The organism is Pseudomonas sp. GM41(2012) (assembly GCF_000282315.2).
Lineage (GTDB): Bacteria > Pseudomonadota > Gammaproteobacteria > Pseudomonadales > Pseudomonadaceae > Aquipseudomonas.
The window spans coordinates 1-56358 of the sequence record NZ_AKJN02000003.1 but is presented as its reverse complement, the minus strand read 5'-3'; the positions used below and the strand labels follow the sequence as shown (position 1 = coordinate 56358).

Below are 56358 nucleotides of genomic sequence, written 5' to 3'. Positions count from 1 at the left end.
GGACCTGCCACCGGACCAGTTGACCCAACAACTGATCGCGCTGCTGGACGTCAACGTGAAAGTGTCCAAGCCAATGCTCGTTGACCTGCTGAGCGTGCAGTCGCAAATCGAAGGTCAGACCGACGCCAAGCTCATCGCCGATCAGGCCACCGCCACCGCCGACATGTTTGGCAGCATGGCCGTCGGCACGCAGTTGGCAAAACTGGACGACAACAACATCGTCACCAAACTGCACTACGCCAATAATAAGGTGGAATTCAACGGCCAGAAGATGACCGTCGAAGAGTTTGTCGGGTTTGTCATGAGCAAACTCGGCGGGAATGTCGCCGTCGAGTAAAACCAGGGCTTACACACCGACGCCCGGCCTCTGCGTAACGCAGACGCCGGGCGTTTTGCTGTCTGGCGTTTGAAGCGGGAGAACAGCCGTCAATTCAAGTCCCGAATCAGCAGCCACGCCTCATCCACCGACAACGGCTGTTTCATCCGTTCGGCGAGCAGCGCTATCGCACGTTCTTCATCGCATGCCACCGCGGCGACCACCAATCCCTGCTTGCCGAACAGGCCGATAAAGGGAGGGTGGTCAGGGTCGCCTTTGAACTCGACCTCATCCCAGGTCGCGGCGTGGCCAAGGTAGTCGTAGTTTTTACCGAAGTGCCAGGTCCAGAAATAGGGCACGTCGAGGTAATGCTCGTCGCCGCCGAGCATGTTCATCGCCGCGATCCGTGCCTGTTGCTGTGCCAGGCGCCAATGTTCGATTCGTTGGGGCTGGCCGTTGAGCGGGAAGGTCGCGATATCGCCAGCGGCCCAAAGCCCATCGGTCACGCGCATCCCGCCGTCGACCTTCAGCGACTGGTCTTTTTCCAGGGGAAGGCCGGTAAATGCGCCGGTTGCCGGGCTGACGCCAATGCCGACCAATACCAGATCCGCCGGTAAACGTTGACCGTTGTCCAGGCGCACCGCTTCGACGCTGGTGGTTCCTTCGATGTGCGTTGCGTTGCCATCCGTATGAAACACCACGCCATTGGCCTCGTGCAGGGCACGAATCGCCTTGCCGACGGCGTCGCCAAACTGTTTGGCGAAAGGCACGGCGTGGCGGGCCAGAACGGTGACGTCCAGGCCGTATTGACGCAGGGAGGACGCGGATTCCATGGCGATGAAACTGTCGCCAATGATCACCGCCCGTTGGCCTGGTTTTGCCGAGCCCAGAATCCGCTGCGCCTGATCTTTCGAACGCAGCACGAACACCTGCGGCAGGTCGGCGCCAGGCAGCGTAAGCGAATTGGGTGTGCCACCGGTGGCGAGCAGGGCAGCGTCGTAGCTCAGCGATTGACCATCAGCCAGGCGCAACGTCTTGTTCGCGGCGTCCAGGCTCGTCACTTCAGCGTTGATTCGCTCAATGCGTTGTTCGCGGTAAAAGTCTTCATCACGCAGCGGCGGGACTTCTTCCGGTGGCATCTCCCCGGCAATCACGAATTTGCTCAAGACTGTGCGGTCGTAACCGGCGCCGGTTTCACGGTCGATCAACAGCACCCGGCCACCGAAGCCCTTTTCGCGCAACGCTGCCGCGCACGCCGTGCCTGCGGCGCCGGCGCCGATGATCACAAACGTTCGCTCGTCGTCCGCCGGTGGGGTATGAGCGTCGGACATCGGTTGATCGTCGACCCAGACTTCGTCATCGCGCACTTCCAGCCGATAGCGCTTGAGACTGTCCAAGGCCGGCGGTTCGCACAGCGCACCGTCCTCGATCCGATACGCGGCCTTGTGCCAAGGGCAGATCAAACGTCCGTGGCACAGAGCGCCTTCGGCCAGCGGCGCCCCGGCATGGGGGCATTCGCCCTGAAAGGCACGAAGATGATCGCCCACCCGCAGCAGGACAATTTTCGTGTCCGCGACCTTGACTTCAAGGCCCCGGTTTTCGGGCACATCGGCGAAACGGGCGACGCGGTGCAGTGCCATGATCACTCTCCAGGCAAGCGTTTCACTTAAGAGTTTGGCGCTTATCTGGAGGTTCAGCCAATTCCCGCTGCCACCAAGTGAACGGTCCGGCTATAGTTTGCACGCCGACGACGGCCCCACCCGCACAAGGTGCTCCGGTATGACCCGATTGACCTCTCTGAACCCTTGGCTGGCGGCCGTTGCAGTCGCCCTTTGCGTGCAATTGCCGGCGCAGGCCCAGGAGCGTTTTACCCTGAACATCCCAGGTGTCACCGACGATCGACTGTTTACCTCGGCGGCTGCCAGCGATGCGCCCAATTGTGGTGGGCACAACCAGTCACCAGCCTTGAACTGGAACGCCGGCCCGGCGGGCACCCTCAGTTACGCCATCGTCATGCATGACCCCGATGGCGCGAAAGGCCAGGGTGTCGATCACTGGGTGCATTACGGCATCAAACCGACCACCCACCAGATCCCGGCCGGTGTCGGCGCCAAATCCGCCCTGGAAGGCGTCGGGGGCATGAACGTCAAAGGCACCACAGGTTATGTCGGACCTTGTCCGCCGATCGGCGATAGCGCGCACCACTACATCATCCAGATTTATGCCCTGGACCTGGCACCGGACGCCTTGCCTGCTGGCCTTACCCGCGCACAGCTACTGGAAAAGATCAAAGACCATGTGCTGAGAAACAGCAGCGTAGTGCGGCGTTATCACCGCTGAAGATTCTTTTCACTGCGGTTTAACCCGAACCTGAAGAGGGGCTCGTCTCAGAGGATGAATGGATCAATTTCCTCCTGAGGTCAGCCCCCATGTCCCTCCCTCTGCATTTCCTCCGCCCGGCCGCCCAGGGTTTCGCCGCCGGGTTGCTGCTGGCCATTGCCGGTTGCGGCGTTTCATCCAAGCCTGATTCCGCCTCGGCTGCGCCACCGGCTCAAGGTGCGCTGCCGGCTGAAGTACTGGTGCGCAGCGAGGCTGTCATGGCGGACACTTCGATGGCCAAGCGCAGTGTTCGCCCCGCACCGGCGACGAGCTATGCGCCGATGCCGGCGGGCGAGGCGTATCCGCAGGGCTATCAGGATGAGCAGCGGGAGCAGTATCAAGCGCTGGCGGATAACCCGATTCACAGCGTGGCCGAAGCACCCGTCTCGACCTTCAGCGCCGACGTCGACACCGGTGCTTACGCCAACGTCCGTCGCCTGCTCAATCAAGGGCGCCTGCCACCGGAAGGTGCGGTGCGACTGGAGGAGATGGTCAATTACTTCCCCTACGATTACGCATTGCCCACCGATGGCTCGCCCTTCGGCGTGACCACAGAGCTGGCTCCGTCGCCGTGGAACCCGCATACCCGATTGCTGCGCATCGGCATCAAGGCCTCGGACCGTGCGGTTGCGGAACTGGCCCCGGCGAACCTGGTGTTTCTGGTGGACGTGTCCGGTTCGATGGACAGACGCGAGGGTTTACCGCTGGTCAAAAGCACCCTGAAATTGCTGGTCGATCAAATGCGCGAGCAGGACCGGGTTTCATTGGTCGTCTATGCCGGTGATTCGCGTGTAGTGCTGGAGCCAACGTCCGGACGCGAAAAAGCGAAAATTCGTACAGCCATCGATCAATTAACCGCCGGCGGCTCCACCGCCGGGGCGTCAGGCATCGAACTGGCCTATCAAATGGCGCAGCAGGCGTTTATTCCCAAGGGCATCAACCGCATCCTGCTGGCCACTGACGGTGACTTCAACGTCGGTATCAGCGACTTCGACAGCCTTAAGCAAATGGCTGTGGATAAACGCAAGACCGGCGTTTCCCTGACCACATTGGGTTTTGGTGTGGATAACTACAATGAACACCTGATGGAACAGTTGGCCGATGCCGGCGACGGCAACTATGCCTACATCGACAACCTGCGCGAGGCGCGCAAGGTGCTGGTGGATCAACTCGGCTCGACCCTCGCGGTCGTGGCGAAAAACGTGAAGCTGCAAGTGGAGTTCAACCCGGCGCAGGTCAGCGAATATCGGCTGTTGGGGTATGAGAATCGTGCGTTGAAGCGTGAGGATTTCAGCAACGACAAGGTCGATGCCGGTGAAATCGGCGCAGGGCATACGGTGACGGCGTTGTATGAAATCGTGCCCAAGGGCGAGAAGGGTTGGCTGGAGCCGCTGCGGTATGGCAACTCCGGGGCAGTTGTTGCCGGGAAATCTGGGGAAATGGCCATACTGCGCGTGCGATATCAGTTGCCCGAAGGTGGGAACAGTCGCTTGATCGAGCGGCCGATCACTGACAGTGCTGCGCCAGCCAGTGAAGACCTGCGATTTGCGGCGGCCGTGGCAGCGTTTTCCCAGCAGCTCAAGGACGGGCGTTATACCGGTGATTTCAGCCTGAAGGACACCGAGGCTTTGGCGCGCGGTGCGCGGGGCGAAGATCGATTTGGTCTGCGGGCAGAGTTCGTGCAATTGGTGGAGTTGGCGCAAAGTCTGCGAACCACCACCGCATCGAACAGTGAGCCGCTTAAAGGAGGCTACAACTGAAATGTCAGCGCCTGAATCGAGCGATGAATCGCTGCTGGCCCGTTATCGCGCAGGCGACGGGCCGGCGTTCGAGATTCTGTACGCCCGTCACCGCCAAGGGCTCTACCGATTCCTGCTCGGCCTGAGCGGCAAGTCCGAGTTGGCCGAAGAGGTTTACCAGGACACCTGGCTGAGCCTGATCCGCAGCACCAGTCAGCCACAAGGCCGGGCGAACTTTCGCACCTGGCTCTATCAGATTGCCCGCAATCGACTGATCGATCACTGGCGCAAACACGGAATCCACAACCCCTTGCACGACAGCTATGACGAACAGATCCACGCCCTGAGCGATGACGCTGCCGATCCCGAACAACTGCTGAGCCTGAGCCGCGACAGCCAGCGCCTCGAAGCGGCCCTGCAAAACCTGCCCGCTGACCAGCGCGAAGTGTTCCTGCTGCGCGCCCACGGCGATCTCGACCTGTCGCAGATCGCCACCCTCACCGAAACACCGCTGGAAACCGTCAAAAGCCGCTTGCGCTACGCCCAGCAAAAACTGCGTCGGCTGCTGGCCGAGGAGGTACTGACATGACTGACGCCCGTCCTACGCCAGAAGACGAAGTGTTGAAGCACTATCGTGAACACGCGACCGGCGAACCACCGGCCCATCTCGACGCGTTCCTCCTGGCTACCGCACAGCGTGAAGTCCCTGCGCAGAAGCCAGGTCTGTGGAAACGCTGGGTCCAGGCCTGCCAGAAACCCCGTTGGCAAGTTGCATTTGCCAGCCTCGTCGGCGTGGCCCTGATGCTTGCACTGGTGCAACGCACGGAGGAGCAACTGCCGAGTTACGACTTCGCGCCTGCCCCTAAGGCATCTGCACCGGCCGCCAAAAAAGAAGCACCGTCATCGGTTGCGCGTTCTCTGGCTGCCCCGGCCAGCGCCATGTCCGCCCCCGCGCCTGCGGCTCCAATGGCCGATCTTGCTGCCCCAGCGCAGAGCGAATCGATCAGCGCTGAAATGGCTGACGAAGCGAAGGTCAGCAAACGCTCGGCGATAGCTCCGGCAAAGTCTATCGACGATCAATTAAGGGAAGTGATCCGCCTGCAAAAGGCTGGTCAGGCTCAAGCGGCTGCTGACCTGATGGCGACATTGCACAAACGCTTTCCCAAGGAAAATCTCACGGCCAGACTCAAGGATTTGCAGAAAAACTGAGAGGCAGAGCGGTCAGTCATTTGGCATCGACACCCGAAAGCGCGCACTATCGGCCTATAGCCGATGCGTTGGAGGAAGCCATGGCAAAAAAAATCGACCGCATCGCCCAAATGCTCAACTGCCCGGTGAAGGGTCAGGAATTACGGCGCGCGGTGACTGAGAGTCGTAAGGAGTTTCTGCTGGCGAAGCAGGAAGAGGAAGCGTTTGAGGAAAACGTTCTTGATGATGAAGTGGTCGAGGACGACGAGGATGATGAATACGACGAGTTTGATTGGACGACAGAATGAAAAAACCGCTTCGGCGGTTTTTTTGTGCATCGTCTATCAGCGACAGTAGTTCGGGATTACCGAACAACTGAAATTCTTACCAACATCGCCCGAGGGGCCGGGGAGATTGACCAAAAAAATGCCGACTACCCAAGAAACGCCCAAGAAATATAGGAACGCCAGCGGGCGCCTGAGTCTGACGCGTGCGCTCAATTCGAACAGTCAAGTTTTCCTTGACGGTTGCATCGGACCCACCAGCAGTTGCCGAGATGTCCTTACCCTTTATAATCGCCTTCAACACGGCCCCTGTCGGTTGATGCGCTCCGGCGCTGATACTGCTCAGGGGTTTTTTATTATCTGGATTTTTCTTTTTGCCATTTGAGGGTCCGCCAGCCCTGGTCATGGCAGTAATCCCGCCTACGACTGGAGCGCCCGCTCAACCCTAGGAGTAAGCCGCAAGGTATCCCTATCCGAAAGAGCCGGGACGAGGTGATCGACGGCTGTTCCATGGGCCAGATTTCAGCCCGGTCTCGGCCCCATTTGGTTAAGATGCTGCGTTTCGTCAACCCTTGGGCTGCCAAGTCGCCCGGTTGGCCAGCGTCTTCGATACGGAGTATCTGCAGTGAACCACGCGGTCCACAACAAACTGGTTTATTTCATCTGGTCCATTGCCGACGATTGCCTGCGCGATATGGGAGTGTCCAAGGAAGAGATCTCCAAGGACGACAACATCCGTGGCCGCGTGTTTGTTGAGTTGGAAACGCTGAAGCAGGATGCTGTCGTTGCCTTGTTTGAACAGCAAATCACCAAACTCAAGGAATACAAAACCACTCTCATCAACCGCGCAGTCACCGGCAACATTAAGGTGCCTGGCATCGTGGAGCCCGAACCGCAGGATATGGAGGTGGCCTAATGGATGCCCAGCAGCAACTGCAGCGCTTGCTGGCCGGCAGCGGCGAGAGCGAAGTAGTGGAGTTCAAGGAAGCCAAGAGCAACTACGATTTCGACAAGCTCGGCCGCTATTTCTCCGCGCTGAGCAACGAGGCTAACCTCAAGGGGCTGTCCGCAGCCTGGCTGGTCTTCGGCGTCAATGACCGTCAGCAAGTGGTGGGAACACGCTTTCGCGAGACGCCCAAGCAGTTGCAGTCTTTGAAGAAGGAAGTAGCTGACAAGATCAGTCAGCGCCTAACCTTTATCGAAATTCATACCGTTCAGCATCCTGCGGGCCGGGTGTTGCTGTTCGAAATTCCCGCTGCACCACAAGGTCTGCCGGTGGCCTGGGAAGGACATTTCTACGGCCGCGACGGTGAGTCCCTTGGGCCGCTGTCGCTCGAAGAGATTGAACGCATCCGCCGCCAGAACCGGCTTCAGGACTGGAGCGCGGGCCTCTGTCCCGGAGCCAGCCTGGCTGACTTGAGCGAAGAGGCAATTGCGCTGGCCCGGCGCGAATATTCCACTAAGCATCCTAGGTTGACCGACGAACTGGCGGACTGGTGCGATGAAACCTTTCTCAACAAGGCTAAGGTAACCATCCAGGGGCAGATCACCCGGACCGCCATCTTGTTGCTGGGCAAACCGGAGGCGGCACACTGGCTCAATCCTGCCTCGCCCACTCTCAGCTGGATTCTCAAGGACCGCGACGGTTTTGAGCGGGATTACCAGCACTTCTCATGCCCATTGCTGGTCAGTGCGGATGAGGTCTACCGTAAAATCCGAAACCTGAAATACCGCTATATGTCAGAGAGCTCGTTGTTCCCAGAGGAGGTCGACCAGTATGACCCCTTCATCATCCGCGAAGCACTCAACAATGCCATTGCCCACCAGGACTACGAGCTGGGTGGCAAGGTCTCGGTGGTTGAGTTCGAAGACGGGCGACTGTGCTTCAGCAACCCCGGCGACTTCATTCCCGGCTCAGTGGAACAAGTGATCCAGGCCGACGCACCGGAAACCCGCTACCGCAATCGCTTCCTCACCGATGCAATGGTCAACCTGAACATGATCGATACCATCGGCAGCGGCATCCGCAAGATGTTTCTGATCCAGAAGAACCGCTTCTTTCCACTGCCTGAGTATCAGCTTGAGCGGAATCGCGTGCAGGTCACTATCACCGGACGCGTGTTGGATATGAGCTATGCGCGCAAGTTGGCTGAGCTACCCAATTTGTCGCTGGAGGACATCCTGCTCTTGGATCGGGTGCAGAAGCGCAAACCGCTGACCGATGCGCAGTCTCTGCATCTCAAGGCGCAGGGGTTGATTGAAGGACGTAAGCCCAATTTTCATATTTCCGCCCAAGTGGCGCGGCACAGCGACGATCTGGCGCAGTACATCCTTAACCGGGGCATCGACGATACCCATTACAAGCGCCTTATTTGCGAGTTGATCCAAAAGTCTGGCTCAGCAAAACGGATCGACATCGATAAGCTACTGGTAGACAAACTACCTGAGGTTCTAGACCGTCAGCAGAAAGCCAACAAGATCAAAAATCTGCTGCAGGCTCTTAAGATTCAGGGCGTTATCGAGGTCAAGGGCAAGCTGTGGCAAATGTCTAAAGGCTGATTTCTAGACATTGTTAGACGTTTTTTAGACATTTATAGACATTCGCGCGTCGTGTTGGGTTTAGCCTGACTCCGACGAAACGCGAGGCACAAGGAAGCCAGCATGGTCCTGTTACGATCACATGCAGTGCAACACCCACAAAAAAGCCCCAGACCCTAAGATCTGAGGCTTTCTCGTTTCTACGTATGGTGCACCAGGCGGGATTCGAACCCACGACCACTGCCTTCGGAGTCCTAAAAGTCGACGTTTAGAATCAATACGTTAGCGTGAATTAGCCCGGGAATCAAAGGGTTGTGCTAGCTGGGGTTAGCAGTTTTTCGCCGCGGTTAGCGGGGTGAGTGTGGCAAATTTGTGGCATTCCGTTCAGTAGCTAAACCTCGCCACACACCTAATCGACTGGACTCACCCAGATTAGTCAGTAGTGTTGGGCGGTAGGCGGCCAATTGCCGCCGATGCCGACAGGCAGAAGTGGGCCAAAAGCAAACTAATCTGAGGCCGCATAAAACACCGGCTCGGGGCCGGTGTCAGCAGCTTTGCGATTGGCCAGGCGCGCGTCTTGGAGGTTTTCCAGGCGGATGGAGGGATCCAATTAGATCTCTCCCCCCACACCTTTAAATTTCTCAACAAAGGCAGCGATTTTCTGGAAGACAGTCTGCTTTTTGGTCAAGTACTGCGGATTCAGTGGGCTCATCTTAGGCAGAACAGCATTGAGCTCAGTGCCATTTTCACTGGCGAACTCCCGCTTGAGTGAGGTGGTGATGTAGCGTCGTGTTGCCTCGGCATTCAGGTTCTCATCGCTGATCAGCTCTTGCGCCTCACGCTGTTGCTCTACCTGGGCAAAGGTGAAGAAGGCTTCGATCACGCTGGCCTTTTCACCAATCTGGTCCAGATCGGTCTGATTGATGAAGTTCACTAGCAGGCTCTCTTTGGCGCGGTTGCCTAGGGTTGCCCGAATCACGCGCCGCACTTCATCCACCAGATCCGACTTTCTCCCGATCTTCTTGCTGTGCTCGAAGATCAGCTCCAGGATGTAGTCTAAATTGATTTCCTGCGACTTGAGCAGGTCAACCTCAAACACCACATCGTCCCAGTTGATGGTGGACTTTTCCTTTTCGCTCCCCGCTTTTTCACGGCGCAGCCAGTCGCGCACATCGTTGTAGGTCGATCGGTAATCCTGAACTTTCCGCTCAGCAGGGAGCGTGATGGCTTGCAGTGCAGTCAGATCGTCGTCATCCAGAAAGTGTTTGGCCTTGAACGCCTCCAGCGCCGCCGGGTCGGTCATATCGACGCTTTGCAAATCCTTCAGGCTGGCGAACTCGTCATAGTTCTGCAGCACGTTTTCCACGCGCAAATACTCGCCAAACAGCTTGGCGAAAGCCTTTTTGTCAGCTTCTTTTTCAATGGCTGCGGGATCGGGGAAGCGCGTTTCCAGTTCCTGTACCACCTCTACAAAGCCGCGCCTCTCCTCGCCGGTCGCCATGTCGGTGAAGCCTTCCATATATTCCCTGTAGCTCTTCTCCAGCACTACGTTCTTGGTGTTCTTGTCACCGAACAGGGTGATGGCATCAATCGTGGCCTGCTCCAGATCGCGGAAAGTGACGATATTGCCAAAGGTCTTGGTGGCATCAAAAATGCGGTTGGTGCGCGAGTAGGCCTGCATCAGCCCGTGGTAGCGCAGGTTCTTGTCGACAAACAACGTGTTTAGCGTGGGGGCATCAAAGCCGGTTAGGAACATACCCACCACGATCAACAGGTCGATTTCTTTGGCTTTGACCTGTTTGGCCAGGTCGCGGTAATAGTTCTGGAAACCATTGCTGTCCACGCTGAAGTTGGTCTTAAACAGCGCGTTGTAGTCCGCGATGGCTGCGCTCAAAAACTCCTTGGCGCTGCTGTTCATGGCAGATACATCAAAGTTTTCGTCCTGAATATCACCGATCGCATCCTGCTCTTCGTTAGCGACGAAGGAGAAGATTGTGGCTACCCGCAAAGGCTTATCGCTGGCTTTCTGTAGCTCCCTGAACGACTCGTAATACAGCTTGGCCGCGTCTACGCTGCTGACAGCGAACATGGCGTTGAAACCCTTATTGCCGGCTTGTAGGCGATGGGTCTTCTGCCGGTAGTTGTTCAAGATGTACTGGGTGATCTCACGGATACGGTCGGGGTGCAGTAAGGCCTGTTTGTTTTCTGCTGCGCTGAGCTTCTCCTCGTCCTGCTCGGTTTCGATGGCCTTGAACTGTGGGCGGACATCGTTGTAATCCACCTTGAACTTCAGCACCTTTTCATCGCGAATCGCATCGGTGATCACATACGAATGCAATTCACGGCCAAACACGCTGGCTGTGGTGTCAGCACCAAGTGCATTTCCTTTGCGGATTAATTTGCCATCAACAATGTCATCGCCAAAAATCGGCGTGCCGGTGAAGCCGAACTGATAGAGCCGCTTGAACTTCTTCTTCAAGTTCTTCTGTGCTTCACCAAACTGGCTGCGGTGGCATTCGTCAAAAATGAACACAACCTGTTTGCCGTATATGGCCAAGTCTCCTTCGCTCTTCATCAGGTTATTGAGCTTCTGGATGGTGGTGACGACAATCTTGTTATCGTCCTTGTCCAGGTTGCGCTTCAAGCCCGCCGTGCTGTCAGAGCCATTCACGCTGTCCGGTGAAAAGCGCTGATACTCCTTCATTGTCTGGTAGTCAAGATCCTTGCGGTCCACCACAAAGAAGACCTTGTCAATAAATTCCAGCTCAGTGGCCAGCAGCGCCGCCTTGAAACTGGTCAGCGTTTTGCCCGAGCCGGTGGTGTGCCAAACAAAGCCACCGCTTTCCGTGGTGCTCCAGTTTTTGGCCTGATACGCGCCGTTGATCTTCCACAAAATGCGCTCGGTGGCGGCAATCTGGTAGGGGCGCATCACCAGCAGCGTGTTGCTGATATCAAACACCGAATAATGCAGCAGCACATTGAGCAGGGTGTGTTTCTGGAAGAAGGTGGCGGTAAAGTCCTTCAGCTCTTTGATCAAACTGTTGTCCGACCTAGCCCAGTTCATGGTGAAGTCGAAGCTGTTCTTGTTGCGCTGGGTAGTGTTGGCGAAATAACGACTGTCGGTACCGTTCGAGATCACGAACAGCTGCAAATACTTGAACAGGGAATACTCGCTGTTGAAGCTTTCTTTGCTATAGCGGTGCACTTGATTGAAGGCCTCGCGGATCGCCACGCCGCGCTTCTTCAATTCCACCTGTACCAGCGGCAAGCCATTGACAAGAATTGTCACGTCATAGCGGTTGGCGTGCGTGCCGGTCTGCTCAAACTGTTTGATCACCTGCACCTTGTTGCGGGCGATTTTTTTCTTGTCCAGCAGGTAGATGTTCTGGATACGACCATCGTCAAAAACAAAGTCGTGAATGTAGTCATCGTGAACCTTGCGAGTTTTCTCGACGATGCCATCGCTGGGCTTGTCGAGCCAGGTTTCGACAAAGCGAAGCCATTCACCCTCCGCAAACTGTACGTTATTGAGCGTTTGCAACTGCACACGCACATTGGCTAACAAGGCTTCAGGCGTATTCAGTCTGGGCAGGTATTCGTAGCCCTGATTGACCAAATCCTGGATGAACTCGCGCTCCAGATCGCCTTCGCTTTGGTAGCTTTCTGCGACTTTCCATTCCTGGGTGTATTTATCCAGAACGATGAAATTTTTCGATTCGGCAATTGGGCTGTATTCGATCATTTGGTTTTTTCCTGCCAAAATCGATAGTGTTCGACAACGTGTTTAATCAGTTCTTCCAGAACCTTTTTCTCTTCTGGTTTCAATGGCGCCACTTCTTCCGCCGAGTGTTTTGAGTGGCTTGAGAAGTTCACAATTCGTTTTGCATACGGGTTGGGTAAGCCATCATCTGTTTTCGGCAAAAGATGCTCCCATCTTTTGTATCCGAGAAATGTTGCTGTTTTTTCTAGAATATTTCGAAGCAAGTTGAAGTGATATTTTTCGACTTGCCCACTGTTTATGGCCTCCTCAAGCTGCGATATCAGGTATAGATGGTATGCAAAAGGAGAGTCGTTTGGCTGCTCCGTAAGATGAAGACTGCCATCGTTATTTTTTTCCAAACGTGACTTACTAAACCATTTTGATTTCCAACTGTAGCGCTCGGTTTTTTCATCGCTGCCAAACTCATTGCACAGCACATTGAAGAATAGTGGGCTGTGCGTCGTAATGATGAAATTGACACTGGAATTATTTGATTTAACCAGTTGCGCTAAGTCTACCGCCAACTGGATCAGATGATTGTCATCCAGAGAGCTGACAGGATCGTCAATGAACACATACTCAAGGTTGTCAAATGGGGTTGGTTCAGGATAGTCAGGCTGGACATCGTTCAGTGTGAAAATCGTCTGCTCAAGCAGCGTATAGAAAATGCTCCAGATGAAGTTACTTTCTTCGCCCTTGGAGATTTTCAGATTTTCAGTGTACTCATCATTGCCGCCCTCCAACGAAAAAGTCACCTCTGAAAACGCTTTGATTGTGACCTCGTGATCGTCTTTGTCTTTGCGTTTGTATTCTTCATTGAATCGTGGCGTGAGCTTGTCGTTGGTGTAACGCTGAAAATTTGTAACAATGTTCCGGTCTTGACCTTGCTCTTCCAGTACCCATCGAGTGAATGAGTTGGGGTGGATTAACAATTTTGGTTCGGCATCAAATGCCAGATCATTGTCCCAATAGAACAAATCTTCCGTAAATGCACTGAAATAAAGAACTCTCTTACTTGCCAACTCAGAGTGCAGGGTATCTTCATCTCCAGTTGTGGGCGGGAGCAACTCTTTCAATTCCCGTGAGAGACGCGTCTTGCCCGTACCGTTGAATGCGTAAATCAGCTGCACCTTTGGAACGGGTTTGGTTTCTTCTATCACCTTTGTTCTTTCAGGAACAGTTTTCCGAAACGTTTTAGGCGTGCTCAGATGTTGGGCGATTTCCTTTAGCGTCTTACCCATGCTATGCCTCTACCTCTTCCGGCTTCGTGAAGCTCAACAGCAAGTTGCGGTAATACTCATATTGTTTCCGTCGCAGCTCGATTTCTCGCGGTAAGCCTTTGCTGATGGACTTGGTCACGGTATCGAGCTTGTCAAGGATAGCAACAATCCGGTTCTGTTCTTCGAGCGAAGGAATAGGTATTTCTAATTGAACAAGATCGGACTTGTTGACGGCAGGTACCCCGCCTTCTTTCTTCAAACCCAACAACAATTCACTTCTTGATTGAAGGAAATAGAAAAGGTATTTGTTGATCAGAACAGCCTTATTTGTTGATTGCAGCTTGTAGCACAAAGGCCCCAACCAGAAAGGCTCCCTTTGGTACCCTGTGTAGCCAATGCCACCCTGGCCTCGCGACGGGGTTGTGACGGTATCACCTACACAATTACTTGCCGCGCTGTATCCCGATCTGGATGTTCCCGCGTTGATGTAATCAAAGCTTGTCGCGCTTTCAAAAATTTCAGGTGGTTTTGAACCAGTGTTAACTTCAGCCACTTCCCCCAACTTCTTCCACACCACATCCCCATCTTCAAAATTCAACAACTGATCACGATAGTATTTGTATTGTTTTTTGTGGACTGTAAGTTCTGCTGTTAGTTCTGCTGTAAGTTCGGATGTAAGGTAGGTAAATGCGTCCAAAATTCGGACGATTTCGGTCTGGATTTCCAACGACTTTTTGGGACTTTCTGGGCAGGGAATAGGAAAGGGGAAACTTCTAAGTCCGTCCATGTCTACTGAAGCAAAGCTCGACATAGTCGTATTTTTTTTGCACCAGTCTGCGAGTAAAAAGCAGTAGTAAAAAATAAACTTAATATCGAAGTTTCCGATATATTCTGGTCTCAAAATCAAACAGGTAAATCTTTGGTTAGCCAAGTATGGGACGGTAATAAGAGCGTGTTCGCCAATCGTCGCAGATGTTGCAATTATGATTGAGTTAGCAGGAAATAATCTCCCGCCTTTCAATGCGTTAACTGAAACCTTTTGAAGCGAGTCGGCAAGTATTTGACCATTCTCCCTGATGTCCTCCATCCTGAACCAAGGAATGGTTCCGCCTTCCCAATACTCATGATTTGATTTTGATGGAGTGTAACCATTTTTCAGATGGAATATTTCTGAAACGGACTTCCACTCAACAGCCACCCCATTCAGCAGCTTTTTCATAAAGCTCACGCTGCTCATTCCTCCAACTCCTCGCCTTCAATTTCCACCACAATCGCATCAATATCTTTGCGCAACTGGTCGATCTTGGCGACTGTGGTTTTTAGCTCGGCATTGAGCTGGGTAATGTCCACGACTTCGCTGGTGTCCATCGGCTCGACGTAGCTGCTGACCGACAGATTGTAATTGTTGCCAGCAACCTGTTCGTAAGCTACTGACTGGGCAAAATGATCGACATTCGCCTTGCTATCGAACACCTGCATGATCTGCTCGATGTGCGTATCCAGCAGCACGTTGTTATTGGTTTCCTTTTTGGACAACCCGCTGGCGTCGATGAACTGGGTGGTGGTGTCGGTTTTGTGTTTGGACAGCACCAGAATGCTCACGGCGATGGTGGTGCCGAAGAAAAGATTGGGCGCGAGCGAAATCACGGTTTCGACGTAGTTGTTGTCTACCAGATACTGGCGGATTTTCTGCTCGGCCCCGCCCCGGTAGAAGATGCCGGGGAAGCAGACAATGGCGGCGCGACCTTTGCTGGAGAGGTAGCTCAGCGCATGCAGCACAAAGGCAAAGTCGGCTTTGGATTTGGGTGCGAGCACGCCAGCGGGGGCAAAGCGTTCGTCGTTGATCAGCGTGGGGTCGTCGCTGCCTATCCACTTCACTGAATACGGTGGGTTGGAGACTATGGCATCGAAGGGTTTGTCGTCGCCGAAGTGCGGGTCGATCAGAGTGTTGCCGAGCTGAACGTTGAACTTGTCGTAATTGATGTTGTGCAAGAACATGTTCATCCGCGCCAGGTTATACGTGGTGTGGTTGATTTCTTGCCCGAAAAAGCCGTCTTCTATGATGTGCGCATCAAAGTGCTTTTTGGCTTGCAGCAGTAGTGAGCCTGAGCCACAGGCTGGGTCATAAATCTTGTTGACGCTAGTCTGCTTGTGCATGGCGAGCTGGGCAATCAGCTTGGAAACATGCTGCGGGGTGAAGAACTCGCCGCCCGATTTGCCAGCGTTGGCCGCGTAGTTGGAGATGAGGAATTCGTAGGCATCGCCAAACAGGTCGATGCGGTTTTCCTTAAAATCACCGTCATGCGAATCACCAAAGTCCAATTCGGCAACGCCTTTGAGCACAGCGGCCAGGCGGGTGTTTTTGTCTTTGACGGTGTTGCCTAGGCGGTTGCTGGTGGTGTCGAAGTCGGCAAACAGGCCTTTGATGTCGAGCTCCGACGGGTAGCCGTTCGCGGAGCTTTCAACAGCCGCAAAGATGGTGGCCAGATCGGTATTCAGGCTCTCGTTGGTGTTGGCGGTGGCGGCGACCTTGGCAAACAGCTGGGTGGGGTAGATGAAGTAGCCCTTGGTCTTGATGGCGTCGTCTTTGATATCTGCGGTGATGACGCTGTCGGGCAGTTCGGCATAGTTAATGCTGTCGTCACCGCCTTCGATGTAGCTGGCAAAGTTTTCACTTATAAAGCGATAGAAAAGGGTGCCGAGCACGTATTGCTTGAAATCCCAGCCATCGACGGCGCCTCGGACATCGTTGGCGATCTGCCAGATCTGGCGTTGCAGGGCGGCGCGTTGTTGCGTGCTGGTCATATTGTTTTTCCTGTTTCAATTCGGTTTACTTGGCCACTCTATCGTGTGTAGAAGTGACTGGGTGGTGTTGGGGGGCTAGTTAGCTAGCGCAGCGGAGTATCGGCAGGTGTGCTGGGGTGTAGTCATCAGCGGGGCGCCTCAAACTCCTTCGTGCGCGATAACCGGCCACCAATTGCACTGGCAAAGCAATGCAATCTTTGGCGATTTCGTCCAAGCTCCGTGGTTTTGCTGGTTACTGGCCGTGAAAGTTTCCTGTCGAGGAGGGGCCTTCCCGGCTCACAATACTTCCTCACTGGATTCACTTTTGTACGTTCCCGTTCTCCGTATCGCCATCGGCACCGCCCGCGCGCACCGATTCATCAGTCTCGGAGAGCTGGAATTTCCACAGATCGCTCGATCTTGTGCGCGGGTAGATCCTAGTGCTTCCGCCAGCGGTAACCCGTGTTCTTCACTACGCCCAGATGCCGGGCTACTCGATTCCGGTAACCCAAGGTTTGGCATTCATGGTGTTAACGCTCAAAGATGTCTAAAAAAGCTTTAAATGGTTGTGAGTCTGCCAGATAGCCGCATCAGCAGCTATCTTGAAATGCTCATGATTAATTATTCGAACTTGATTGAAATGGCCTTCCCACAGCAGGAAGGATCAGCGCGAATTACACCTCTATCACTGTATTCTTGTGGGCTGTTACCCCCCAATAGCATGGCAATCGAGTGCAGATCATTGTATTGATTCAGCCTAGCCTCGTCTGCTCGCCATAACTGACCGTTTCTGCCAGCATGCCGGATGCAGTTGGGAATGGATGCGTACATTATCCCTTGGTAAGTGCTTGCTCATACGTTTTTGAAAAGCTTGAGAGATCAGTCTGAAGGACGAGACAAAGATCGCGAAGCTGAACAATATCGAGCCTTCTGACTCCTCGCTCCACATCACTCATAAATGACTGCGGTCTACCTAGGGCTGCGGAGCACTGTGCTTGAGTCATTCCGGACTCGACGCGCATGCATTTCAAAACTTGAAGAAAAATTTCGTGCTCACGTCGATAGATCGCTTTGGTCATGGCCGCGTATCTGGAGGGGCGGCTTGCCAAACTATATCTGCTTTTAAGATATCTGATTATCAGATATTTTATTGTTGAACGTTCGTATGAGGGTAAGTGATGAGGCAGATTTGGGAGCTATTCCGGATTCTATGGATTGTTGGAAGTCTGCCGGTTGGAGTGTTGCTGCTGATTGTGGTGGTTTTGTGCGGTTTCAACCTACCGTTCTTTTTGGGGTTTACTGGGGGTGCTGACCCGGCCGTTCGATGGTTGTTCTGGGCTCTGACTTTCTACTTCGTCGGAGGGGGCTGGTTGTTTTGGCGTGTCAACCAACTTTATGCAGAGAAGCTTAAGCAGCTGGTTGCAGGTTTCCAGAACGCAGGTTTTCAACCGCAGCTCGAAGTATTCGCAAAGATCAACGATGCCTACCTGGGTATCGATGGATCTGTATGTAGGCTGTTGGCCTACCCAGTCAAAGGCGCAGAGCATTTCTTCAGGTTCGATGAAATTAATGCTTGGCGGATCGTCCCGGTAGGAAAGCACAATCATAGGTTGGAGGTACTGACCAGCAATCTTGATGTTCCCGTGTTCAGCCTCGTTTTGAAGCCGACAGAGGTACTCAATACGGAGGCTCGACTTGATACGTTGCTTGGTACCTAGTGGCGCCTCTGGACCACCATTCTTGAGCGTCAGTTCATCATTCAGTAGGAGCAATCTATGAGCAATCCCGTCAGAAGCATTCTTGTGCCGACAGATATCACTCGACTGGAGCAGGCCAATGCGATGATGCGCTCGGCTAATCTGGCTCTTGCCCGCGATGATGTCGCCACCCTTTCTGCTCTCGGATTTTCCCATCAGCACATCGGAGAGCTGAAGCAAAAAGGCGGCTTCCGGTCTTCTTCGATCGCGCAAAACACAAGAATGATTACACGTCTTCGCAAGGTGGGAGACGCATATGCACAGTGACAGCACGCCGCTATCGATCGCGGCCAACGTGTTGGCGAGCACCACTATTGAATCCATCCGCCGCTCTCCGTCTTATCACGTCCGTGGCTGGCAAATACTTGATCGTTGGGCGTTTAGCTGTCCAGATCAGCTTCGTAGGCTGGAGGCGGACGGAGAGGTCATCTTGTTGGGAAGATTGTTGGAGCAACAGGAAATCGAGCATCAAGTGCTGAGCTCGACGGCAGGGTTGGAACAGTGCAGTCATGGTCTAGCAGAGTACGAAGTCCTGGCATTGCATGAGATAAGGACAGAACTGTGAGTCACCAAGACGCCAACGGGTTTACCTCAACACCCAATACGCTTAATGGCCTCAGTTATCTCAACCAAGACATTTGCGTACTCCTTGGAAAGCGCGCCGTTGCCCTCTGTGAAAAGATGCTTCTGAAGGCCTCCTAGGCGCCGCAGCTCATTGATTACGTGGGAGTCAATTTTGCTTCTGGTCTGTCGCTTCAATGCTGCGGCCAGTACGAACTGACCAACACTCATTCCGCTGTCGTGGGCTTTCTCGCGCACAGTGCTTCCTCTTCCTCGAAACAACGAATTGCCGGCAGCCATCCTGTGCGTCGGCGTTGTTCGCTAAGGCTCATAAGCTTTCCTTTTCCAGGTGTTGGGGGCTCGGGGCTTGCCCTGAGCAGGGAAGGTAGGCAAAGCAGAGGGAGTGGAACGACTGGTGCGCGCCGGTTGTGTGGCGCCAGGGACTGGCGGTATAGCAAACCCTACCTTGTCCTAGTCTTTCTTCTCAAAACTCAGATAATTTTTTCACTACCCGGTTAAAGCAGGGATGCAAGATGCGTTGGCATTTAGGGGACACTACAGGTACGAAAAAAAGACGAATTCAAAACGATTACATAGGCAAAGAATTCATCATCCATCAGTGGCTGAAGATACGACGATTGGATGGCGAGAAAGACGCTAGAGCGACAGCTAGGATTTACCGAATTGCCCCTGGCCTTGAGCGACTTCTGATACCGAGGGCGGGTACAAACAGCATGCGTGCACGCTTGACGTTGATAAGCGTGAGACGATTTTGGGACGGTTGTGGTGATGCGAAGGCACAAAGGCTAAAGTGACGAATCTGAGTGAGCTATTTGACAATGGCGTGTAGATCTCAGGTAGTTCTTTCAGGATACCTTGGAGATAGTTATGGAACAGTCCAGTGACTCCGAAAGTAGCTTCGCCGAGATTATGGATCTGAAGCGCTCCAATCGTGAGCGGTTGATTCGTGCTATCCAGAACGCCTCCTCCGAAGAGCTCGAGATGTCTGCTCAACGCATCAGGGAAGTTCTGCTTGACTCTGTCAATCCAAGTCAGCGCCGACAGCGCATTGCCCCGCCAGCGTTCGCTAAGAGCAAGTAGCTCCTCACATATCGAAAGATTTTTGCGAGAGTGGCGGCATGCGGGTCGTCGTTTTCATTGCGGAGTTCGCACGTTTCACAGAGAAGTGCGAGGTCATTATCAATTAGTGATCAGGCTGGCTGCTACTGCCAAGGCTCTGCATGGGCGGTCGTAGGCAGCAGCTGTCTTTTGGATTCACTCCATGATTATCAGGCACAGACCTAAAATATAATTTTCCAAACTCCGGATAACATGCGGCTTACTACATTTGCCCACGCTGGCAACCTTGCGAAGGGAATCCTGATGTCCGTTCCTACATACGACAAATTCATTGAGCCGATCTTGCGCTACCTGGCGGCGAATCCGGAAGGCGCGACAGCACGCGACGCGCATGAAGCTGCGGCCCAGGCTTTGAATTTATCTGAACCACAGCTTCAAGAGCTGATTGCGAGTGGGCAAGCGACCTATAAGAACCGCGCTGGATGGGCTCACGACCGTCTCAAGCGCGCAGGGTTATCCTCCAGCGCCAAACGAGGCTATTGGAGGCTCACCGAAGCTGGCACTTCTTATTCCACACAGCACCCGTCACCGCTCACGGCGGATCAGGTTGAACAACTCGCCATCGGCTTCATGGACGTGAAGCTTAGGAGCCCCACAGATGCCGTCCCGCTAGATGGGCTAGAGCAGGGTGCACATACACCGATATCCGCAACTGTGAGCCCAGACGATCGGTTGGAACAGGCTCTGCGTGAGCTACGTGATGCAACAGCAGCAAATCTCCTGGATAACCTGCTACAAGTCAGCCCCAACCGCTTCGAAGTTATAGTGCTCGACGTGTTGCATAGCCTTGGCTACGGGGCTAGCCGAAACGATTTGCAGCGTGTTGGTGGTAGCGGAGATGGCGGAATTGACGGCGTAATCTCGCTTGATAAGCTCGGGCTGGAAAAAGTGTATGTCCAAGCAAAACGCTGGCAAGGCACTGTAGGTCGTCCTGAGCTGCAAGCTTTCTATGGAGCACTTGCCGGGCAAAAGGCCAAGCGAGGGGTATTTATTACTACGTCAGGTTTCACTGCTCAAGGAATCGACTTTGCCCGTTCAGTGGAAGGCATGGTGCTGGTGGATGGCATCCGCCTGGTCAACCTGATGATGGACTACGAGGTTGGGGTAACGTCCCGGCTTCTCAAACTGCCGAAACTGGATAGCGATTACTTTGACGAGGAATGAGGATTTTGGACCTCGTCATACGTTTCTCGGTACCGGGGACAGGGCTAGTAAACGAGCACTGGAAACTAGCGCTCCGATGATCAAAAAACCATTACCAATCAGACTCCAGCTCGGTGCTTAGATGGATACCCATCACCTTTGCCTTGCGATATCTCAGCGGCTCCGCATTGATCTCCAGGGCAACAAGTCGACTTGCAGCGATGACTAAGCTGTTGAAGCGGTCATTGTGAACGGCGACATATACGATGAGTTTTTTGCCAGTCGCCTGCATGGAACCGATGCAGCGAGGAACCGACTTGTCGCTTAGGAGTAATGGGTCAACGTATAGGTAGCATTCTAGGGCAGGGTATTTGAATGCTTCAGGGTATCGGATGGAGCCGTAAAGCTTGATCGCAGTATGCTCTGAATAATGGTGACCGATTTGCCTGGTATCGGTCGGTGTGGCCATGCTGAACGACCAGGACATATCCCACCCCCATATCCGGGCTTGGAGAATTATTCGCTCAACGGTGGTACGACTCCGGTTAGCCATAGCATTCATCTTCCGCGTTTGAGCCGGCTGCGGACATTCCCTCGACTGCTCGTTAGGGGCTGAACTTCCGTCCGAGATCCGATTAGTACTGATTAGGTTCAGATTAGTTTTTAGAGGGGCACATGCTGCGGCCTTTGTGCAATCAGGCTGACAGGCACTATTGACTGTGGATAGCCTACCTTTTGGAACGGGCTACGCTACCCGCAGCAACGGCAAGCGTTACCTGCTAGAACGGTATTCTCTACCCGCTAGAACGGCACGCATCATTTTTGTTTTTTCCACCCTCAAGAGATGTCGGCACTGTGTCTGGCTTTCCTGTCTTTGGACGTGTACCAAATCGCCTCGAATGTCGTACTCGAATGATTTGCCGTGTTTATTGTAGGCAGCGCTCAAAGCGTCAAACGCGCGACATAACGTTTGGGTAAATTTCCAGATTTCGCGGGCTTCGCTTCCACAGAGCTGGTGCAGTGTGCTTACTTTGAGTCCGTAAGCTTTTGCATGGCTCGAATAAAATCCATGAAGCCATTGGGCAAGTGGCTGGCCATCCAATGCAGACCGAATACTCCAGTCGATGTAACTGAAGCCAGATTTGGAGAACAGTGCGTTTAGTCTGGCGTCAAGGATTACGACGTATTCCAAGCTATTCTCGTCCTTATAGAAGTCTTTGATCAGGCTACCGGTGTAGGAAGTATCACCCAGCACTACCTCAACGGTGCACGCTGCCAATCGCAGCAAGCGATCGTGCAGCAGCTTCCTATTCTTACCCGTGTCGGTCTTTTTCATGAGTTTAAGCACGCCGTAAGCCTTGTAGCGGAGCTCGTGGCCTAGCATTTGCCGTCGAGAGAGGTGCAACACGCTTAGCCATACGGAAAGGTCGATCTGGTCGAGACGCGTTCCTGTATAAAAAATTTGCACGCCCCCGATTGAGTTAATCGCCACCATTTTTTGATCAGTCCGACTGCCCTTCCTTACTGCTCCGAAAAGCGCCGACCGCAAGAACGCATTCGGTACGCCGCGAACCTCATCCGGCCATGTTTTCAGCGTTGGGGTTGTAATCGCAGGCTTTGGCTTGAGCTGCGCCTTGTTAGCCGCTCTTGCTCGAGCTTCAAGTTTGGCTAGCTGTGCAAGACGCCTGCCCCCTGAAGTCGTGATGTCATTCGTATGGAGCTCTGGCGGCATTAGCGGCTCGTTTATAAACGAAGTGACCACTGCTTAATTTTGAATGGAGGCAGGTGTGCGAGTGCTCATTTTCTAGCCTCTACTTGCTCTTTTTTTGTGGGGCGGCCAACTCGATTTTCTAGCGTGGTTTTTAACACTGGCTTGACTGGCGAAGCCGAAGTGCATTCGGGACCATGGCGCATCCACTGGCGAAGATCGCCGAGACGCCAGCGTAGCCGCGATAGTCCTGGAAGGGGATCAAGCCCCGGCAGTTTGCGCTGACGCACGGTTAACACGCTGAATCCTGTTAGCGCCGCGACCTCGGCTACGCCTATCAGCACGTCATCTGAAAGCTTCTGGATTTTTTGAATGGTTTCGTAATCGACGCTCATCGCTAATGTCGCTCGGTTGCTATGGAGTACGTGCAGCTTTCGCCAATCGAGGACCGATCAACTAGGACACCTTTTTGACAGATGCGGCTGTTAGCCAAAGAATGGGTACATGCAGCCATCATCCTTTGAATCCGATATCAATCCCGAAGAAGTCTTTCAGCTCGTTTTCCGTGAGATAGAAAATCACCAGGAAACCGGTCGGAAAAACTTTGTTGTCCGTGTTCCGGTGGATCTGGTGGAGTACCTGTTCTCCGGGATATTGCAGAAGTCTGGTATGTCGAAGGTCGCGCTTGAGCGATTGCTTACGGACCTCGGGGTTTACGGTTTCAAGGACGCAGATGGGCGGATTCTGCGGCGGTATCTGAGTGGCCAAACGCGCATGGCTTGGGATACCTACCAGCGGCTGTTGTTTTGGGCTTTATCGAAGGCGTGGGTCAGCGATTGGGTTTTTCGCGACTTGCTGTTGAGGACGTATCTGCGGGAGGCGGCTCAGCTCAGTGCGCGCAATATTCTGAACACCCTCAAGCGCCGGGTATCGATCTCGGACTTAACCCGTGAGCAGGTTATCGAGTGTTTCAACGAGGTTTATCTGCTCAAGCAGCGGGAACGCGAGGAGACGGCGCTAAACCGTGTGCGAACGGATTCAGAGACCAGAGAGCTGGCTCGCTCCCTGGGGCTTGAGATTATCGACTGACCATCAAGCTAGCTTCGCCGCGAGTTCTTCTGCGGTGATGTTGTAGTAACGCTTCAGCATGTTCACCTCGCGGTGTCCCGTAACGCTGGCCAGCTCAATCAGATTGGGAAGTTTGGTGGCCAGTCGGCAGGTGGCCTCATGGCGTAGGTCGTGGAAGCGCAGATCGAGCAGAAAGTCTTCCTGGGGCGTTACCAGAGCGCGTTCGCAATCTCCTAAGTATTTCGTCCTTGCTCGCTCCAAACCGCGTGTGAAGGCCTTCTTGAGAGCGTCTGCGGTGGTGGGGAAGACTCGGCCGCAAAGTGAGCGTGGCAAGTCCTTGAGCAGCTGAATAGCTCGCGGGGAGAGAGGGACGGTTCTTGGTAGCCCGTTCTTGGTCGCTGGAAGATGAGCGGTTTTGCGATCCAGATTCACATGCTTCCAGCGCAACTCGAATAGCTCGCCACGGCGCATGGCGGTTTCAATTGCCAGTTGCACAATGGACCGTATCCAAGGGTTGTGCGAGGCGTCCGCATAGGTTCCATCGGCACGGCGCTCCCGAAGCTCCAAGGCGTTAAGGATGTATTGTTCTTCAATTGGGTCCAGGCGTCGCGAGCGTTCGTCGTTATAGCTAGGGCGGCTGACCATCCGCACCGGATTCTCGGCAAGATGGATTCCCCATTCGCGGCGTGCGACCTCAATCACGCATTGAAACAATGCCAGCTCACGCTTGACCGTATTGCCCTTGCGGATCTTCAGGCGCTCGTCACGGTAGCGGGCAAAGTCGGAGGAGGTGAGGGTGGCAACGATGCGCGTAGCCAGCGGATGACGCTTGAGCGCTTCCAGACGTTTGATTTCCGAATACGCGCCTTTGTGCTTCGGAGCGATCTCTGAGATGTAGCGATCAATGAGTTGATGAAAGGCGGTGCGTTCAGCCTCGACGCGAGAGACAAAAATGCCCCGGTCGATTTCGCTTTCGATCATGCGTGCCCAGGCTTGGGCATCGGCTTTGGTTTCGAAGGTTTTGCGTTGGGCTGGATAGCCCTTGCGGCGGATTTGCGCTTCCCACTGATACTCGCCGCGATTCCTGATTGTTGCCATTTCGACCATTCCCGCCACGTTCAAGTGTGGCAAATTTGTGGCAAAAACGACTTTCAGGACTAGGACAGGTTTCTGTCAGGAGCGCTATCCCCTTGTAATACAAGGGAAGGAAGATGGTGCACCAGGCGGGATTCGAACCCACGACCACTGCCTTCGGAGGGCAGTACTCTATCCAGCTGAGCTACTGGTGCAATGCGGGCGCCATGATACTCATATGCACTGCGGGCGTCCATGCTGCTGAATCGCCTGCGTTTTTCCAAAGCGTAACCTGCGGTTGCTACGTTGATCAGAAAAATTAGGCAAATGCGGCGTTTTCGTTCTTTTTTTCGAACAGGCTATTGTCCTTTACCCCCTTTGATCCTAGGATTCGTTTGAGATTTCAAACGCTCTTGTCTGGGTGCTGAACCGCACGAGTTTCAATCAGTGCGCTATTTATGTGCTTCAGCCCGGTGAATGATTTCCCTGACGGCAGCCTATAAGGCGCCTTTCTACAATCATAATTCGCTCCGCGCTTGCCGCGGTGCTGTTAAGGAAAGCCGACATGCAGCTTAAAGACACCCAGTTGTTCCGCCAGCAAGCCTTCATCGATGGCGCTTGGGTTGATGCGGACAATGGTCAGACGATCAAGGTCAACAACCCGGCAACGGGCGAAATTCTGGGCACCGTGCCAAAAATGGGCGCTGCCGAAACCCGCCGTGCAATCGAAGCCGCTGACAAAGCGCTGCCGGCCTGGCGTGCACTGACCGCCAAGGACCGTGCGAACAAGCTGCGTCGCTGGTTCGAACTGATCATCGAGAACCAGGACGACCTGGCTCGCCTGATGACCCTCGAACAAGGCAAGCCATTGGCCGAAGCCAAGGGCGAGATCGTTTACGCCGCTTCCTTTATCGAGTGGTTCGCCGAAGAAGCCAAGCGCGTCTACGGTGACGTGATTCCGGGTCACCAGCCAGACAAGCGCCTGATCGTGATCAAGCAGCCAATCGGCGTGACCGCTGCAATCACCCCGTGGAACTTCCCGGCCGCGATGATCACCCGTAAGGCTGGCCCGGCCCTGGCCGCCGGTTGCACCATGGTGCTCAAGCCAGCTTCGCAAACTCCGTTTTCCGCATTCGCTCTGGCTGAACTGGCCCAGCGTGCCGGCATTCCTGCCGGTGTGTTCAGCGTTGTGTCCGGCAGTGCCGGCGACATCGGCAGCGAGCTGACCAGCAACCCGATCGTGCGCAAACTGTCCTTCACCGGCTCGACCGAAATCGGTCGTCAGCTGATGGCTGAATGCGCCAAGGACATCAAGAAAGTGTCCCTGGAATTGGGCGGCAACGCGCCGTTCATCGTGTTCGACGACGCGGACCTGGATAAGGCCGTCGAAGGCGCGATCATTTCCAAGTACCGCAACAACGGCCAGACCTGCGTCTGCGCCAACCGTCTGTACATTCAGGATTCGGTCTACGACGCGTTCGCCGAGAAGCTGAAAGTGGCCGTGGCCAAACTCAAGATCGGTAACGGTCTGGAAGAAGGCACCACCACTGGCCCGCTGATCGACGAAAAAGCTGTGGCCAAGGTTCAAGAGCACATTGCTGACGCGATCAGCAAAGGCGCAACCGTCCTGGCGGGCGGCAAGGTCATGGAAGGCAACTTCTTCGAGCCGACCATCCTGACCAACGTGCCGAAAAACGCTGCCGTGGCCAAGGAAGAAACCTTCGGTCCATTGGCTCCACTGTTCCGCTTCAAAGACGAAGCCGAAGTGATCGCGATGTCCAACGACACCGAGTTCGGTCTGGCTTCGTACTTCTATGCTCGCGACCTGGGTCGTGTGTTCCGTGTGGCTGAAGCCCTGGAATACGGCATGGTCGGCGTCAACACCGGGTTGATCTCCAACGAAGTCGCGCCGTTCGGCGGCATCAAGGCGTCGGGCCTGGGCCGTGAAGGCTCCAAATACGGCATCGAAGATTACCTGGAAATCAAATACCTCTGCCTGGGCATCTAAGCTCGAAGGGATAAACCCGGCAAGGCATTGCTTCAAACGCAAAGGGCACGAGAGCGCTGTCCCTTTGCGTGCTTCAAACGGAATTTTCTCTGTGGTCGGGAAAGCTGTGGCAGTCGATCATCGCATGCTGCCGTAGTTGCCTCCCCGCCGCATTTTCCTTGAACCACGCCGCCCGATGAGCGGTGAATGAGGACTTTATGAGCAAGACTAACGCATCCCTGATGAAACGCCGCGAAGCCGCTGTACCACGCGGTGTTGGCCAGATTCACCCGATCTTCGCCGAGTCCGCGAAGAACGCCACCGTGACCGACGTTGAAGGTCGCGAGTTCATCGACTTCGCCGGCGGTATCGCCGTGCTGAACACCGGCCACGTGCACCCGAAAATCATCGCCGCCGTGACCGAACAGCTGAACAAGCTGACCCACACGTGCTTCCAGGTACTGGCTTACGAACCGTACGTAGAAGTGTGCGAAAAAATCAACGCCAAGGTGCCGGGTGATTTCGACAAGAAAACCCTGCTGGTGACCACCGGCTCCGAAGCCGTGGAAAACTCCATCAAGATCGCACGTGCCGCCACTGGCCGTGCCGGCGTGATCGCGTTCACCGGCGCTTACCACGGCCGCACCATGATGACCCTGGGCCTGACCGGTAAGGTCGTGCCTTACTCGGCCGGCATGGGCCTGATGCCAGGCGGCATCTTCCGCGCGCTGTACCCGAACGAACTGCACGGTGTGAGCATCGACGATTCGATCGCCAGCATCGAACGCATTTTCAAGAACGACGCCGAGCCGCGTGACATCGCTGCAATCATCATCGAGCCGGTTCAGGGCGAAGGCGGTTTCTACGTCGCACCTAAAGAGTTCATGAAGCGTCTGCGCGCGCTGTGCGACCAGCACGGCATCCTGCTGATCGCTGACGAAGTACAAACCGGCGCTGGTCGTACCGGCACTTTCTTCGCCATGGAACAGATGGGCGTTGCTGCCGACCTGACCACCTTCGCCAAATCCATCGCTGGCGGCTTCCCGTTGGCCGGTGTTTGCGGCAAGGCTGAATACATGGACGCCATTGCTCCAGGCGGCCTGGGCGGCACTTACGCCGGTAGCCCGATTGCTTGCGCCGCGGCCCTGGCCGTGATGGAAGTGTTCGAAGAAGAGCACCTGCTGGACCGCTGCAAAGCTGTCGGCGAGCGTCTGGTCACTGGCCTGAAAGCCATTCAGGCCAAGTACCCGGTGATCGGCGAAGTCCGTGCCCTGGGCGCGATGATCGCGGTCGAGCTGTTCGTTGATGGCGACAGCCACAAGCCGAACGCTCCAGCGGTAGCCGCTGTTGTGGCCAAGGCTCGTGACAAGGGTCTGATCCTGCTGTCCTGCGGCACTTACGGCAACGTTCTGCGCGTCCTGGTACCGCTGACTTCGCCGGACGAGCAACTGGACAAAGGTCTGGCAATCATCGAAGAGTGCTTCTCCGAGCTGTGATTTCCAAGCTCTGATGAATGTGTGAACTGATCGACAAAAAACCCGCTTCGGCGGGTTTTTTTGTGTCCTCGGAACCCGTCGATGGCAAATGCGCTGTATCGAATGGCCAGCATTGACTAAGGTGCAAGCACTACTTTGGAGTGTGTAAATGACTGCTGTGGTGTTACCCGCTGCGCCGCGTGTGCTGATTGCCGAGGCCGACCCCTGGTCCCGCGACCTGCTCAAGCAGGTTTTGTTGAATGTGCGCTGCGACGCGCGGCTGGATCTGTGTGCCGATGGTCAGGAAGCGTTGCATCTATTGGCGGAAAATCCTTACGACCTGGTGATCGTCGACTGGGAGCTGCCCGGCGTCGATGGTTTGAATGTCTTGCGCAATGTCCGTCAGCGCAAACGCAACCCGCCGCTGCCCTTCATTCTGATGAGCAGCCGTAACGACAGCGCCAGCGTTCGCGAAGCTCTGCCGCTGGCGCCTGCGGCGTACCTGACCAAACCCCTTAACATGGAAAGCTTGACCCAGCGCCTGCAGGATTTGCTGTTGAACGTCGGTGAAGAGGTGTCTTGCGAAACGCCTTCATTGTCGCCAGGCATGACGTTGGCGGTTTACCTGGAGCGTCGACGTGAGCTGACCGACGGTGCACCACTGATGACGGACGTACAGTTGGCGGTCAAGCGCAGTCTCAATCCCAATGGCCTCGACCTGACACTGCTGCATGACGAGATCCGTACCGATCCGCAAGTTACCGCTGTGCTGATCGCCGCTGCTAACAGCGCGGCCCAGCACCATGGCGCCGCCGTACAAACCCTGTCACAGGCGCTGCACCGCCTCGGCACCGGGCAAAGCATGAACCTGATTCTGGGGCTGGCCCTCAAGCGCAGTGCCCGACTCAGCGATCCGTTTCTGGCCGACTATGCCGAGCGCTATTGGGAGCTGTCGCTGCGCACCGCCGAGTATGGCCGGACCCTGGCGCGTTTGCTGGATCTGGATCAGGAGCGCTGTTATTGCGCCGGCATGCTGCATCGCCTCGGCGACCTTGCGCTGTTGCGGTGCTTGCAGGAGTGGAAGCAGGCCGGGGGCGAGCTGGATGAGTGGGAGGAGGTTGGCGAGGCGCTGGCCGAGTTCGGCGCGGCTTATGGTTCGGCGCTTCGCACTCGCTGGCGCCTGCCGCTGGAGCTGCGAGAGCTGATTGCGGCGGTCTACCAGTTCGGTGGCGGGGTTTACTCCCGCGAAGCGCTGGTGATGAACATGGCTGCGCAACTGGCGCGACTGACCGAGCATGAGGGCATTGAGGACCTGGCGAAGAGCCGGACGGCGCGGTTGCTCAAGATCGGATTGCCGGAATTGATCCGTTTGCGCAAGAAATAAAATCACCGCAATTCAATGTGGGAGCGGGCTTGCTCGCGAAGAGGCCCGCACAGTCAACATCAATGTTGGCTGTTAGTCCGCCTTCGCGAGCAAGCCCGCTCCCACATTGGATTTGTGTTGTGCCTGAGTTTGGGCTCAGCCGGAGATGATGCGGTTCTTGCCCTGGTGTTTGGCTTTGTACATCGCTGCATCGGCGCGGGCAAACAGGCTGTCGATGCTTTCGTCCTCGGCGGTGAGGCTGGTGAGGCCCTGGCTGACGGTGATGCCGAACGTCTGGTCGCCATGGCTGAAACTCAATCGCTGAATCTCCCGTTGCAGGCGCTCGGCCACTTGCATGGCCATGTCTGGCGCACAGCCGGGAAACACCGCTGCGAATTCCTCACCGCCAACTCGCCCGAACACATCACCTCGACGCAACGTCGCCCGTCCGCTCTCGGCGATTCGTTGCAGCACGTTGTCGCCTTCCTGGTGGCCGTAGGTATCGTTGATTACTTTGAAGTCATCGATGTCCAGCAGCAGGAATGCTAGCGGCGTGCCCTGGTGCCGTGCCTGTTCGAATTCACGGTGGGCGCATTCGAAGAAGTGTCGGCGGTTGCTGCTCTGGGTCAGCACGTCGGTGGTGGCCAGGCGTTGCAGCTCGGTTTCAATCTGCTTCTTGTCAGTAATGTCTTCGGCAATGCCGACGATGATCACCGGTTGCCCGGGCTCGGCCTGACGGTTGATGAAGCACTTGTCTCTGAGCCAGCGGACCTGGCCGTCGGCGGCAATGATTCGGTATTCACGGTCTTCATCGGCGCCTTTGACCAGTACTTCGGCCAGGCTGCGTTCGGCATAGTCCAGATCGTCGGGGTAAATGCTGTCGCGCCATTGGTTGTAGTCGGACAGCAACAAGCCTGCGGAGCGGCCGAAAATCCGTTCATACGCAGGGCTGACATAGAGCACTCGACGGGATTCCCAGTCGAAGGCCCAAAGCACCGCGTTGACGCTCACCAGCAGAGTGCTGAACAGTTGTTCACGTTCGCTCAGGCGCGCCACTTCGCCTTGTGCATGCATCAGCGCCAGCAGGGTTTGCGCGGCTTCGGGCCACTGCGGGAGGGATGAGTCTTGTAGGTTTTTACTGACCATCGACACAAAATCTCAAAGGGCGTGTGCCGCTCGAGGTTCGAAAGCGGCCAATACCAGAGCCCGCCTGGATGGCGAAGTGTCTTTGAGATAGGGGATTTTGAGCTTAGTTCCCGCCTTATGTGGTGAGGGAGCGTGCTCCCGCCGGGCGGTACTGGAGACGCGTTTTTCAATGAAAGAACGCGTCGTCAGGTTTTGCGACTGCTGCGCAGCCGAGCGGGGCGATGCGGCGTTCCGACGAGCCCCCTCGCCACAGTCAGACTGCGGCGGCGGGGCGCAGGGAGTAGGTTTTCAATTGATCGGCGAAGTCGCGCAGGGATTGAATCCCGCTGGCTTCGGCTTCGTGTACCCAATCCTTGATGGCGGCCAGCATGTCGTGACCATTTGAGCTGGTCTTGACCCAGATCTGCTGCAAGGCCAGGCGTTTCTCGTAAATTACCTTCAGCGCCTGACTGTGCTCGAGCATGGTCTGGATGCGAATGTGGTGTTTGTCATCCAGCAGGCTGGTTTCCCGCGAGAGCAGGCGCTTGGCGCGGTGGAACTGGTGACGGACCGAGTGATCGACCTTTTCCAGCTCTTGTTTGACCAGCGGTGCGATCACCAATTTGCGGTACTGGGCCATGATCTGAAAGCGGTTGTTGAGGATCGCCATGGCGGTGTCCATGTCCAGGTTGCCTTTGCCTTCGACCCGATGGGCGATGGGCGCGACCCGCTGAACCTTGGCCAGACGCAGGAAGCTGAAGACCTGGATCCAGGCCCAGCCGAGATCGAATTCCCACTTCTTCACCGACAGTTTTGCCGAATTAGGGTAGGTGTGATGGTTGTTATGCAGTTCTTCGCCTCCGATCAGGATGCCCCACGGCACCAGATTGGTCGCCGCATCGCGGCATTCGAAGTTGCGGTAGCCGATGGCATGGCCCAGGCCATTGACCACGCCGGCGGCCCAGACCGGGATCCACATCATCTGGATCGCCCAGATGGTGATGCCGATGGTACCGAACAGCAGCAGGTCGATGACGCCCATGATCGCCACGCCCAGCAGCGGAAAACGGCTGTACAGGTTGCGTTCGATCCAGTCTTCGGGGCAGTTCTTGCCGTAGATGCGCAGGGTCTCGGGGTTTTCCGCCTCGGCACGGTACAGCTCGGCGCCTTTGCGCAGAACGGTGGACAGGCCCTTAATGACCGGGCTGTGCGGGTCATCGACGGTTTCGCATTTGGCGTGGTGCTTGCGGTGGATAGCGGTCCACTCGCGGGTGTTCTGTGCCGTGGTCAGCCACAGCCAGAAGCGGAAGAAATGTTTCAGGCCAGCATTGAGCTCAAGCGAGCGATGGGCTGAATAACGATGCAGATAGACCGTGACGCCGATGATCGTCACGTGGGTCATCAGCAGGGTGACTGCCACCAGTGACCAGGGCGACAAGCCGAGAAAACCTTCGTACCACATAGGCTATTGGGCCCTCGATAAAGAAAAAAACAGCCGTTGCATTATCACTGAGCCCACAGATAAAACCAGTCGCCCTTTCAGATAAGAGTGGCTGGATGTTTCTTTAAACTATAATTCCATCCACTTTGAAGGGACATGGACGACCGAATGGCTGCTACCTATCGCGATGCTCTGCGTGCAGCACTGCTTTATCTTCTGGTTTCCGTTGGTTGGCTGCAGTTCAGTGGCCATTTATTGAACAGTTTCTTCGATAGCTCTGCCGAGCTAATGCGATGGCAACTGATCAACGGTTATGCCTGGGTGGTGTTCAGCGCCGGTTTGATTTTTTTCGCCCGGGCGCGATTGTTCCGTTGCCTGGGGATCGGCGCCAAGTTGCGTGAGCGCACTGAAGACCGTGAGCGCTTGCGTCAGGCGGCGGCGGTATTCGATTGCACCCGTGAAGGGGTGCTGGTCACTGATAACCAGGGCCTGATCGTTCATGTGAACCGGGCCTTCATGCAAATCACCGGCTATCAGAGCGAGGAAGTGCTCGGCCAGCGCCCCAGTCTGTTCAAGTCCGGTCATCACCCGCCGGCTTTCTACCAGGCGATGTTCGCGACACTCAACAGCACCGGCGAGTGGAGCGGGGAAATCTGGAATCGCCGCAAAAGCGGCGAGATCTATCCGCAATGGCAGACCATCCGCATCATTGACGACGAGGAGGGGCGGCGCAGCCATTACGTGGCAGTGTTTTCCGACATAAGCGCAATCAAGAACTCCGAACATGAGCTGACGCACCTGGCTCACTACGATCCGCTGACCGACCTCCCCAACCGCTTGCTGTTCACCGACCGCACCGAGCAGGCCCTGGCATCGGCGCAGACCCACAAGCGCGGCTGCGCGTTACTGATGATCGATCTTGATCACTTCAAGATGATCAACGACAGCCTCGGGCATAGCATTGGGGACCAGCTGCTCAAGGGCGTGGCCGAGCGTTTGAGCGCGATGGTCGGGCCGGGAATCACCCTGGCGCGCCTTGGCGGTGACGAGTTCGCCGTACTGGCTGAAAGCTGTCCGCAAATGGTGCACGCGGCGGCGCTGGCTCAGCGGATCATCGATGGCCTCAAGGAGCCGTTCCAGATCGACGGGCATCAGTTATTCGTCAATATCAGCGTCGGCATCAGCCTGTTCCCCGGCGACGCCTTGAGCGCCGAGCAGCTGTTGCGCAACTCCGACTCGGCGCTGTTCAAGGCCAAGAGTGCCGGCCGCAACGGCTACGCCCTCTATACCGAAGAATTGACCGCCCATGCCCAGCAACGGGTCGAGACGGCATTCGAATTGCGCCGTGCGCTGGAGCAGCAGGAGTTGCGGGTTTATTACCAGCCGGTTCACGACCTCAAGACCAGCCGCCTGATCGGCGTCGAGGCATTGGTGCGCTGGGAGCATCCGCAGCGAGGGTTGGTGTCGCCGGCAGAATTCATTCCCATTGCCGAGCGCACCGGTCTGATCGCCGAAATTGATGCCTGGGTGATGCGTCAGGCGTGTGAGCAGATGTGCCGGTGGCAGCAGGCCGGGGTGCTGTTGTCGTTTGTCGCGGTGAATGTTTCTTCTCGGCTGTTCGCCCGCCGTGAGCTGTTTGGGCAGGTGGCGAAGGTGCTGCACGAAACCGGGCTGGACCCTGCCTGTCTGGAGCTGGAAGTCACTGAGAGCGCTGTGATGGATGACCCGGAAGTCGCGCTGGAGCAGATGCACAGGTTGCGTGAATTAGGCGTTCGGTTGGCCATCGATGACTTCGGTACAGGCTATTCGTCGTTGCTGCGCCTCAAGCGAATGCCGGTACAGAAACTCAAGATCGATCAGGGCTTCGTTGCGGGGTTGCCGTGGGATGAGGATGACGCGGCGATTGTGCGGGTGATCGTTGCGCTGGCCCAGAGCATGGGGATGCAGGTTCATGCCGAGGGGATCGAGCAGGTCGAGCAGGCGGGTTTCCTGCTCGAACACGGCTGCGATCTGGGGCAGGGGTACTGGTTTGGGCGGCCGGTGCCGGCCGGGCAGCTGGATTGGGAGCGGATTCCACAGATTCTCCAGCACTGATCAGTCCTTGATCAGTCTTTTGGTTATATTAAAATTCTTAAATAGTCTTTTTAAGAATATCCGCGCTTATCTACTATTGGTCTCACGCCGCAAGCAGTCTCGCCACTGCCAGGCAACCTCTAGTTGAAGGAGCAGCACCATGAGCGCATCCCTACGTAGCGTTGACGGCCAGGACGAAGCAACCATTTTGCGTGAGATCCAGAGCGCCTTGCGCGATCTGCGTTTTGGCGCAGTGGAAATCACCGTGCACAACGCCCAGGTGGTCCAGATCGAGCGCAAAGAGAAATTCCGGTTGCAGAACCCGAGCAACAAACCGAGCTGAAACCAAGATCAAAAGATCGCAGCCTGCGGCAGCTCCTACGGGGAGCTTTGTGTAGGAGCTGCCGAAGGCTGCGATCTTTGACAGGCAACCCCGATTCCAGACCATAAAAGCCATTACAAACAGAATTCCAGGAGCTTTCACCATGTCGTCGATTCGTCATTTCGCTTTGGCCGCCCTGGCCAGTGCCCTTTTTGCTGGTTCCGCGGTTGCCAAGGATTACGAACTGCTTAACGTGTCGTACGACCCGACTCGCGAGCTGTATCAGGACTACAACGCCGAATTCGTCAAGTTCTGGCAGAAAGACCACGCCGGCGACAGCGTGAAAATCCAGCAATCCCACGGTGGTTCGGGCAAGCAGGGGCGGGCAGTGATCGACGGCCTGCGTGCCGACGTGGTGACCCTGGCCCTGGCCGGTGACATCGACGAAATCGCCAAACTCGGCAAGACCCTGCCGGCGGATTGGCAGAAGCGTCTGCCGGAAGCGAGCACGCCTTACACCTCGACCATCGTGTTCCTGGTGCGTAAGGGCAACCCTAAAGGCATCAAGGACTGGGGCGACCTGACCAAGAACGGTGTGGAAGTCATCACTCCGAACCCGAAAACCTCCGGCGGCGCACGCTGGAACTTCCTCGCGGCGTGGGCCTATGGTCTGAAAGCCAATGGCGGCAACGAAGCGAAAGCCAAGGAATACGTGCAAACCCTGTTCAAGCACGTGCCTGTGCTGGACACCGGTGCTCGCGGTTCGACCATCACCTTCGTCAACAACGGTCAGGGCGACGTGTTGCTGGCCTGGGAAAACGAAGCCTTCCTGGCCCTGAAAGAAGACGGTGGCGCTGACAAGTTCGACATTGTCGTGCCTTCGCTGTCGATCCTCGCCGAACCTCCGGTCGCCGTGGTCGACAAGAATGCCGAGAAAAAGGGCAACACCGAGATCGCCGAAGCGTACCTCAAGCACCTGTACAGCCCGGTCGGCCAGGAAATCGCGGCAAAGAACTTCTATCGTCCACGTGACAAGGATGTGGCCGCCAAGTACGCCAAACAGTTCCCGACACTGGACCTGGTGACCATCGACAAGGACTTCGGCGGCTGGAAAACCGCTCAACCGAAATTCTTCAACGACGGTGGCGTGTTCGACCAGATTTATCAGGCGCAATAACCTGAAATAGATATGCCAACGGTCAGTTAGGGGGGACAACTTGTGGGAGCGAGCCTGCTCGCGATGACGGCGGTACATTCAACATCAATGTTGGCTGACCAGGCGCTATCGCGAGCAGGCTCGCTCCCACAGGGGTTGCAGTATTCAGCCCTTGACTGCCAGGCATAAGCCAACGGCCCCGATCTTGTTGTCGGGGCTTAGCGCGTTATCAACCAAGGACTTTTATGTCGCGTCGTATCTCCCCCGTCATACCCGGCTTCGGGCTGACGCTGGGCTACACCTTGGTGTACCTCAGCCTGATTGTGCTCATTCCACTGGCGGCGATGTTCGTGCATGCCGCTCAACTCACCTGGGACCAGTTCTGGGCGATTATCTCGGCACCACGGGTGCTGGCGGCGTTGAAGCTCAGCTTCGGCACCGCGCTCTATGCCGCGATCATCAACGGCATCATCGGCACGCTGCTGGCCTGGGTGCTGGTGCGCTATACCTTCCCTGGACGCAAAGTCATCGATGCAATGATCGACTTACCCTTCGCATTGCCCACCGCCGTGGCCGGTATCGCGCTGACTGCGCTGTACGCGCCCAATGGTTGGGTGGGTCAGTTTGCAGCGGACCTGGGTTTCAAGATCGCGTATACCCCCCTCGGCATCACCCTTGCCCTCACTTTTGTGACACTTCCATTCGTAGTACGTACCGTACAGCCAGTATTGGCCGATATCCCTCGTGAAGTGGAAGAAGCGGCTGCGTGCCTCGGTGCAAAACCGCTACAGGTGTTTCGCCATATTCTGGTGCCCGCGCTGTTGCCAGCGTGGCTGACCGGTTTCGCGTTGGCCTTTGCCCGCGGGGTCGGCGAGTACGGTTCGGTGATTTTCATTGCCGGCAACATGCCGATGAAAACCGAGATCCTGCCGCTGCTGATCATGGTCAAACTCGACCAGTACGATTACACCGGCGCCACGTCCATTGGTGTACTGATGCTGGTGGTTTCCTTCGTCCTGTTGCTGCTGATCAACTTGCTGCAGCGGCGCATCGAAACCCCATAAGGAGGCGCAGAAATGTCCCAATCGTCTATTGCTGCTGCTTCCTCGAACGCCGCCCGCCGTGGCAGTGCTTCATCGCGGCGAATCCTGATCGGCCTTGGCTGGCTGGTGTTCGCCCTGTTCCTGTTGCTGCCGCTGGTGATCGTGGTGTCTCAGGGCCTGAAGCTTGGAATCGGTGCGTTCTTCACCGCGATCTTCGAACCCGACGCTTTGTCGGCCCTGAAACTCACGGTGATTGCCGTGCTGATTTCGGTGCCGCTGAACCTGGTGTTCGGTGTCAGCGCTGCATGGTGCGTGAGCAAGTACTCGTTCCGTGGCAAAAGTATGCTGGTCACGCTGATCGACCTGCCGTTCTCGGTGTCGCCGGTGATCGCCGGTCTGGTCTATGTGTTGATGTTCGGCGCCCAGGGCCTGTTCGGGCCGTGGTTGCAGGACCATGACATCCAGATCGTCTTTGCCTTGCCGGGCATCGTGCTGGCGACGATCTTCGTCACCGTGCCGTTCGTGGCGCGCGAGCTGATCCCGCTAATGCAGGAACAAGGCACGCAGGAAGAAGAGGCCGCGCGCCTGCTCGGGGCCAATGGCTGGCAGATGTTCTGGCACGTCACCGTTCCCAACATCAAATGGGGCCTGATCTACGGCGTGGTGCTGTGTACGGCGCGGGCCATGGGTGAGTTCGGTGCGGTGTCGGTGGTTTCCGGGCACATTCGCGGGGTGACCAACACCCTGCCGCTGCACGTCGAGATCCTCTACAACGAATACAACCACGTGGCCGCGTTCGCCGTGGCGAGCCTGTTGCTGATCCTGGCGCTCTTCATCCTGCTGCTCAAGCAGTGGAGCGAAAACCGTATTAACCGCCTGCGCGCCAGCGCCGCGGAGGAATAAGTCATGTCGATCGAAGTGCGTAACGTCAGCAAGAACTTTCACGCGTTCAAGGCGCTGGACAACATCAGCCTGGACATTCAAAGCGGCGAACTCGTGGCGCTGCTTGGCCCCTCGGGTTGCGGCAAGACCACGCTGCTGCGGATCATCGCCGGTCTGGAAACCCCGGATCAGGGCAACATCGTGTTCCACGGCGAAGACGTCTCCGGCCATGATGTGCGTGATCGCAACGTCGGTTTCGTGTTCCAGCACTACGCGCTGTTCCGCCACATGACCGTGTTCGACAACGTCGCGTTCGGCCTGCGCATGAAGCCGAAAAACCAGCGCCCGAGCGAAAGCCAGATCGCGGTAAAAGTCCACGAGCTGCTGAACATGGTGCAACTGGATTGGCTGTCGGATCGCTACCCGGAACAACTCTCCGGCGGTCAGCGTCAGCGTATTGCCTTGGCTCGTGCCTTGGCGGTGGAACCGAAAGTCCTGCTGCTCGACGAACCCTTCGGCGCCCTCGACGCCAAGGTCCGTAAAGAACTGCGTCGCTGGCTCGCACGCCTGCACGAGGACATCAACCTGACCTCGGTATTCGTGACTCACGACCAGGAAGAAGCGATGGAAGTCGCCGACCGCATCGTGGTGATGAACAAGGGTGTGATCGAGCAGATCGGCTCACCGGGCGACGTCTACGAAAACCCGGCCAGCGATTTCGTTTATCACTTCCTGGGTGACTCGAACCGGCTGCATCTGGGTGAAGACAACCATGTGCTGTTCCGTCCTCACGAAGTGTCGCTGTCGCGTCATGAGCTGGAGGATCACCACGCGGCCGAGGTGCGGGATATTCGTCCGCTGGGCGCGACGACACGGGTGACGCTGAAGGTCGAAGGCCAGAGCGAATTGATCGAAGCGGAAGTGGTGAAAGATCACGACAGCCTGATCGGGTTGGCGAAGGGCGAGACGCTGTTCTTCAAGCCGAAGGTCTGGCAGAAACTCGCCAACATCTAAAAGCAAAAGCTTCGCGAGCAAGCCCGCTCCCACAGTGAATCTGCGTTGAACACACATCTGTGGCCAACTCTAAACCCTGTGGGAGCGGGCTTGCTCGCGAAAGCGATCTACGCCGCAGCACCTTTCTGACGCAAACGCACACCACCCACCCGCGCCTCAATCTGCTCTTTGAGGTCATGCCGCAACCCCAGCAAAAACGCCAGCTCAACCACCACAAACAACGGCCCGACAATCAACCCCGTCACATCATCGACGAACGCCGGTTTGCGTCCTTCATAGTGATGACCGACAAACTGAATCGCCCAACCCACCACAAACATTCCGATGCCGCTCGCCAGCCAGACCAGCGTGCTTTGCTGTGCAAGAATCTGACCTGCCCAAATGCACAGGCCGAGCAACACGGTCATCAACACCCCGAGGCGCAACTCCAGTCGCAGATAAAACCACGCCGACGCCAGCGCAATCAGCACCGCCGGTGAAACCCAGCCTCCGACCCATTGGGGCCGCGAGAGCAACACCGCAACCGCCACCACAATGAGCGGAATACCGATAAAGTGGCTGGCAATATTGCGCGGGTCACGGTGGTAGGCGGCGTATTGACTGAGATGGTCGACGAGGCTTTTCATTGTTGTTCCTCCTGTTGGGTGATGGATCATGCCCCGGGTCCACATTTCGCTCTGTCAGGCAGGCGACAATCTCCAGGAGTTTTCATGGACATGCAGGTTTGGCGTTCGCGGCTGGATAAAGGGCAGTGGTTCAGCCATTTACCTGTTCCTTTACAGGATAGTCTTCTGGCCGCCGCCAGGGTGCGGCGGTTGTCGCCAGGCCAGCGGCTGTTCAAGCGCGGCGATCCACCGTGCGGACTGTACGCGGTGCTCGAAGGTTCGGTGCGGATCGGCGCAGTGAGCGAGCAGGGCAAGGAGGCGCTGTTGAGTCTGGTGGAGTCGCCCCACTGGTTCGGCGAAATCTGTCTGTTTGATGGTCAGCCGCGCACTCATGATGCGTTTGGTCTGGGTCATTGCGTCCTGTTGCACATCCCGCAAACCGTGTTGCTGAGGTTGCTTGATGAGCAACCGGCGTACTGGCGGCAACTGGCGTTGCTGATGAGCCAGAAACTGCGCCTGACCTTCATCAATCTCGAACAGCTGAGCCTCATGCCAACCGCCGCTCGACTGGCTCATCGCTTGCTGATGATCGCCGAGGGTTACGGCGAAATCGACCCGCCGCGACGGGTGTTGCAACTGCCCCAGGAACAATTGGCGTCGATGCTGTCGCTGTCGCGCCAGACCACCAACCAGATTCTCAAGGACTTGCAAGGGCAGGGGATTGTGAATCTCAAGTACGGCGAGATCGAGATTCTGGATGTGGAACGATTACGGAAGTTGGCGATTATCTAAAACCCGGCGTTAGTGGTGGGCTTTAGACGCGAAGGCGCCTAGCCTGTGATGACGACAATCGAGGTGTGCCATGCGTGTGCTGTTAGTGGAAGACGAACCCGAGACCGCCAAACTCCTGGCTAAAGGGTTGAACGAGGCAAGTTACTCAGTCGATGTGGCGGTCAACGGTATGGACGGCCGTCGTTTCATCGAGTCTGGCGAATACGAGCTGATCATCCTCGACGTGATGCTGCCCGGGCTCAATGGCTGGCAGTTGCTGCAGCAGATCCGCAAGCTCGGTGACACGCCGGTGCTGTTCCTGACCACCAAGGACGGCATCGAGGATCGCCTGCGCGATCTGGAGTTGCATGAGGATGATTACCTGCTCAAGCCGTTTGCCGTGAGTGAACTGGTGAAGCGGGTGCGCAAGTTGTTGCGGCGGGATCGGGGGCGCTGAGGCGTTTCTATAGCGTCTGGTCTGGCCTCATCGCGAGCAGGCTCACTCCCACATTGGAATGCGGTCAACTGTGGGAGCGAGCCTGCTCGCGATGAGGCCAGACGAAGCAACACTCCTCCGGGATCCTTTACCGCAACCCATCCCGAAACTGCCCCGGTGTCATCCCGGTCCAGCGCTTGAATGCGCGGCTGAAGCTGCTCGTGTCCGCAAATCCCAGCAGGTAGCTGATCTCGCTCAACGAGCATTGCGGATCGCGCAAATGCAGCAGCGCCAGGTTCTCGCGACTCTCGTTGAGCAGCGTATCGAACCGACAACCTTCGTCCGCCAGATGCCGTTGCAGGCTGCGCAAACTCAGGTGCAGGGCCTGGGCGATGTGTTCGGCGCTGGGCTCCCCTTCCGGCAATTGCTCCTCAATGGCGTCACGAACCTTGCGTTCCCAGGTCAGGGGTTTGAGTTGTGCGAGGGTGCGTTTGAGCACGGTTTCGTTGTGCTCGGCCAGTTCCGGGTTGGCGTCGTCCAGGTGGCTGTCGAAGTCCACGATGGCGAACTCCAGTCGGTCTTCATCGGCGGCGAAGTACACCGGTGAGCGGAAGACTTTGTGCCATTGATGCGGGTCCGCCGGCTCCGGGCGGCGCAGGTACACCGCCAGCGGGGCGTAATCGCGGCCCAGACGATTGCGGCAGGTGCGTACGTAAATCGCCGTGAAGGCGTCGATGGCTTCGAAGGCCGGGGCCGGATTGCCTGGCGGGATTTTCAGGCGGAAGCGGTAGCGGTCCTCGGCGCGAGTCAGTTCCAGGTCCAGAGCATCGCTGACCACCTGGTGATAACGCACGATGCGCTCGAACACTTCTCGCAGACTGCCGCTGGCCACCAGCGCATAACCGAGTGCGTGAAACGTGGTGGGGCTGACGAAGCGCGATACCCGCAAACCAATCGCCGGGTCGCCGCTGACTTGCACCGCGATTTCCCACAGGCGCGTGGTGCCGGACAACGGGTAACGGGCGTTCGGGTCGTCCATCAGTTGCGGGTCGAGCCCCGCCTGTTGGCACAGGGCGGTGCTGTCGAGGCCCAGCGCATCGAGTTGCTTGCGCAGGGCGCGGGTCCAGCTGGCGAGGGAGGTCGGTTCAGTCATGCTGATTGGCGCTTCCGGTCAACAGGTTGGCGTTCACGGCTACCGCGTTGCGAGGGCTCACAAGGCAGGATGCGAACATCAATAACCAGAGGATGGAAGCATGCACGGTACTTCTGCAAGTCCCCAGCGACTGAATGCAGCTCAGCGATCAGCGCATATTCGCCAAGTGGTGCTGGCCAAGGGGGTCGAACTGCGTCAGCGCTACCCGATTCTCAACCATCAGGACGCCTTGGGCGCGGGTATTCTGGCCTTCGCGCTGGTCGGCATGATTGGGTCGGCGGCGCTCTACATGACCGGGCACATGGCGTGGTGGGCATGCCTGTTGCTCAACGCATTTTTTGCTTCGCTGACCCACGAGCTGGAACACGACCTGATTCATAGCATGTACTTCCGCAAACAGCGTGTGCCGCATAACCTGATGATGGGACTGGTGTGGCTGGCGCGGCCGAGCACGATCAATCCGTGGATTCGTCGGCATCTGCACCTCAATCACCACAAAGTCTCCGGCACGGAATCCGACATGGAAGAGCGCGCCATCACCAACGGCGAACCCTGGGGTTTTGCGCGGCTGTTGATGGTCGGCGACAACGTGATGTCAGCGTTCATTCGTATGCTGCGGGCCAAGACCCGGGCTCACAAGATCAGCATCATCAAGCGCGCGCTGAAGGTCTACGCGCCGCTGGCGGTGGTGCATTGGGGCGCTTGGTACATGTTCCTGGGCTTCCATGCGGCCAATGGCATCGCTCATCTGCTGGGTACGCCGATCGAATGGTCGACGACGACTTTGTCGGTGATGCAGGTCATCGATATCGCTGTCGTGGTGATCATCGGCCCGAACGTGTTGCGTACCTTTTGCCTGCATTTCGTCAGCTCGAACATGCACTACTACGGTGATGTGGAGCCGGGCAATGTGATCCAGCAGACCCAGGTGCTGAACCCGTGGTGGATGTGGCCGTTGCAGGCGTTCTGCTTCAACTTCGGCAGCACTCACGGGATTCATCACTTTGTGGTGAAGGAACCGTTTTACATCCGTCAGATGACCGTGTCGGTGGCGCATAAAGTGATGCGCGAGATGGGCGTGCGGTTCAATGATTTCGGGACGTTTGGGCGGGCGAATCGATTTGTGCGCAAAGAAGCAACAGAGGCACAGGAGGTGCGTGCCGCTCAGGCTTGATCGATGTGTCCGGAAACTCAAGATAACGAATCTCGTCATCAATCTGACCCAATAGGGCGATAGGTTAATGACGCGAGCAGCAGTGCGAAGCGATCACTGTGGTGTGATTGATATATGCGCTTTTCATCTAACAAAGTAATTAAATATTCCTTTATTAGATAACCATTTCAGCCAATCATCGCATCCAGTGATGTTGATCGCGCTAACAGATTTTGAGTTTCCGGGGCCGTCTCCTTGGCAGGGTGCGGTCCCTTTTTTTGTCTACGAGAAACCGACTGTAGGAGCTGACGAGTGAAACGAGGCTGCGATCTTTTGATTTTGCTTTTTCAAAACCAACATCAAAAGATCGCAGCCTCGTTTCACTCGTCAACTCCTACAGGGATTTTTCATATTCGATATAGGTCTTAATAAATAGCTTCTTATTCCTTAGCGAATATAACTCTCCTCCCTATACTTGCCCAAGAACAGACACGCAGCAGGAGAGCTCCCCCATGCGCAACGAATCAATTCGCTACCTGATTGTGCCGGGCTGGCAAGGATCGCCAGAAGATCATTGGCAAAGCCATTGGCAGAACAGCCTGCCGAACAGCGCGCGGGTGGAGCAGGCCGACTGGCTGACGCCGCGTCGTGAAGACTGGGTCGCGGCACTGGCTGAGGCGATTGCCGCCGACAGCACACCGGTGATCCTGATCGCCCATAGCCTGGGTTGCATCACTGTCGCGCATTGGGCCGCCACGGCGCCCGTGCAGTTTTTGCGTCAGGTTCGCGGCGCCTTGCTGGTCGCCCCGGCAGACGTCGAGCGTGCGGCCTGCGCACCGGCCCTGCGCAATTTCGCACCGATTCCAACCCACCTGCTGCCGTTCCCGAGTCAGGTTGTCAGCTCCGACAACGACAGCGCGGTGAGCACACCGCGTGCATTGGAACTGGCACGTCACTGGGGCGCCGAGGCGGGGATTTTGTCGGGTGCCGGGCACATCAATGTGAAGTCCGGTCACCAGCGCTGGGAGCAGGGTTTTGCTTATCTCTATCGCCTGCAAAACCGAATGGAACACCACGCTCTGCGCCGCGCTTGAACCTTTTCTTTTTTGCTTTTGTTTTTTAAAAACGCCCCCCGTCTCCCGGCGGTTTAGGGCGGGAGTCTGCCATGAGTTTTGAAGCCTTCGGTCAGCCGCTGCTGACCTTCCCCGACGCCGAAAAAAGTCCCCTGAGCATTCGCGCCAAGGCGCTGGTATTTGTCGATCCGCGTTCCCGTCAGCTACGCCAGGAGCTGGAGCTATTGGCGCCGCGCTCGATCTCGGTGTTGATCCGTGGCGAAACCGGCAGCGGCAAGGAGTTGCTCGCGCGGCACATCCATCGTGCGAGTGATCGTGGTGGGTTGTTCGTCTCGGTCAACTGCGGCGCGATCAGTCCGACTTACGCCGATGCCGAATTGTTCGGTTATGCCGCTGGCAGTTACAGCGGTTCGGCCAGCAGTCGCGCGGGTTGGTTCGGTTCTGCCAACGGCGGGACGCTCTACCTGGATGAGATCGGCGACTTGCCGCTACCGATCCAGATCAAATTGCTCGCGGCGCTGGAAAACCACGAAGTCACCCGTGTCGGCGCTCACCAACCAAGCCCGGTGGACGTACGCTTGGTCGCCGCTACCAGCATCGATCTGGCCCAAGCGGTGGCCGCCGGAAAATTCCATGAGCGTCTCTATCACTACCTCAGCGAAGGCCAGCTCGAACTGCCGGCCTTGCGTGAACGGGTGGGCGATATTTTGTCGCTGTCGGAATATTTCCTCGGCATCTATAGCCAGCGCCTGGACCTGCCAGTGCCGCTGATCAGCGAAGCCGCGCAGCATCTGTTAGAGCAACACAGTTGGCCGGGTAATACCCGGGAGCTGGAAAACGTCATTCACTTCGCGTTGCTGGTCAGCACCGGCGATGAGATTTTGCCCGAGCATTTGAATCTGCCTGAAGCGCCGGCGTCATTGGTGCAGATCGAGCGGCAACTGAAGCAAATCCTCGGCAATGGTTCAATCGCTGAGAAAGAAGCCCTGAAACAACTCCTCAAAAACACCGCGATTTTGTAGGAGCTGGCGCAGCCTGCGATCTTTTGATTTTGATCTTCGGTGGCTTAAGCATTCGCCAGGATCAAAAGATCGCAGCCTGCGGCAGCTCCTACATTGTTCATGGTGCTGTATGAACAAAATGGAATATGAAAGTGAATAAAAGATATTGTTCGGGAATAAAAAATCCCGGTATTGTCCGCGTCACGCCAGCGATAGCACTTCACTGGCACTCGTACTAAACAAGCCGTCGTCGATCACGACCGCGATTTTCGATAAGGACACTGCATGAAAAAGGTTCTGTTGTTCACCGCATTGGCGGCTGCCCTGACCGCGGGCCTGGCCCAGGCTGGCGAGAAACTGGTGGTGGCGGCAACCCCGGTTCCACACGCCGAGATTCTGGAACTGATCAAACCAACCCTCGCCAAAGAAGGCGTGGACCTGGAGATCAAGGTCTTCACCGACTACGTTCAGCCGAACGTACAGGTCGACCAGAAGCGTCTGGATGCCAACTACTTCCAGACCCTGCCGTACCTGAAAAGCTTCAACGAAGGCAAAGGCACCCATCTGGTGACCGTGATCGGCGTACACGTCGAACCGTTCGGCGGCTACTCGAAGAAAGTCAAAAGCCTGGCTGAGCTGAAAGACGGCGCAACCATCGCGATCCCGAACGAAGGCAGCAACAGCGGCCGCGCCCTGATCCTGCTGCAGAAGGCTGGCCTGATCGAGTTGAAAGACCCGAAAAACGCCTTGGCTACACCGAAAGACATCGCCAAGAACCCGCACAACTTCAAGTTCAAGGAACTGGAATCGGCCATGCTGCCGCGTGTTCTGGACCAGGTCGACCTGGACATGATCAACACCAACTACGCGCTGGAAGCAGGTCTGAACCCGGCTAAAGATGCGCTGGTGATCGAAGGTGCAGATTCGCCTTACGTGAATTTCCTGGTGGCTCGTCCGGATAACAAGGACAGCGTCGCCATCCAGAAACTGGCCAAGGCCTTGACCAGTCCTGAAGTGAAAGCATTCATCGAGAAGAAGTACAGCGGCGCGGTATTGCCGGCGTTCTGATTCGCGAGGTAAACCCCTTCAAGGTTTCAAACGCCGACGGCTTGTAGAGCGTCGGCGTTTTTTATTGCGCCAAGATCAAAAGATCGCAGCCTCGTTTCACTCGACAGCTCCTACATTGAAAAGCGTATCCCCTGTAGGAGCTGTCGAGTGAAACGAGGCTGCGATCTTTTGCTTTAAGGTTTCAGGCCACCCGCGTATTCAACGCCCTGCGCAACGCCATCAACAACTTCACGATGTCCTGCGGATCCAGCCGCTGTGGCACCTTTACGTCAGCCATTTTCTCTTCCTTGTGATGGTTCGGCCGGGGGAGTCTGGCCAAAAGCTGTGCATCCTTGGAGGGGGATTCTGAAAAAAAGATCCTTCCTACAGCGCAAAGAAAAATAGTCGTCTTCCGCTGCCGCAGCAAATGCGGAGGATAGTTTTTTGTGTGATATCAATATGCTTTAACGGTATTTAAATTCTTCTTTTTATACCTTTAAAGTCGGTGCCTGCCGGGTGGTTATCCATCGCCCATGGACTGCACCACCGTCGCTTACCCTGCGGCGTCCAGGATGTTCAATGAACTTCGATTACGCATTTATCCTCAGCACCTTGCCGGCGTTTCTTAAAGCCGTGGGCGTGACGCTGCAGGTCGGCTTCATCGCCATCGGCACGTCGTTGCTGGTGGCGCTGATCAACGCGACGATTCTGGTGTTCCGCACTCCTTACTTGCAGCGCCTGGTCGGGCTGTATGTAGAACTGGCGCGCAACACGCCGCTGCTCATTCAACTGTTCTTCGTCTACTTCGCCTTGCCGGCGTTGGGCATCAAGGTCTCGGGCTTTGCGGCGGCGATCATCACCATGACCTTCCTCGGCGGCGCCTACCTTACTGAAGTGCTGCGTGCCGGCGTCGACGCGGTGCCTCAGGCGCAGCTCGAGTCCGGCCGCTCCATCGGCCTGTCCCACGGGCAACTGCTGCGTTACGTGATCCTGCCGCAAGCCGGCATCCTCAGCCTGCCGTCGCTGTTCGCCAATTTCATTTTCCTGCTCAAGGAAACCACCGTGGTCTCGGCGGTGGCAGTGCCGGAAATTCTCTACACCACCAAGAGCTACATCGCGCTCTACTACAAAACCTACGAAATGCTCGCCGTGCTGACGCTGATTTGCGTGCTGCTGTTTTTACCGCTGTCGCTGTTGCTCAGCCGTCTGGAAAGGAGGCTCCAGCATGGCCAGTTCGGGTCTTGAGTTGCTCTGGGTGTCGTTGCCGCAATTGGGCAAGGGCGCTGCGCAAACCCTGTCGATCTCTTTTCTGAGCATCGCCATCAGCACTGCTGGTGGCGTGCTTTACGGTGTGCTGCGAACGCTGAATTCGAAATGGCTGAACGCGATCCTGCGGGTCTATCTGGAATTGTTCCGCGCGATCCCGGTGCTGGTCTGGCTGTATTTGTTGTTCTTCGGTCTGCCGATTTTCTTCGGCCTGAGCATTCCGAGCTTCTGGTGCGCGGTGCTGGTGCTGTCGCTGTGGGGCGCCAGCGAAGTCGGCGAAGTGGTGCGCGGTGCGTTGCATTCATTGCCTCGCGGTCAGCGTGAAGCGGGGTTGTCGATCGGCCTGGACGGCCCGCAACTCTACGGCTACGTGCTGCTGCCCCAGGCGCTGAAACGCATGACACCGCCGACCATCAACGTCTACACGCGGATCATTAAGACCAGCTCCCTGGCGGTGCTGATCGGCGTGGTGGACGTGATCAAGGTCGGCCAACAGATCATCGAACGCACCTACGAATCGGTGCTGATCTACGGCGCACTGTTCCTGTTTTTCTTTTTCATCTGCTACCCGCTGTCGGCCGCCTCGCGCGTGCTGGAGCGGCGCTGGACGCAAGCATGAGCGCATTGATCGAGTTCAAGGGTTTCAACAAGTTTTTCGGCGAGCAGCAGGTGCTCAAAGAGATCGACCTGCAAGTGAAGTCAGGCGAAGTGATCGTCATCCTCGGCCCCAGCGGCTGTGGCAAAAGTACCTTGCTGCGTTGCCTCAACGGTCTTGAAGTCGCCCACGGCGGCAGCTTGAATTTTGCCGGACGTGAGTTGCTGGACAAGGGCACCGACTGGCGCGAAGTACGGCAGCAGATCGGCATGGTGTTCCAGAGTTACCACCTGTTTCCGCACATGAGCGTGCTCGACAACCTGCTGCTCGGCCCGGTCAAAGTGCAGAAACGCGAACGTCGCGAGGCCCGTGCCCAGGCCGAAGCGTTGCTTGAGCGCGTGGGCCTTTTGGACAAGCGCGACACCTTCCCGCGTCAGCTCTCCGGCGGCCAGCAGCAACGCATCGCCATCGTCCGTTCGTTGTGCATGAGCCCGAAAGTCATGTTGTTCGATGAAGTCACCGCCGCCCTCGATCCGGAAATGGTCAAGGAGGTGCTGGAAGTCATTCAGGGCCTGGCCCGCGAGGGCATGACCCTGTTGATCGTCACCCACGAAATGGCCTTCGCCCGCGCCGTGGCTGACCGCATTGTGTTCATGGATGCCGGGCGAATCCTTGAGCAAAACCCTCCCGAGATTTTCTTTACGAACCCGCAAACCGCACGAGCGCAGCAGTTCCTGGAGAAGTTCTCCTATGTCGCCGCACTACCCAAAACGACTCAAACAAAGGAACTGGAACTGCTATGAAAACTGCCAAGACTTCACTGCTGCTACTCCCGCTGCTCGGCCTCGCGTTGCTGGCCGGCTGCAACAAAACGGAAGAGCCCACCAAACCAGCGGCTACCAATGCCAGTTACCTGGAAAAAATCAAAGCACGGGACAAGCTGATCGTCGGTGTCTTCACCGATAAACCGCCGTTTGGTTTCGTCAATGAAGCCGGGCGTTATGTCGGTTTCGATACTGATATCGGCCGCCAATTTGCCAAGGATCTGTTGGGCGATGAGAACAAGGTCGAGTTCGTAGCGGTAGAACCGGCGAGCCGGATTCCGTTCCTGCAAAGTGACAAGGTTGATCTGATCCTGGCCAACATGACCGTCACCCCGGAGCGCAAGGAAGCGGTGGAATTCACCAATCCGAATCTGAAAGTCGCGGTGCAGGCGCTGGTGCCTCAGGCAAGCACTGTGAAGAACCTCGATGACCTGGCAACTCGCACGACCATCGTCACTACCGGCACTACGGCTGATATCTGGCTGACCAAAAACCACCCGGACTGGAAACTGCTCAAGTTCGAGAAAAATTCCGAGTCTCTGCAAGCATTGGCCAATGGACGGGGCGATGCGTATGCGCAGGACAATCTGGTGCTGTTCAGTTGGGCGAAGCAGAACCCTGGCTATCGCGTGCTGAGCCAGACGTTAGGCGCTGAAGCACCGATTGCGCCGGCGGTGAAGAAGGGCAATATCGAGCTGCGTGATTGGGTGAATACCGAGTTGGCGAAGCTGGGTGAAGAGAAGTTTTTGCTGAAGCTGTATGACCAATATGTGCGTAAAGAATTGAGCGATGACACCAAGCCTGAGAGCGTGATTGTTGAGGGTGGGAAGTGGCAGGGGTGATTGGATTTTGAAATGTGGGTGGGTCTAAGATCCACCCCTCACCCCAGCCCTCTCCCCACGGGGGAGAGGGGGGAAAGGGAGCAGATTGGGGGCCTTTCAGAACCTGAGTTCGACTCGGGCTTTCAGGTCGATGTAGCTCGAAAATACAACTCGGTCAGTCCCCTCGCCCCTCGGGGAGAGGGTTAGGGTGAGGGGTGGTTCTCAAGCCTGGCACTCAATCCGGCCAATACCATGCCGGCTCATCCAGCACCCGCTGCCCGACAATCCCGGTCTGGCCCAGGTTCTTCTCCAGCACAATGCAATTGCACTCCGGGTCCTCCTGCAACGCCGAAATCAACCGCCGAGCATGAGAAACCACCCACACCTGACACTGCTCGGACGCGCGAATAATCAACCGCGCCAACGCCGGCAGCAGGTCGGGATGCAAACTGGTCTCCGGCTCGTTCAACACCATCAGCGTCGGCGGCCTGGGCGTTAGCAGCGCAGCGACCAGCAGCAAATAGCGCAACGTCCCGTCCGACAACTCGGCCGCCGACAAGGGCCTCAACAAGCCTTCCTGATAAAACTCGATCGCAAACCGACCACCCTGAAGTGGCGCGATGTTCAGTCGCGCGCCAGGGAAGGCGTCGCTGACGGCGGCTTGCAGGGCTTCGGGATCGCCGATTTCGCGGATTGTCTGCAACGCGGCCGCCAGATCCCGACCGTCGTGATGCAGCACCGGCGTGCGGGTGCCCAATTGCGGTTGGCGCACCGGCGCGTCGGCGTCGCTGCGAAAGTGATCGTAGAACCGCCAGCGGCGGATGAATTCACGCAACTGCATGACTTCCGGCGAGGTACGAAAGCTGCCGACCTGATCGAACAGGCTGTCGAAATTCGGCGTGTGCTGGGCGAGCACCTCCCAGCCACGATCAGCCCGGGCTCGGATCATCGGGCCGTTGCGATCCACCAGCAGGCTGGCCGGGCGGTAAAACGGACCGGACCAGATGCATTCCTTCTTGATTTCCGGGTCCAGGGAAAATTCGGAAAGGCTCGGCTCCGGTAGACCCAGCGCGATCGAGTAGCTGAAATCTTCCCCGGCAAACCCCAGGCGCAGGCGTTTGACGCCGTGTCGTACGCTCGCCTCGATCGGGACTTCGCCGTTACGCATCCGTCGGCTGATGTTTTCCGGGCCGGCCCAAAAGGTCGAATCCAGCCCACCCTCGCGGGCCAACGCATTGACCACGCCGCCCTGAGCGGTTTCCGCCAGCAGGCGCAACGCGCGGTAGAGGTTGGATTTACCGCTGCCGTTGGGGCCGGTGATCAGGTTCAACCTGCCCAGCGGAATCACCAATTTATTGATCGAGCGGTAATTGGCCACCGCGAGGGTTTTGAGCATGGGAAGCTTCCTGCTGCATGGCTCGCCAGTTTGCCTTATTGTCGGAAACACTGTGATCCCCTGTACCCGCTGACGAAACCCCTGTGGGAGCGAGCCTGCTCGCGATGGCGGTGTATCAGCCAACATTAATGCCAACTGAAACACCGCCATCGCGAGCAGGCTCACTCCCACAGGGCTTCGCCAGCTGCTACAAGGATCGTGGCGTGATCGCTTTATTTGAAGCCTTCAGGCGCACCCTTGGAACCCTGTTCTAAGCTCACAGTCGTATCGCCATTGGCACGTTCGTACAACGCAAAGGAGTCTGCATGGTGGGTCCCGGATTGAAAACAGTGGTTGGCCTGAGTCTCCTTGTTCTGCTGAGCGCCTGTGGCGATAAAAAACCGGTCGAGAAGGACCGTCCGCGGGTATTCGTGCAAGAGGTAAAACCTGCGGATTACGCGGCGACGGTGACCCTGACCGGTGATGTTCAGGCGCGGGTCCAGACCGACCTGTCGTTCCGCGTTGGCGGCAAGATCATCCAGCGCACAGTCGATGTCGGTGATCGTATTTCGGCCAAACAGGTTCTGGCCAAGCTCGATCCCAAGGACCTGCAAACCAGCGTCGACTCGGCTCAGGCGCAGGTTGTTGCCGAACAGGCCCGGGTCAAACAAACCGCCGCCGCTTTTGTTCGCCAGCAAAAACTCCTGCCCAAGGGCTATACCAGCCAAAGCGAGTTCGATTCCGCCCAGGCCGCCTTGCGCAGCAGTCAGAGTGCGTTGACTGCCGCTCAGGCGCAGTTGGCCAACGCCCGGGAGCAGCTGGGCTACACCGCGCTGATTGCCGACGCACCGGGGGTGATTACCGCGCGTCAGGCCGAAGTTGGCCAGGTGGTGCAGGCCACCGTGCCGATTTTCAGCCTGGCCCGGGACGGCGAGCGCGATGCAGTGTTCAACGTCTACGAATCGCTGCTGACAGAGCCACCAGAGGGTAAAACGGTGGTCGTCAGCCTGCTCGACAACCCCGCGATCAAAACCACCGGCACCGTTCGGGAAATCACCCCGGCCGTCTCCGCGCAGACCGGCACGGTGCAGGTCAAAGTCACGCTCAACGGACTACCGGAAGGCATGCAGCTCGGTTCGGTGGTGAGTGCCACGGCCAAGACACCAGGCAAGTCGGCGGTCGAACTGCCCTGGTCGGCACTGACGAAAAATCTCAGCGAGCCGGCGGTGTGGCTGGTGGACGGCGAGGGCAAGGCACAGCTGCACACCGTCACGGTCGGCCGCTACTTGACGGGCAAAGTGATCATCAGCGCCGGCCTGAAGGGTGGCGAAAAAGTGGTCATCGCCGGCGGCCAGTTGCTGCACCCTGGCGTGAAGGTGGAAATCGCCGAAAACACCTATAAGGATTTAGCCGAGGGAGCCCAGCCATGAAGCGTCTGTTACTGGTATGCGCCGGTGTGATGCTGGTGGCCTGCTCGAAAGAGGAACCGCCGCCGGAGCCTGTGCGTCCGGTGCTGTCCATCAAGGTCCAGTCCCTGGACGAAGAAAGCCTGGGCCGCTTTGCCGGCAGCATCCAGGCTCGGTATGAAAGCAATGTCGGGTTCAGGGTGCCGGGGCGTATTGCCAGCCGTAATGTCGATGTCGGTGCCGAAGTCGAAAAGGGCGCGTTGCTCGCCACCCTCGACCCCACCGATCAGCAGAACCAGTTGCGCTCCGCCCAGGGTGATCTGGCCAACGTCCAGGCGCAACTCATCAACGCCCAGGCCAATGCCCGGCGTCAGCAAGAGTTGTTCGATCGCGGCGTGGGCGCCCAGGCACAACTCGACATCGCACAGACCGACCTCAAAACCACCCAGGCCTCCCTCGATCAAGCGAAGGCTGCGGTCGATCAGGCCAAGGACCAGCTCAATTACGTCGAATTGCGCGCCGATCACAAAGCCATCGTCACCGCGTGGAACGCCGAAGCCGGGCAAGTCGTCAGCGCCGGCCAGCAAGTGGTGACCCTGGCGCAGCCGGACATCAAGGAAGCGGTGATCGACCTGCCGGACACTCTGGTCGACCAGTTGCCGGAGGACGTGGTGTTTCAGGTGGCCGTCCAGCTCGACCCGAGCATCACCACCACCGCCATCATTCGCGAAATCGAACCCCAGGCGCAAAGCGCGACCCGCACCCGTCGCGCCCGCCTGACACTGACTGACACACCACCGGGTTTTCGCCTGGGCACGGCGATCAGCGTGACCCTCAGCTCTGCGATCAAACCGCGTATCGAACTGCCCCTGACCGCGCTCCAGGAGGTCGATGGAAAACCGCGGATCTGGGTCATCGATCCGCAGACCCAAACCGTTTCCCCGCGAGATGTCAGCCTGATCAGCCGCACTGACTCAACGATGGTCCTGGCCAACGGCGTGAAGTCCGGCGAGCGGGTGGTCAGTGCCGGCGTGAACAGCCTGAAACCGGGGCAGAAAGTAAAAATCGATGAGGACAGCCCGCAATGAAAGGGAGTTTCAACTTATCCGAATGGGCCCTCAAGCATCAGTCGTTTGTCTGGTATTTGATGTTCGTCGCGCTGCTGATGGGCGTGTTCTCGTACATGAACCTGGGCCGCGAGGAAGACCCGTCGTTCACCATCAAAACCATGGTGATCCAGACTCGCTGGCCGGGCGCGACCCAGGAAGAAACCCTCAAGCAGGTCACTGACCGGATCGAGAAAAAACTCGAAGAGCTCGACTCGCTCGACTACGTGAAAAGCTACACCCGCCCCGGCGAGTCGACGGTCTTCGTTAACTTGCGTGATACCACCAGCGCCAAGGACATTCCGCAAATCTGGTACCAGGTGCGCAAGAAGATCAACGACATTCGCGGCGACTTCCCCCAAGGCCTGCAAGGGCCGGGATTCAACGATGAATTCGGTGACGTGTTTGGCTCGGTGTACGCCTTTACCGCCGACGGTTTGTCGATGCGCCAATTGCGCGATTACGTCGAGCAAGTCCGCGCCGAGATCCGCGAAGTGCCGGGGCTGGGCAAGGTCGAGATGGTCGGCGAGCAGGATGAAGTCCTCTACCTGAACTTCTCCACCCGCAAACTGGCGGCGCTGGGCATCGATCAGCGTCAGGTGGTGCAGAGCCTGCAATCGCAAAACGCGGTGACCCCGGCCGGTGTCATCGAGGCCGGTCCCGAGCGGATTTCCGTGCGCACGACCGGGCAGTTTGCCTCCGAAAAAGACCTGGAAAACGTCAACCTGCGGCTCAACGATCGCTTCTACCGCTTGGCCGACGTCGCCGAGATCAGCCGTGGCTATGTCGATCCGGCGACACCGGAATTCCGCTTTAACGGCCACCCGGCTATCGGCCTCGCCATTGCGATGAAGAAGGGCGGCAACATTCAGGTGTTCGGCAGCGCGCTGCACCAGCGCATGAATGACCTGACCGCCGACCTGCCTGTGGGCGTCGGTGTGCACAACGTTTCCGACCAGGCCGAAGTGGTGGAAAAAGCCGTCGGCGGCTTCACCAGTGCACTGTTCGAAGCGGTGGTGATCGTACTGATCGTCAGCTTCATCAGCCTCGGCGTCCGCGCCGGTCTGGTGGTGGCCTGCTCGATTCCGCTGGTGTTGGCGATGGTCTTCGTCTTCATGGAATACAGCGGCATCACCATGCAGCGGATTTCCCTCGGCGCACTGATCATTGCGCTCGGGCTGCTGGTGGATGACGCGATGATCACTGTCGAGATGATGGTCACGCGCCTGGAAATGGGCGAGACCAAGGAGCAGGCCGCTACGTTCGCCTACACCTCGACCGCGTTCCCGATGCTCACCGGTACGTTGGTGACGGTGGCCGGTTTCGTGCCCATCGGCCTGAACGCCAGCTCGGCCGGCGAGTACACCTTCACCCTGTTCGCGGTGATCGCGGTGGCCATGATCGTGTCGTGGATTGTCGCGGTGCTGTTCGCCCCGGTGATCGGCGTGCACATCCTCAGCGCCAACGTGAAACCTCACGACGCAGAACCGGGGCGCATCGGTCGGTCGTTCAACTACGGCTTGCTGTGGGCCATGCGCAATCGCTGGTGGGCGATCGGCATCACCGTTGCCCTGTTTGTGGCGTCGGTGTTTTCCATGCAGTTCGTGCAGAACCAGTTCTTCCCGTCCTCGGACCGCCCGGAAATCCTCGTCGACCTGAACCTGCCACAAAACGCTTCGATCGCCGAAACCCGCAAGGCTGTGGACAAGCTTGAGGCGACCCTCAAGGACGACCCGGACATCGTGCGCTGGAGTACCTACATCGGTGAAGGTGCAATCCGTTTCTACCTGCCTCTCGACCAGCAATTGCAGAACCCGTACTACGCGCAATTGGTGATCGTCAGCAAAGGGCTGGAATCGCGCAACGCGCTTAGCCAACGCTTGCGCGAGCGCCTGCGCAAGGATTTTGTCGGTATCGGCAGCTACGTCCAGGCACTGGAAATGGGCCCGCCGGTGGGGCGGCCGATCCAGTACCGGGTCAGCGGCAAGGACATCGATCAGGTGCGCAAGCACGCCATCGCCCTGGCCACCGAACTGGATAAAAACACCCACATCGGCGAAATCATTTACGACTGGAACGAACCGGGCAAAGTCCTGCGCATCGACATCGCGCAGGACAAGGCACGGCAATTGGGGCTGTCGTCGGAAGACGTGGCCAATCTGATGAACAGCATTGTGGTCGGTGCGCCGGTGACACAGGTCGACGACGATATCTACCTGATCAACGTGGTGGGGCGTGCGGAAGACGCCGAGCGTGGCACCCCGGAAACCCTGCAGAATTTGCAGATCGTCACGCCGGGCGGCACGTCGATTCCGCTGCTGGCGTTCGCCTCCGTGCGCTATGAACTTGAGCAGCCGTTGGTCTGGCGCCGCGACCGCAAACCGACCATCACCATCAAGGCGGCGGTGCGCGACGAAATTCAACCGACCGACTTGGTGAAACAACTCCAGCCTGACATCGATAAATTCGCCGCCGGTTTGCCGGTGGGCTACAAGGTCGCCACCGGCGGCACCGTCGAGGAAAGCGGCAAGGCCCAAGGGCCGATTGCCAAGGTTGTGCCGTTGATGCTGTTTTTGATGGCGACCTTCCTGATGATCCAGTTGCACAGCGTGCAGAAGCTGTTCCTGGTGGCCAGCGTCGCGCCGCTCGGCTTGATCGGCGTGGTGCTGGCGCTGATCCCGACGGGCACGCCGATGGGCTTTGTGGCGATCCTCGGGATTCTGGCGCTGATCGGCATCATCATCCGCAACTCGGTAATTCTGGTGACGCAGATCGATGCCCTGGAGAAGGACGGTCATGCACCGTGGGATGCGGTGGTGCAAGCCACGGAGCATCGTCGCCGGCCGATTCTGTTGACGGCTGCGGCGGCGAGCCTGGGGATGATTCCGATCGCCCGGGAAGTGTTCTGGGGGCCGATGGCCTACGCGATGATTGGCGGGATTATTATTGCGACGTTGCTGACATTGCTGTTTTTACCGGCACTTTATGTGGCCTGGTACAAGATTCGGGAACCGAAGAAAGATTAAGGGTGTTACACGAGTGTGTGCTCGGCTTGAAATCCACCCCTCACCCCAACCCTCTCCCCAGGGGTAGAGGGGGCTGACCGAGTCGTTTCTGAGGCATTCTGCGACCGGGGAAATCAAGCCGAACCCAGGTTTTGAAAGACTTGAAGATCGGCTCCCTTTC

General features: G+C 56.9%; 52 protein-coding genes and 1 tRNA gene (1 of these 53 only partly in view). 36 read left to right on the top strand and 17 right to left on the bottom strand.

Annotated features, from left to right (window positions below):
* Window positions 1-337, top strand: partial view of a YdgA family protein gene (locus tag PMI27_RS26990; protein ID WP_008148160.1) — the end only. The gene continues 1169 nt to the left of window position 1, outside the view; only the last 337 of its 1506 coding nucleotides appear in the window; its start codon lies beyond the left edge, outside the window; it ends in the stop codon at window positions 335-337.
* A gap of 89 nt (window positions 338-426) precedes the next feature.
* On the opposite strand, the gene PMI27_RS26995 is transcribed toward PMI27_RS26990, so the two are convergent.
* Window positions 427-1956: an apoptosis inducing factor family protein gene (locus tag PMI27_RS26995; RefSeq protein WP_008148162.1), complete on the bottom strand. Its 1530-nt coding sequence runs from the start codon at window positions 1954-1956 to the stop codon at window positions 427-429.
* 139 nt (window positions 1957-2095) lie between these two features.
* On the opposite strand from PMI27_RS26995, the gene PMI27_RS27000 reads away from it, so the two are divergent.
* The 7 genes from PMI27_RS27000 to PMI27_RS27030 all read left to right on the top strand — a co-directional run bounded on the left by PMI27_RS27000 (window position 2096) and on the right by PMI27_RS27030 (window position 8465).
* Entirely contained in the window at window positions 2096-2656 is a 561-nt protein-coding gene (locus PMI27_RS27000; RefSeq protein WP_008148164.1) for a YbhB/YbcL family Raf kinase inhibitor-like protein, read from the top strand.
* Window positions 2657-2745: 89 nt separating this feature from the next.
* Window positions 2746-4455: a vWA domain-containing protein gene (locus tag PMI27_RS27005; protein WP_008148166.1), complete on the top strand. Its 1710-nt coding sequence runs from the start codon at window positions 2746-2748 to the stop codon at window positions 4453-4455.
* 1 nt (window position 4456) lies between these two features.
* On the top strand, window positions 4457-5023 hold the full coding sequence (locus PMI27_RS27010; RefSeq protein WP_008148168.1) for an RNA polymerase sigma factor: 567 nt from the start codon (window positions 4457-4459) through the stop codon (window positions 5021-5023).
* Window positions 5020-5643 (top strand): hypothetical protein, encoded by a 624-nt coding sequence (locus tag PMI27_RS27015; RefSeq protein WP_008148170.1) that lies wholly within the window; start codon window positions 5020-5022, stop codon window positions 5641-5643. Before PMI27_RS27010 ends, PMI27_RS27015 begins: the two co-directional genes overlap by 4 nt.
* 20 nt (window positions 5644-5663) lie before the next feature.
* A complete protein-coding gene (locus PMI27_RS27020) occupies window positions 5664-5930 on the top strand; it encodes a hypothetical protein (RefSeq protein WP_238545880.1) in 267 nt (88 codons plus the stop codon).
* Between the two features lie 601 nt (window positions 5931-6531).
* The gene (locus tag PMI27_RS31940) at window positions 6532-6822 is read left to right on the top strand and encodes a hypothetical protein (protein ID WP_008148174.1); all 291 of its coding nucleotides are present in this window, start codon (window positions 6532-6534) and stop codon (window positions 6820-6822) included.
* A complete protein-coding gene (locus PMI27_RS27030) occupies window positions 6822-8465 on the top strand; it encodes an RNA-binding domain-containing protein (RefSeq protein WP_008148177.1) in 1644 nt (547 codons plus the stop codon). The genes PMI27_RS31940 and PMI27_RS27030 overlap by 1 nt, the downstream gene beginning before the upstream one ends.
* A 589-nt stretch (window positions 8466-9054) precedes the next feature.
* Here PMI27_RS27030 and PMI27_RS27035 read toward each other — a convergent pair.
* From PMI27_RS27035 to PMI27_RS31965, 5 genes are all read right to left on the bottom strand, one after another.
* Window positions 9055-12186 carry an HsdR family type I site-specific deoxyribonuclease gene (locus PMI27_RS27035; protein WP_008148178.1) on the bottom strand — a complete coding sequence of 1044 codons (3132 nt, stop codon included), beginning with the start codon at window positions 12184-12186 and terminating at the stop codon, window positions 9055-9057.
* The gene (locus tag PMI27_RS27040; RefSeq protein WP_008148181.1) at window positions 12183-13445 is read right to left on the bottom strand and encodes an AAA family ATPase; all 1263 of its coding nucleotides are present in this window, start codon (window positions 13443-13445) and stop codon (window positions 12183-12185) included. The genes PMI27_RS27035 and PMI27_RS27040 overlap by 4 nt, the downstream gene beginning before the upstream one ends.
* 1 nt (window position 13446) lies before the next feature.
* Window positions 13447-14661: a restriction endonuclease subunit S gene (locus PMI27_RS27045; protein WP_008148182.1), complete on the bottom strand. Its 1215-nt coding sequence runs from the start codon at window positions 14659-14661 to the stop codon at window positions 13447-13449.
* Window positions 14658-16229 (bottom strand): type I restriction-modification system subunit M, encoded by a 1572-nt coding sequence (locus PMI27_RS27050; protein ID WP_008148184.1) that lies wholly within the window; start codon window positions 16227-16229, stop codon window positions 14658-14660. The genes PMI27_RS27045 and PMI27_RS27050 overlap by 4 nt, the downstream gene beginning before the upstream one ends.
* Window positions 16230-17038: 809 nt before the next feature.
* On the bottom strand, window positions 17039-17287 hold the full coding sequence (locus PMI27_RS31965; RefSeq protein WP_081757379.1) for a helix-turn-helix domain-containing protein: 249 nt from the start codon (window positions 17285-17287) through the stop codon (window positions 17039-17041).
* A gap of 99 nt (window positions 17288-17386) precedes the next feature.
* Between PMI27_RS31965 and PMI27_RS27055 the strand changes: the two genes are divergently transcribed.
* From PMI27_RS27055 to PMI27_RS27060, 3 genes are read left to right on the top strand one after another with little or no spacing between them, the layout of a single operon-like run.
* The gene (locus tag PMI27_RS27055) at window positions 17387-17926 is read left to right on the top strand and encodes a hypothetical protein (protein ID WP_008148186.1); all 540 of its coding nucleotides are present in this window, start codon (window positions 17387-17389) and stop codon (window positions 17924-17926) included.
* Between the two features lie 57 nt (window positions 17927-17983).
* The gene (locus PMI27_RS0229025) at window positions 17984-18232 is read left to right on the top strand and encodes a hypothetical protein (protein WP_008148188.1); all 249 of its coding nucleotides are present in this window, start codon (window positions 17984-17986) and stop codon (window positions 18230-18232) included.
* Entirely contained in the window at window positions 18222-18530 is a 309-nt protein-coding gene (locus PMI27_RS27060; protein WP_008148190.1) for a hypothetical protein, read from the top strand. The genes PMI27_RS0229025 and PMI27_RS27060 overlap by 11 nt, the downstream gene beginning before the upstream one ends.
* 26 nt (window positions 18531-18556) lie before the next feature.
* On the opposite strand, the gene mobA is transcribed toward PMI27_RS27060, so the two are convergent.
* A complete protein-coding gene (gene mobA / locus PMI27_RS32205; protein WP_033052999.1) occupies window positions 18557-18757 on the bottom strand; it encodes a plasmid mobilization protein MobA in 201 nt (66 codons plus the stop codon).
* Between the two features lie 657 nt (window positions 18758-19414).
* Between mobA and PMI27_RS27070 the strand changes: the two genes are divergently transcribed.
* Together PMI27_RS27070 and PMI27_RS27075 are read left to right on the top strand one after the other, a co-directional pair.
* On the top strand, window positions 19415-19627 hold the full coding sequence (locus PMI27_RS27070) for a hypothetical protein (protein ID WP_008148192.1): 213 nt from the start codon (window positions 19415-19417) through the stop codon (window positions 19625-19627).
* Window positions 19628-19909: 282 nt separating this feature from the next.
* Complete coding sequence (locus tag PMI27_RS27075) at window positions 19910-20830, top strand: restriction endonuclease (protein ID WP_008148195.1); 921 nt, start codon at window positions 19910-19912, stop codon at window positions 20828-20830.
* Window positions 20831-20921: 91 nt separating this feature from the next.
* Here PMI27_RS27075 and PMI27_RS27080 read toward each other — a convergent pair whose 3' ends face one another.
* The 3 genes from PMI27_RS27080 to PMI27_RS30105 all read right to left on the bottom strand — a co-directional run bounded on the left by PMI27_RS27080 (window position 20922) and on the right by PMI27_RS30105 (window position 22912).
* Complete coding sequence (locus tag PMI27_RS27080; protein WP_238545879.1) at window positions 20922-21296, bottom strand: hypothetical protein; 375 nt, start codon at window positions 21294-21296, stop codon at window positions 20922-20924.
* Window positions 21297-21581: 285 nt separating this feature from the next.
* The gene (trfA, locus tag PMI27_RS0229020) at window positions 21582-22541 is read right to left on the bottom strand and encodes a plasmid replication initiator TrfA (protein ID WP_008148198.1); all 960 of its coding nucleotides are present in this window, start codon (window positions 22539-22541) and stop codon (window positions 21582-21584) included.
* A gap of 65 nt (window positions 22542-22606) precedes the next feature.
* Complete coding sequence (locus tag PMI27_RS30105) at window positions 22607-22912, bottom strand: helix-turn-helix transcriptional regulator (protein WP_081757378.1); 306 nt, start codon at window positions 22910-22912, stop codon at window positions 22607-22609.
* 109 nt (window positions 22913-23021) lie between these two features.
* Here PMI27_RS30105 and PMI27_RS27085 point away from each other — a divergent pair, with 109 nt between their 5' ends.
* A complete protein-coding gene (locus PMI27_RS27085; protein WP_008148200.1) occupies window positions 23022-23606 on the top strand; it encodes a hypothetical protein in 585 nt (194 codons plus the stop codon).
* Between the two features lie 3 nt (window positions 23607-23609).
* Here the strand turns inward: PMI27_RS27085 and PMI27_RS27090 are convergent, their stop codons facing one another.
* Entirely contained in the window at window positions 23610-24692 is a 1083-nt protein-coding gene (locus tag PMI27_RS27090) for a site-specific integrase (RefSeq protein WP_238545878.1), read from the bottom strand.
* Between the two features lie 105 nt (window positions 24693-24797).
* Window positions 24798-24874 (bottom strand) — tRNA-Arg (locus tag PMI27_RS0229015).
* A gap of 350 nt (window positions 24875-25224) precedes the next feature.
* Here PMI27_RS0229015 and gabD point away from each other — a divergent pair.
* From gabD to PMI27_RS27105, 3 genes are all read left to right on the top strand, one after another.
* Window positions 25225-26667, top strand: coding sequence for an NADP-dependent succinate-semialdehyde dehydrogenase (gene gabD, locus PMI27_RS27095; protein WP_008148203.1), 1443 nt, complete (start codon window positions 25225-25227; stop codon window positions 26665-26667).
* A 197-nt stretch (window positions 26668-26864) separates the two neighbouring features.
* Window positions 26865-28142, top strand: a complete 1278-nt coding sequence (gene gabT, locus PMI27_RS27100; RefSeq protein WP_008148205.1) for a 4-aminobutyrate--2-oxoglutarate transaminase — start codon at window positions 26865-26867, stop codon at window positions 28140-28142.
* A 148-nt stretch (window positions 28143-28290) separates the two neighbouring features.
* The gene (locus tag PMI27_RS27105; protein WP_008148207.1) at window positions 28291-29505 is read left to right on the top strand and encodes a response regulator; all 1215 of its coding nucleotides are present in this window, start codon (window positions 28291-28293) and stop codon (window positions 29503-29505) included.
* A 135-nt stretch (window positions 29506-29640) separates the two neighbouring features.
* Here PMI27_RS27105 and PMI27_RS27110 read toward each other — a convergent pair whose 3' ends face one another.
* Both PMI27_RS27110 and desA read right to left on the bottom strand, forming a co-directional pair.
* The gene (locus PMI27_RS27110; RefSeq protein WP_008148208.1) at window positions 29641-30630 is read right to left on the bottom strand and encodes a GGDEF domain-containing protein; all 990 of its coding nucleotides are present in this window, start codon (window positions 30628-30630) and stop codon (window positions 29641-29643) included.
* Window positions 30631-30883: 253 nt separating this feature from the next.
* The gene (desA, locus tag PMI27_RS27115) at window positions 30884-32071 is read right to left on the bottom strand and encodes a delta-9 fatty acid desaturase DesA (RefSeq protein WP_008148210.1); all 1188 of its coding nucleotides are present in this window, start codon (window positions 32069-32071) and stop codon (window positions 30884-30886) included.
* Window positions 32072-32218: 147 nt separating this feature from the next.
* On the opposite strand from desA, the gene dibA reads away from it, so the two are divergent.
* From dibA to PMI27_RS27145, 6 genes are all read left to right on the top strand, one after another.
* On the top strand, window positions 32219-34144 hold the full coding sequence (gene dibA, locus PMI27_RS27120) for a phosphodiesterase DibA (protein ID WP_008148212.1): 1926 nt from the start codon (window positions 32219-32221) through the stop codon (window positions 34142-34144).
* A gap of 139 nt (window positions 34145-34283) precedes the next feature.
* Window positions 34284-34466, top strand: coding sequence for a sulfur starvation response protein OscA (gene oscA / locus PMI27_RS27125; protein ID WP_007945260.1), 183 nt, complete (start codon window positions 34284-34286; stop codon window positions 34464-34466).
* A 142-nt stretch (window positions 34467-34608) separates the two neighbouring features.
* Window positions 34609-35622 (top strand): sulfate ABC transporter substrate-binding protein, encoded by a 1014-nt coding sequence (locus PMI27_RS27130; protein ID WP_008148214.1) that lies wholly within the window; start codon window positions 34609-34611, stop codon window positions 35620-35622.
* A gap of 224 nt (window positions 35623-35846) precedes the next feature.
* Entirely contained in the window at window positions 35847-36665 is an 819-nt protein-coding gene (cysT, locus tag PMI27_RS27135; RefSeq protein ID WP_007899634.1) for a sulfate ABC transporter permease subunit CysT, read from the top strand.
* A gap of 12 nt (window positions 36666-36677) precedes the next feature.
* A complete protein-coding gene (gene cysW, locus PMI27_RS27140; RefSeq protein ID WP_007899636.1) occupies window positions 36678-37547 on the top strand; it encodes a sulfate ABC transporter permease subunit CysW in 870 nt (289 codons plus the stop codon).
* 3 nt (window positions 37548-37550) lie between these two features.
* The gene (locus PMI27_RS27145; protein ID WP_008148216.1) at window positions 37551-38540 is read left to right on the top strand and encodes a sulfate/molybdate ABC transporter ATP-binding protein; all 990 of its coding nucleotides are present in this window, start codon (window positions 37551-37553) and stop codon (window positions 38538-38540) included.
* 107 nt (window positions 38541-38647) lie between these two features.
* Here the strand turns inward: PMI27_RS27145 and PMI27_RS27150 are convergent, their stop codons facing one another.
* A complete protein-coding gene (locus PMI27_RS27150) occupies window positions 38648-39166 on the bottom strand; it encodes an Mpo1 family 2-hydroxy fatty acid dioxygenase (protein WP_008148218.1) in 519 nt (172 codons plus the stop codon).
* A gap of 84 nt (window positions 39167-39250) precedes the next feature.
* Here PMI27_RS27150 and PMI27_RS27155 point away from each other — a divergent pair, with 84 nt between their 5' ends.
* Both PMI27_RS27155 and PMI27_RS27160 read left to right on the top strand, forming a co-directional pair.
* Window positions 39251-39937 (top strand): Crp/Fnr family transcriptional regulator, encoded by a 687-nt coding sequence (locus PMI27_RS27155; protein ID WP_008148220.1) that lies wholly within the window; start codon window positions 39251-39253, stop codon window positions 39935-39937.
* A gap of 70 nt (window positions 39938-40007) precedes the next feature.
* Window positions 40008-40373, top strand: a complete 366-nt coding sequence (locus PMI27_RS27160; protein ID WP_008148221.1) for a response regulator — start codon at window positions 40008-40010, stop codon at window positions 40371-40373.
* 127 nt (window positions 40374-40500) lie between these two features.
* On the opposite strand, the gene PMI27_RS27165 is transcribed toward PMI27_RS27160, so the two are convergent.
* Window positions 40501-41505, bottom strand: coding sequence for an AraC family transcriptional regulator (locus PMI27_RS27165; RefSeq protein ID WP_008148224.1), 1005 nt, complete (start codon window positions 41503-41505; stop codon window positions 40501-40503).
* 100 nt (window positions 41506-41605) lie between these two features.
* Here PMI27_RS27165 and PMI27_RS27170 point away from each other — a divergent pair, with 100 nt between their 5' ends.
* From PMI27_RS27170 to PMI27_RS27205, 8 genes are all read left to right on the top strand, one after another.
* Window positions 41606-42679: a fatty acid desaturase gene (locus tag PMI27_RS27170; protein WP_008148226.1), complete on the top strand. Its 1074-nt coding sequence runs from the start codon at window positions 41606-41608 to the stop codon at window positions 42677-42679.
* A gap of 491 nt (window positions 42680-43170) precedes the next feature.
* Window positions 43171-43752, top strand: coding sequence for an alpha/beta hydrolase (locus tag PMI27_RS27175; RefSeq protein WP_008148229.1), 582 nt, complete (start codon window positions 43171-43173; stop codon window positions 43750-43752).
* 71 nt (window positions 43753-43823) lie between these two features.
* Window positions 43824-44753 carry a sigma 54-interacting transcriptional regulator gene (locus PMI27_RS27180; RefSeq protein WP_008148232.1) on the top strand — a complete coding sequence of 310 codons (930 nt, stop codon included), beginning with the start codon at window positions 43824-43826 and terminating at the stop codon, window positions 44751-44753.
* Window positions 44754-45017: 264 nt separating this feature from the next.
* Window positions 45018-45800: a MetQ/NlpA family ABC transporter substrate-binding protein gene (locus PMI27_RS27185; protein WP_008148236.1), complete on the top strand. Its 783-nt coding sequence runs from the start codon at window positions 45018-45020 to the stop codon at window positions 45798-45800.
* A 558-nt stretch (window positions 45801-46358) separates the two neighbouring features.
* Window positions 46359-47024: an amino acid ABC transporter permease gene (locus PMI27_RS27190; RefSeq protein ID WP_008148239.1), complete on the top strand. Its 666-nt coding sequence runs from the start codon at window positions 46359-46361 to the stop codon at window positions 47022-47024.
* Window positions 47005-47664 (top strand): amino acid ABC transporter permease, encoded by a 660-nt coding sequence (locus tag PMI27_RS27195; protein ID WP_008148241.1) that lies wholly within the window; start codon window positions 47005-47007, stop codon window positions 47662-47664. The genes PMI27_RS27190 and PMI27_RS27195 overlap by 20 nt, the downstream gene beginning before the upstream one ends.
* A complete protein-coding gene (locus PMI27_RS27200; RefSeq protein WP_008148243.1) occupies window positions 47661-48443 on the top strand; it encodes an amino acid ABC transporter ATP-binding protein in 783 nt (260 codons plus the stop codon). The genes PMI27_RS27195 and PMI27_RS27200 overlap by 4 nt, the downstream gene beginning before the upstream one ends.
* On the top strand, window positions 48440-49306 hold the full coding sequence (locus PMI27_RS27205) for a transporter substrate-binding domain-containing protein (RefSeq protein WP_008148245.1): 867 nt from the start codon (window positions 48440-48442) through the stop codon (window positions 49304-49306). Before PMI27_RS27200 ends, PMI27_RS27205 begins: the two co-directional genes overlap by 4 nt.
* 214 nt (window positions 49307-49520) lie before the next feature.
* Here PMI27_RS27205 and PMI27_RS27210 read toward each other — a convergent pair whose 3' ends face one another.
* Window positions 49521-50681 (bottom strand): AAA family ATPase, encoded by a 1161-nt coding sequence (locus PMI27_RS27210; RefSeq protein WP_008148248.1) that lies wholly within the window; start codon window positions 50679-50681, stop codon window positions 49521-49523.
* A gap of 305 nt (window positions 50682-50986) precedes the next feature.
* Here PMI27_RS27210 and PMI27_RS27215 point away from each other — a divergent pair, with 305 nt between their 5' ends.
* Genes PMI27_RS27215 through PMI27_RS27225 form a run of 3 tightly spaced genes read left to right on the top strand, consistent with a single transcriptional unit; the run spans window position 50987 to window position 56198 of the window.
* The gene (locus PMI27_RS27215) at window positions 50987-52090 is read left to right on the top strand and encodes an efflux RND transporter periplasmic adaptor subunit (protein WP_008148251.1); all 1104 of its coding nucleotides are present in this window, start codon (window positions 50987-50989) and stop codon (window positions 52088-52090) included.
* Window positions 52087-53154: an efflux RND transporter periplasmic adaptor subunit gene (locus PMI27_RS27220; protein WP_008148253.1), complete on the top strand. Its 1068-nt coding sequence runs from the start codon at window positions 52087-52089 to the stop codon at window positions 53152-53154. The genes PMI27_RS27215 and PMI27_RS27220 overlap by 4 nt, the downstream gene beginning before the upstream one ends.
* On the top strand, window positions 53151-56198 hold the full coding sequence (locus PMI27_RS27225) for an efflux RND transporter permease subunit (RefSeq protein WP_008148255.1): 3048 nt from the start codon (window positions 53151-53153) through the stop codon (window positions 56196-56198). The genes PMI27_RS27220 and PMI27_RS27225 overlap by 4 nt, the downstream gene beginning before the upstream one ends.
* The last annotated feature ends 160 nt before the right edge of the window (window positions 56199-56358 follow it).

What these genes read in the sequence shown, in the direction of transcription:
- PMI27_RS27005 (WP_008148166.1), top strand. Translation starts at nt 2,746, where the DNA reads ATGTCCCTCCCTCTGCATTTCCTCCGCCCGGCCGCCCAGGGTTTCGCC.
- trfA (WP_008148198.1), bottom strand. Translation starts at nt 22,541, where the DNA reads ATGCCGCCAGAGCTCCATACGAATGACATCACGACTTCAGGGGGCAGG.
- PMI27_RS27075 (WP_008148195.1), top strand. Translation starts at nt 19,910, where the DNA reads ATGTCCGTTCCTACATACGACAAATTCATTGAGCCGATCTTGCGCTAC.
- gabT (WP_008148205.1), top strand. Translation starts at nt 26,865, where the DNA reads ATGAGCAAGACTAACGCATCCCTGATGAAACGCCGCGAAGCCGCTGTA.
- PMI27_RS27060 (WP_008148190.1), top strand. Translation starts at nt 18,222, where the DNA reads ATGCACAGTGACAGCACGCCGCTATCGATCGCGGCCAACGTGTTGGCG.
- cysT (WP_007899634.1), top strand. Translation starts at nt 35,847, where the DNA reads ATGTCGCGTCGTATCTCCCCCGTCATACCCGGCTTCGGGCTGACGCTG.
- PMI27_RS27220 (WP_008148253.1), top strand. Translation starts at nt 52,087, where the DNA reads ATGAAGCGTCTGTTACTGGTATGCGCCGGTGTGATGCTGGTGGCCTGC.
- PMI27_RS0229025 (WP_008148188.1), top strand. Translation starts at nt 17,984, where the DNA reads ATGAGCAATCCCGTCAGAAGCATTCTTGTGCCGACAGATATCACTCGA.
- PMI27_RS27030 (WP_008148177.1), top strand. Translation starts at nt 6,822, where the DNA reads ATGGATGCCCAGCAGCAACTGCAGCGCTTGCTGGCCGGCAGCGGCGAG.
- PMI27_RS27180 (WP_008148232.1), top strand. Translation starts at nt 43,824, where the DNA reads ATGAGTTTTGAAGCCTTCGGTCAGCCGCTGCTGACCTTCCCCGACGCC.
- PMI27_RS27090 (WP_238545878.1), bottom strand. Translation starts at nt 24,692, where the DNA reads ATGGTCGAAATGGCAACAATCAGGAATCGCGGCGAGTATCAGTGGGAA.
- PMI27_RS27110 (WP_008148208.1), bottom strand. Translation starts at nt 30,630, where the DNA reads ATGGTCAGTAAAAACCTACAAGACTCATCCCTCCCGCAGTGGCCCGAA.
- PMI27_RS27155 (WP_008148220.1), top strand. Translation starts at nt 39,251, where the DNA reads ATGGACATGCAGGTTTGGCGTTCGCGGCTGGATAAAGGGCAGTGGTTC.
- PMI27_RS27035 (WP_008148178.1), bottom strand. Translation starts at nt 12,186, where the DNA reads ATGATCGAATACAGCCCAATTGCCGAATCGAAAAATTTCATCGTTCTG.
- mobA (WP_033052999.1), bottom strand. Translation starts at nt 18,757, where the DNA reads ATGAGTGTTGGTCAGTTCGTACTGGCCGCAGCATTGAAGCGACAGACC.
- gabD (WP_008148203.1), top strand. Translation starts at nt 25,225, where the DNA reads ATGCAGCTTAAAGACACCCAGTTGTTCCGCCAGCAAGCCTTCATCGAT.
- dibA (WP_008148212.1), top strand. Translation starts at nt 32,219, where the DNA reads ATGGCTGCTACCTATCGCGATGCTCTGCGTGCAGCACTGCTTTATCTT.
- PMI27_RS27210 (WP_008148248.1), bottom strand. Translation starts at nt 50,681, where the DNA reads ATGCTCAAAACCCTCGCGGTGGCCAATTACCGCTCGATCAATAAATTG.
- PMI27_RS27205 (WP_008148245.1), top strand. Translation starts at nt 48,440, where the DNA reads ATGAAAACTGCCAAGACTTCACTGCTGCTACTCCCGCTGCTCGGCCTC.
- PMI27_RS27050 (WP_008148184.1), bottom strand. Translation starts at nt 16,229, where the DNA reads ATGACCAGCACGCAACAACGCGCCGCCCTGCAACGCCAGATCTGGCAG.
- PMI27_RS27080 (WP_238545879.1), bottom strand. Translation starts at nt 21,296, where the DNA reads ATGTCCTGGTCGTTCAGCATGGCCACACCGACCGATACCAGGCAAATC.
- PMI27_RS27045 (WP_008148182.1), bottom strand. Translation starts at nt 14,661, where the DNA reads ATGAGCAGCGTGAGCTTTATGAAAAAGCTGCTGAATGGGGTGGCTGTT.
- PMI27_RS30105 (WP_081757378.1), bottom strand. Translation starts at nt 22,912, where the DNA reads ATGAGCGTCGATTACGAAACCATTCAAAAAATCCAGAAGCTTTCAGAT.
- PMI27_RS27015 (WP_008148170.1), top strand. Translation starts at nt 5,020, where the DNA reads ATGACTGACGCCCGTCCTACGCCAGAAGACGAAGTGTTGAAGCACTAT.
- PMI27_RS27130 (WP_008148214.1), top strand. Translation starts at nt 34,609, where the DNA reads ATGTCGTCGATTCGTCATTTCGCTTTGGCCGCCCTGGCCAGTGCCCTT.
- PMI27_RS27145 (WP_008148216.1), top strand. Translation starts at nt 37,551, where the DNA reads ATGTCGATCGAAGTGCGTAACGTCAGCAAGAACTTTCACGCGTTCAAG.
- PMI27_RS27165 (WP_008148224.1), bottom strand. Translation starts at nt 41,505, where the DNA reads ATGACTGAACCGACCTCCCTCGCCAGCTGGACCCGCGCCCTGCGCAAG.
- PMI27_RS27215 (WP_008148251.1), top strand. Translation starts at nt 50,987, where the DNA reads ATGGTGGGTCCCGGATTGAAAACAGTGGTTGGCCTGAGTCTCCTTGTT.
- desA (WP_008148210.1), bottom strand. Translation starts at nt 32,071, where the DNA reads ATGTGGTACGAAGGTTTTCTCGGCTTGTCGCCCTGGTCACTGGTGGCA.
- PMI27_RS27225 (WP_008148255.1), top strand. Translation starts at nt 53,151, where the DNA reads ATGAAAGGGAGTTTCAACTTATCCGAATGGGCCCTCAAGCATCAGTCG.
- PMI27_RS27200 (WP_008148243.1), top strand. Translation starts at nt 47,661, where the DNA reads ATGAGCGCATTGATCGAGTTCAAGGGTTTCAACAAGTTTTTCGGCGAG.
- PMI27_RS27195 (WP_008148241.1), top strand. Translation starts at nt 47,005, where the DNA reads ATGGCCAGTTCGGGTCTTGAGTTGCTCTGGGTGTCGTTGCCGCAATTG.
- PMI27_RS27040 (WP_008148181.1), bottom strand. Translation starts at nt 13,445, where the DNA reads ATGGGTAAGACGCTAAAGGAAATCGCCCAACATCTGAGCACGCCTAAA.
- PMI27_RS27085 (WP_008148200.1), top strand. Translation starts at nt 23,022, where the DNA reads ATGCAGCCATCATCCTTTGAATCCGATATCAATCCCGAAGAAGTCTTT.
- PMI27_RS26995 (WP_008148162.1), bottom strand. Translation starts at nt 1,956, where the DNA reads ATGGCACTGCACCGCGTCGCCCGTTTCGCCGATGTGCCCGAAAACCGG.
- PMI27_RS27000 (WP_008148164.1), top strand. Translation starts at nt 2,096, where the DNA reads ATGACCCGATTGACCTCTCTGAACCCTTGGCTGGCGGCCGTTGCAGTC.
- PMI27_RS27190 (WP_008148239.1), top strand. Translation starts at nt 46,359, where the DNA reads ATGAACTTCGATTACGCATTTATCCTCAGCACCTTGCCGGCGTTTCTT.
- PMI27_RS27070 (WP_008148192.1), top strand. Translation starts at nt 19,415, where the DNA reads ATGGAACAGTCCAGTGACTCCGAAAGTAGCTTCGCCGAGATTATGGAT.
- PMI27_RS27010 (WP_008148168.1), top strand. Translation starts at nt 4,457, where the DNA reads ATGTCAGCGCCTGAATCGAGCGATGAATCGCTGCTGGCCCGTTATCGC.
- oscA (WP_007945260.1), top strand. Translation starts at nt 34,284, where the DNA reads ATGAGCGCATCCCTACGTAGCGTTGACGGCCAGGACGAAGCAACCATT.
- PMI27_RS27185 (WP_008148236.1), top strand. Translation starts at nt 45,018, where the DNA reads ATGAAAAAGGTTCTGTTGTTCACCGCATTGGCGGCTGCCCTGACCGCG.
- PMI27_RS27170 (WP_008148226.1), top strand. Translation starts at nt 41,606, where the DNA reads ATGCACGGTACTTCTGCAAGTCCCCAGCGACTGAATGCAGCTCAGCGA.
- PMI27_RS27055 (WP_008148186.1), top strand. Translation starts at nt 17,387, where the DNA reads ATGAGGCAGATTTGGGAGCTATTCCGGATTCTATGGATTGTTGGAAGT.
- PMI27_RS31965 (WP_081757379.1), bottom strand. Translation starts at nt 17,287, where the DNA reads ATGACCAAAGCGATCTATCGACGTGAGCACGAAATTTTTCTTCAAGTT.
- PMI27_RS27150 (WP_008148218.1), bottom strand. Translation starts at nt 39,166, where the DNA reads ATGAAAAGCCTCGTCGACCATCTCAGTCAATACGCCGCCTACCACCGT.
- PMI27_RS27175 (WP_008148229.1), top strand. Translation starts at nt 43,171, where the DNA reads ATGCGCAACGAATCAATTCGCTACCTGATTGTGCCGGGCTGGCAAGGA.
- PMI27_RS27105 (WP_008148207.1), top strand. Translation starts at nt 28,291, where the DNA reads ATGACTGCTGTGGTGTTACCCGCTGCGCCGCGTGTGCTGATTGCCGAG.
- PMI27_RS27160 (WP_008148221.1), top strand. Translation starts at nt 40,008, where the DNA reads ATGCGTGTGCTGTTAGTGGAAGACGAACCCGAGACCGCCAAACTCCTG.
- cysW (WP_007899636.1), top strand. Translation starts at nt 36,678, where the DNA reads ATGTCCCAATCGTCTATTGCTGCTGCTTCCTCGAACGCCGCCCGCCGT.